Raw genomic sequence first — 57671 nt, 5'->3', positions numbered from 1 at the left:
GACTCGCCACGATCACGCTCAACCGGCCCGAGGCCATGAACGCGATGAACGTCGAGGCGAAGGTCGCCCTGCGGGACGCGGTGGAGGCGGCCGCGGCGGACACCGCCGTACGAGCCGTGCTGCTGACGGCGGCGGGCGACCGGGCGTTCTGCGTGGGTCAGGACCTGAAGGAGCACGTAGGTCTGCTGATGTCGGACAAGGAGTCCGGGTCGCAGCACACGATGAACACCGTCCGGGACCACTACAACCCGATCGTCACGGCGCTGACCGGCATGAAGAAGCCCGTGGTGGCGGGCGTCAACGGGGTCGCGGCGGGGGCCGGCTTCGGCTTCGCGCTGGCGGCGGACTACCGGGTCGTCGCCGACACCGCCGCGTTCAACACCTCCTTCGCGGGTGTCGCGCTCACCGCCGACTCCGGCATGTCGTGGACGCTGCCCCGGCTGATCGGCGCGAGCCGCGCCTCGGACCTGCTGCTCTTCCCGCGCTCGATCAGCGCCCAGGAGGCGTACGAGCTCGGCATCGTGAACAAGCTGGTCCCGGCCGCCGACCTCGCGCAGGAGGCCCTGAAGGTCGCCCGCACCCTGGCCGAGGGCCCGACCGTGGCGTACGCGGCGCTGAAGGCGTCGCTGGCGTACGGGGCGGACCGCTCGCTCACGGAGGCGCTGGAGAAGGAGGACGAGCTCCAGACGGCGGCGGGCGCGTCGGAGGACCACACGATCGCGGTCCAGGCGTTCCTGGCGAAGGAGAAGCCGCGGTACGTGGGCCGGTGACACCGGGCGTGGCCCGGGTCGCCGTCAGCGGCCGCCCCGGGCCACGCACCCCTTCAGGTGGTCGTCGACGAGGCCGCAGGCCTGCATCAGGGCGTACGCCGTCGTCGGGCCGATGAACCGCAGCCCGCGCTTCTTCAGGGCCTTGGCCAGGGCCGTCGACTCGTCCGTCACGGCCGGGACGTCGGCGAGGGTCAGCGGGGCCGGCCGGGTCGCCCGATCCGGGGCGTACGACCAGATCAGGGCGTCGAGCTCGCCGGGAGACCAGGTCGCCAGCGTCTTCGCGTTCGCCAGGGTCGCGTCGATCTTCGCCCGGTTCCGGATGATGCCCTCGTCCACGAGGAGCCGCTCGCGGTCCGCCTCGCCGAACTCCGCCACCGATGCGATCTTGAAGTCGGCGAAGGCCCGCCGGAAGCCCTCACGGCGGCGCAGGATCGTGATCCAGGAGAGACCCGACTGGAACGCCTCCAGGCACAGCCGCTCGAACAGCGCGTCGTCGCCGTGGACCGGGCGTCCCCACTCCTCGTCGTGGTACGCCACGTAGTCCTCGGTCGACAGGCCCCAGGGGCAGCGCGGTCGGCCGTCGGGGCCGGGGATCGCCTCGCCGCTCACCGGTCCTCGTCGTTCTTCCGCAGCGAGGGGCCCGCCCCGCCGTGCCCGCCGGCCAGCGCCGCCTGCAGCTCCGCGATCCGCGCGTCCCGCTCGGCGAGCTCGGCGCCCAGGCGGCCCAGGACGTCGTCCACGTCCGCCATGCGGTAGCCCCGCGCGGTCACCGGCAGCCGGAGCGCCTCGATGTCGGCGCGGTCGACCGGCCGGGTCGCCGGCAGGGGGTCGACCAGCTGCTCCGGTGCCACCTCGGGCAGCACCTCGCTGTCGCCGCCGCCGACCACCGCCAGGGTGACCGCAGCGACGACCACGACCATCGCGATCAGCAAGAACCAGAACACCAGCGCGCCTCTCCCCGGAGTGGAAAACGTCCCACCGCCGATCGTGCCATGCGCCACCGACAGTTAGGGTCGCAGGCGAACGGACGCGAGGGAGGACAAAAGGGATGCTGCGCTTGGGACGGCGTGAATTCGGGCCGCACGAGCCGGTGATCATGGCGATCGTCAACCGGACCCCCGATTCCTTCTACGACCAGGGCGCCACCTTCCGCGACGAGCCGGCCCTCGCCCGCGTGGAGCAGGCGGTCGCCGAGGGCGCCGCCATCATCGACATCGGCGGGGTGAAGGCGGGCCCCGGCGAGGAGGTCACGGCGGAGGAGGAGGCGCGCCGCACGGTCGGCTTCGTCGCCGAGGTACGGCGTCGGCATCCGGACGTCGTCATCAGCGTCGACACCTGGCGGGCCGATGTCGGCGAGGCCGTCTGCGAGGCCGGTGCGGATGTCCTCAACGACGCGTGGGGCGGGGTGGACCCGCGGCTCGCGGAGGTCGCCGCCCGGTACGGCGCCGGGCTCGTCTGCACCCACGCGGGCGGCGCGGAGCCGCGGACCCGGCCGCACCGGATCGAGTACGAGGACGTGATGGCCGACATCCTGCGGGTGACCGTGGGTCTCGCGGAGCGGGCGGTCGAGCTGGGCGTACGGCGGGACGGGATCATGATCGACCCGGGGCACGACTTCGGGAAGAACACCCGTCACAGCCTGGAGGCGACCCGGCGGCTCGGCGAGATGACGGAGACGGGGTGGCCGGTGCTGGTGTCCCTGTCCAACAAGGACTTCGTGGGCGAGACGCTGGACCGGCCGGTGAAGGAGCGGGTGCTGGGCACGTTGGCGACGACGGCGGTGTCGGCGTGGCTGGGCGCACAGGTGTACCGGGTGCACGAGGTCGCCGAGACGCGGCAGGTCCTGGACATGGTGGCGACCATCGCGGGGCACCGCGCCCCCGCTGTCGCCCGGCGGGGGCTGGCGTAGGCGCGGGGCGCCCGGCGCCCCGCGCACGGCGCCTACGGAGTGTCCGCAAAGTATCGCCGTCCGCCCGCAGGGCGGGGGTCCGCGGCGTCCGGTGCGTGCGATCGCAAGGCGGCCGGAAGCCCTCGTAGCGGAGCTACTTGGGCTTGTGGCCAACGCAGCGAGCGGGCGTGCCGGGCGCCGCGGACCAGGCGAGACCTTGCGGACACGACCTAGCGGCCCGTCTCCTTCGTCACCAGGGCGACCGCCTCGTCCACGTCGTCCGTCACGTGAAAGAGCAGCAGGTCCCGCTCCGAGGCCTTGCCGCCCGCGACGACCGAGTCACGGAGCCAGTCGACGAGGCCCTTCCAGTACTCCGTACCGAAGAGCACGATCGGGAAGCGGGTCACCTTGCGCGTCTGGACCAGGGTGAGCGCCTCGAAGAGCTCGTCCAGGGTGCCGAGGCCGCCCGGGAGGACCACGAAGCCCTGCGCGTACTTCACGAACATCGTCTTGCGGACGAAGAAGTAGCGGAAGTTCACGCCGATGTCGACGTGCGGGTTGAGCCCCTGCTCGAAGGGGAGCTCGATGCCCAGGCCCACCGAGATGCCCTTGGCCTCCCGCGCGCCCTTGTTCGCGGCCTCCATGGCGCCCGGGCCGCCGCCCGTGATCACCGCGAAGCCCGCGTCGACCAGCGCGCGGCCGAGCCGCACACCGGCCTCGTACTCGGGCGAGTCCGGCTTCGTACGGGCCGAGCCGAAGACGCTGATCGCGCTCGGCAGTTCGGCGAGCGCGCCGAAGCCCTCGACGAACTCGGACTGGATGCGCATGACCCGCCAGGGGTCGGTGTGCACCCACTCCGAGTCGCCCTCGGTGTCCAGCAGACGCTGATCCGTGGTGCCCGGCTGGACCTGCTCGCGGCGCCTGAGCACCGGTCCCTGCCGCTGCTCGTCCGGCTTCTGCGCTCCCTCGGGGATACCCATGGCCTGCTCCCTCCACCGATCCACTGATCTTCTGGTTCGGTCAGGGTAGGTCCACAGACGTGACAAAAAGCGAAATTACGTCTGTCAGGCAGTGAGCCAGTCGCGGAGCCGGTCCTCGCACTGGACGATCCGGTCCACGACGACGTGCTCGTCGACCTTGTGGGCGTAGATCGGGTCACCGGGGCCGTAGTTGACCGCGGGGACGCCGAGCGCGCTGAAGCGGGCCACGTCGGTCCAGCCGAACTTGGGCAGCGCGGCGCCGCCGACCGCCTTCATGAACTCGGCCGCGGCCGGGTGCGAAAGGCCCGGCAGGGCGCCGCCGCTGTGGTCGTCGATCACGAACTCGGCGACCCCGCAGTCCGCGAAGACCTCGCGGACGTGCGCCTCGGCCTCGGCCTGGGTGAGGTCGGGGGCGTAGCGGTAGTTGACGACAACCGTGCAGGCGTCGGGGATGACGTTGTTGGCGACGCCGCCCTCGATCCGTACGGCGTTGAGGCCCTCGTGGTACTCCAGGCCGTCGATGACCGGCTTGCGGGGCTCGTACGCGGCGAGGCGGGCCAGGATCGGGGCCGCCGCGTGGATGGCGTTGGAGCCCATCCAGGAGCGCGCGGAGTGGGCGCGCTCGCCCTCCGTACGCAGGAAGACCCGCAGGGTGCCCTGACAGCCGCCCTCGACCTCGGCGTTCGAGCCCTCCAGGAGGATCGCGAAATCGCCCTCAAGCCAGTCGGGGTGCGCCTCGGCGACCTTCCCGAGGCCGTTGAGGTGGGCGGCGACCTCCTCGTTGTCGTAGAAGACGAACGTGAGGTCGCGGTTGGGCTCGGGGACGGTGGCGGCGATCCGGAGCTGGACGGCGACACCCGACTTCATGTCGGTGGTGCCGCAGCCCCACAGGATGCCGTTCTCGTCGAGGCGCGAGGGCACGTTGCCCGCGATCGGGACGGTGTCGATGTGGCCGGCCAGAATGACCCGCTCGGCGTGGCCGAGCCGGGTGCGGGCCACGACATTGTTGCCGTACCGGTCGACGGTGAGGTGCGGCAGGGCGCGCAGGGCCTGCTCGATCGCGTCGGCGAGCGGCTTCTCTGTCCCGCTGACGGAGGGGAAGTCGACGAGCGCGGCGGTGAGCGCCGGACCGTCCAGCGTGAGGTCGAGGGGAGCATTGTCAGCCATGTGCCGACCCTAACCCGGCCTCCAGTACGGTGGGCCCCGTGTCCGAGTCCATCCGTCCCTCCCGCAGCTCCCGAAAAGGCCGTCCTGCCAGGTTCACGGCCGCGTTCGCCGTGCTCCTCGGTCTGGCCGCCTATCTGGCCGTGCACCAGGTCACGGGCCCCAAGGGCGTTCCGGGCTGCACCGTGGGCAGTGGCGAGAACTCGTACGAGTTCTCGTCGGAGCAGGCGTCGAACGCCGCCACCATCTCCGCCGTGGGCACCACCCGCCGGATGCCGGAGCGCGCGGTCACGATCGCGCTGGCGACGGCACTCCAGGAGTCCGCGCTGCGCAACATCCAGCACGGCGACCGGGATTCGCTCGGCCTGTTCCAGCAGCGCCCGTCCATGGGCTGGGGAACGCCGGAGCAGATCATGGATCCGGTGTACTCCTCGGGGAAGTTCTACGAAGGTCTCGCGAAGGTTCCGGGCTATTCGCGGCTCCCGCTGACCGTGGCGGCGCAGAAGGTGCAGCGCAGCGGTTTCCCCCAGGCGTACGCGAAGCACGAGCCGGACGCGGCGCTGCTTTCGGCGGCGCTGACCGGCCGCTCGGCCGCGTCCTTGAACTGCACGACGAGCCCGGCGAAGAACGGGCAACCGGCGGATCCGGCGAAGGTGCGTACGGAGCTGGTGCGGGCCTTCGGCGAGAAGGCCGCCCCGAAGGCGACGGCCGGCGGCGCGGGCAGCGCGGGACGCTCCGGGGCGAACGTCGGCGAGGCTCCCGCCGTGCTCTCCGTGCCCGTCCTCGCGACCACCGGCACGGACGCACAGCGGGGCTGGGAGCTCGCCCACTGGGCGGTGGCGCGGGCGGACGACCTGCGGATCGCGGAGGTCGCGTACGCGGGCAAGGTCTGGCGCGCGGACAACGCCTCGGGAGCATGGATGAAGACGAACGACGGCGACAGCGGCGGCACGGTTCGCATCCGGCTCGCGAAGTAGCCGAACGCCCCACCGGGCACCCGTACGGGAAGTCACCCGACCGAGCTATTCGCCGAATGCCGGGCCGCTCGCCACCCCGCACCGCACTCCCTCACGCCCATTCCCTTGCCGGGCAAGGGCAGTGACGGTTCAGCAGGCGCGGGATCCTCGGACGCGTTCGTCCGCTTTCCTCCCACCTGATAATGCGATGCATTGCGCAGCCTTTACCTTCGACCGCCGAAACCTCCCTCCCCCGCCTCGGTTGTCACGGAGTCAGAACGTCCTCTCCGTCGAAGGAGCACCATGTCCCTCCCCCTGACCCGTCGGATCGCCCGCGCCGCACTCCTCGTGGCGGCCGGAGCAGCCCCCGTGGTCGGTGCGGCCGGGTCCGCGAGCGCCCTGGACCACAGCATCGCGCCCACCGGAGCCCTCTCCGGAATCTCCAGCCTGGACCCCGCCGGTCTCGGCAACGCCGTCGACGGCGCCTCGCAGTCCGCCACCGGCGTGGTCGGCAACACCGGCAGCGAGGCCGTCGGCAAGGCCGTCCCGAGCGCGCAGAAGGTCGCGGGCGACACCGCGGGCAACGCGGGCGAGGTCCTCGGAGACGCCGCCGGCGGCGTCTCCGAGCACGCCCCGTCGGCGGGCGGCCTCGGCCAGACCCTGCCGACCGGCGGTGTGCCGTCGCTGGGCGGCCTGCCGCTCGGCGGCTGACCCCGTCCGGTTCTCCGGCACCGGTACGGGAGAGGGCCCGGGGAGCATCACGCTCCCCGGGCCCTCTCCCTGTGCGCGGGATCAGCCCAGGCGCTTGGCCGCCGCCTCGACGCGCTCGTCGGACGCGGTGAAGGCCACACGGACGAACCGCTCCCCCGCCACCCCGTAGAAGTCGCCGGGAGCGACCAGGATGCCCTTCTCGGCGAGGTACGCGACCGTCTCCCAGCACGGCTCGTCGCGGGTCGCCCACAGGTAGAGGCTCGCCTCGCTGTACTCGATCCGGAAGCCGTGCGCCTCCAGGGCCGTACGCAGGGCCGTACGCCGGGCCGCGTACCGCTCCCGCTGCTCGGCCACGTGCGTGTCGTCGCCCAGGGCGGCGACCGTCGCGGCCTGCACCGGGGCGGCGGTCATCATGCCGCCGTGCTTGCGGATCTGGAGCAGCTCGCCGAGGACGGCAGCGTCGCCCGCGATGAACGCGGCGCGGTAGCCGGCCAGGTTGGAGCGCTTGGAGAGCGAGTGGACGGCGACGATCCCCTCGTAGCTACCTCCGCAGACGTCCGGGTGCAGGACCGAGACCGGGTCGGCCTCCCAGCCGAGCTCCAGGTAGCACTCGTCGGAGAAGACGAGGATGCCGTGCTCGCGCGCCCAGGCCACGATCCGGGTCAGCTCGTCCTTGCCGAGGACCTTGCCGGTGGGGTTCGAGGGTGAGTTGAGCCAGAGCAACCTGACCGCCGCCGGGTCGAGATCGGCGACCGGGTCGTCGTAGACGACGGGCTCGGCGCCGCAGAGACGCGCGCCGACCTCGTACGTCGGGTACGCGAGCCGCGGGTAGGCGACCTGGTCCCCGGCGCCGAGCCCCAGCTGCGTCGGCAGCCAGGCCACCAGCTCCTTGGAGCCGACGACCGGCAGCACGTTCGTGTGCGCGAAGCCGACCGCGCCCAGGCGCCGCTCGCACCAGCCCGTCAGCGCGTCCCGCAGCTCGGTGGTGCCCCACACCGTGGGATAGCCCGGCGAGTCGGCCGCCGCGACCAGGGCCCGCTGGATCAGCTCCGGCACCGGGTCGACGGGCGTGCCCACGGACAGGTCCACGATGCCGTCCGGGTGGGCGGCCGCCGTCTTCTTGTACGGCTCCAGCTTGTCCCAGGGGAAGACGGGCAGGCGCGAAGAGACTGCGCTCACGAGTTGGCTCACTTCCTCGTACGTACGGGGGTGACGCGTCGGGAAACGCGTCGGTCCCGTACAGCGGGCGAGGCCGTACGGGACCGAGGGCGGGTGATTCAGCCGTTCTGCGGCGGCAGAGCGGCGATGAAGGGGTGGTCGCGCTCGATCAGGCCGAGCTTGGAGGCACCACCGGGCGAACCGAGCTCGTCGAAGAACTCGACGTTCGCCTTGTAGTAGTCCTTCCACTCCTCCGGGGTGTCGTCCTCGTAGAAGATGGCCTCGACCGGGCACACCGGCTCACAAGCACCACAGTCGACGCATTCGTCCGGGTGGATGTACAAGGACCGGGAGCCCTCGTAGATGCAGTCGACGGGGCACTCCTCGATGCAAGCCTTGTCCTTGACGTCGACACAAGGCTGCGCGATGACGTAGGTCACGCTGTCGTTCCTCCTCGGTAGGGCTGGTCTGCGCGGGAGCGCGGCGTCGTCGATGCCCGCCCCTAGTATCTCCGTTCTTGGGGACGATCCGAACAGGAGGGGCGGAGAAGCTGTGGAATTCACCGCTGGAGGGCGCCTTGAGGTGCGTATTACCCGCACTGACGTGGGAAAACGTGTCTCAGTTCGGTACGTGACGGAGTCCGGTGCCCCGGGTGAACGCTTCACCGACGCGGTCGGCGTTCTCACATCATGGGACGCGGGTGTGCTGCTGATCACACGCAGGACCGGTGAGACTGTCCGGATCGCGGAATCCACGCTGGTCGCGGGCAAGGTGGTCCCCGCCGCCCCGGCCCGCCGACGCGGTCCCGCGACGTCCTTCGAGGAGCTGGCGCGGGTGCTGGCGCGGGCATGGGAACCGGTGGAGAGCGAGCCGCTCGGGGAGTGGACCCTGCGGGCCGCCGCCGGATTCACGCGACGGGCCAATTCGGCCCTGCCGCTCGGCGATCCGGGGCTGCCCCTCGACGAGGCGCTGGAGCGGGTACGCGACTGGTACGCCCAGCGCGGCCTCCCGGCGTACATCCAGACGGCGACCGGCGCCGAGGGCACGCAGGAGCTGCTCTGCGCGGAGCTGGAAAGGCGCGGCTGGCATTCGGAGGTCTCGGCGGAGGTACGGACCGGAGGGCTGGCACCGATCGCGGACCTGGACGCGGACGTGTCCTCCGTACTCCTCTCCCGGTCCCTGGACGCCTCCTGGCTCGGGCGCTACAACCGGTCCGGCGAGCCCGGCCCGCACGTGCTGAAGGTGCTGACCGGCGGCCCGAGTGTGTGGTTCGCGTCCGTACCGGGCACGGAAGACATACCGGCCGCGATCGGACGCTGCGTGGTGGACGGTCGCTGGGCCGGGTTCATGGCGGTGGAGGTCGACCCCGCGTACCGGCGTCAGGGCCTGGCCACAGCCGTCATGACGGCGCTCGCCCGGCAGGCCCTCGACGAGGGCGCGTCGGCGGCCTGGCTCCAGGTGGAGAAGGAGAACGACGGGGCGCGGGCGCTGTACGAGGGCATGGGCTTCGCGGTCCATCACCACTACCACCACTACCGAGCGGCGGAGGCGTGAGCGAGGTGACCGACGTGACCGGCCGGCGGCGGGAGTTCGCGCAGGAGGCCCGTGCACGGCGCCCTGATCTCGCGCGGCTCTGTCTGCTGATCGGCGCGGAGGCGGACCCGGCGGTCACGGAGGCCGACCTCGACGCGGCGGAGATCGAGCTGGACCGGCTGGCCGGCGAGCTGCCGTACGGCATCCGCGACCCCGAGGAGTGGGTGGCGGCGCTCGCCCGGCTGCTCGGCGGCCGGTACGGCTTCCAGGGCGTCCCGGCCGACTACCAGCGCCTGGAGTCCTCACTGCTCCACGAGGTCCTCGTGCGGAGGCGGGGCCTGCCGATCCTGCTGTCGGTGGTCTGGATGGAGGTCGCGCGCAGGGCGGGTGCGCCGGTGTACGGGCTCGGCCTGCCGGGCCACTTCGTCGTCGGCTTCGGCGACCCGTCGGCCCAGGTCCTCGCGGACCCCTTCGCGGGCGGCCGGGCGATGACGGGCATCGACGCGGAACTCCTGGTGGCGGGCGCGACGGGCGAACCCCTGGAACCGTCGATGCTGCGCCCCGCGGACCCGCTGGAGATCGTTCTCCGCATCCTCAACAACATCCGCGCCTGGGCCACACCCCGACCGGAACGCTCGGCCGTCGCACTGTGGGCCGTGGAACTCTCCCTGCTCCTCCCCTCCCATCCGGCCCGCCTCCGCTACGAACACGCGGAGCTGCTGGTCCAGCGCGGCGAGTTCCTCGCGGGCGCGGCGGAGATGGAGGCGTACGCGTCAGTCGTGGACGCGGTGGAACCGAGCGCGGCTGCGTCGATCCGGAACAGGGCACAGGCGGCGCGAGCGCTGCTGAACTAGCGCGGCCACGAGGTCGTACCCGCCGCTCACACCTCGTCCGCGTTGCGGCGACCTCGGCGAGGGACGCCTCCCGTTCGACGACCTCGTAGAACGTCACCCATCCATGAGCCCCACTCCGGGTCCTCCCCCCAAGGGGAGGGGCAAGGGGGTGGAGTGGGGGCCCACGGGGGGGCAGGGCGCCCGCACCAGGAGCCTCGGAAACCCGGACCCCACCAGCACGCTCACACCACGGCCGTCAGCGCCGCCAACGTCGCGAACGGGGCGAGCACCAGTGGGGCCGCCGGGAGCCAGTGGCGGCGGAGGACGACGTCCACCAGGGCCACGAGGGCGAGGACGACGGCAGCCCCCAGCGCTGTGAGGAACATGACCGGGCCCCCGTGGTCGAGCGTCGTGTAGTCGCAGGATCCCGAGAACCTGGGGGCGTACGACTCCTCGATGCTCCGGCAGTCCATGGGTGCGAACTCCGTGAGCAGCCACCAGACCCCGTACAGCGGGAGGACCGCCGGGAGGCCGATCAGGAGGTTGATCACGACCGCCGCCCACCCCGGCCAGAAGCGCGTCAGCGTCCTACCGCCCTTCGTGCCGTGACCGGAAGTGCCGACGTGCGCAGCCGGCCGTGCGCATGCCATCGGCACGCGCTGCCGAATGTACCGCCGAACGCATGCCGGACCTGCGCCAACCAGTGGATTCCCGCGAGTAGGGAACGGCCCCCGCGGCGTGTCGGGCAGGCATCACGGCATATCCCATGCCGCCCGGCCGAGGAGTTCAGCGTGTCACTCATCAACAGTTCGTCCGCACCGACCGGCACCAGGCGCCGCTGGAGGCACCTCCTGCCGGCCATGCTTCTGGCCGCATTCGGCATCCTGCTCCACGCGCCGCCCACGTCGGCCGGCAGCAGCGGTACGACGTGGACGACGTTGCCGTCGATACTCGAGGCCCGCTCGGAGCACGGCTCGGCGGCCGCCCCGTGCCCGCCTGGCCAGAAGGGCACCTGTGTCTACACCGTCGGCGGTGCCGCTCCCGCCGCGAGTGGCGCACTCCGCTCGTACAACCCACTCACCGGGGCGTGGTCGACTCTGCCTTCGTTGCCCCAGCCAAGGAGGCAGCTGGGGGCGGCAGCGGCGCCCTGCCCCGCCGGACAGAAGGGCATCTGCGTCTACGCCGTGGGCGGCCGAAGCGCCACCAGCGCAGCTGTGAACACGGTGGACTCGTACAACCCGGCCACCCGGGCCTGGACCTCGGTCCGCCCGTTGAGCAACGCCAGGTCATTGGCCGGCACGACGTCGGCGCCCTGCCCCGCGGGACAGAAGGGCATCTGCGTCTACACCATGGGTGGCTTCGACGGCGTCGCCACCGAGCCGTCGGTGGAGTCGTACAACCCGGCCACCAACGCCTGGTCCACACTCACCAGTCTGAACACACCCCGTCTGGGCCTGGCCGCGGCGGCTGCCGATTGTCCCGCGGGGCAGACCGGCGCGTGCCTGTACGCCATCGGCGGCGTCCTCGGCGGCGCCTCCACGAACGTGGTGGAGTCGTTCAACCTGAAGGCCCTGGCCTGGGGCCCGGTGGCCCAGCTGCCCACGGGCCGGTCCCAGCTCGGAGCGGCGTCGACAGACTGCCCACCCGGACAGACCGGAAGCTGCGTCTACGCGGTCGGCGGCGCCTCGAGCGAGACGCTGGGTGCTGTCGCGACGATGGAGTCGTACAACCCGACCTCCGACGCATGGACGACCCTGCCCTCGATGCCCACACCGCGTGATGATCTCGCGGCTGCGGCGACCGACTGCCCGCCCGGCATGACCGGCAGCTGCATCTACGCCACTGGGGGGTCCGACAGCGGCGGCAACCTCGCCACGGTGGAAGCTCTCGACCCGCCGCCCACCGCCCACCGGGCGAAGTGAGCACGCGAGCGTGAGAAGGACGGAGCGCCCGCCCGGAGTCCGGGCGGGCGCTCCGTCCTTCTCACGCTCGTGTCAGACGCTCGGGACGCCTCCCGCGTCGGGGCAGCCCATGGCCAGCGCGAGGCGGTGCGACAGGTCCTGCAGGACGCGGATGTTCGCCTCCTTGGGGCTCTTCTGGCGCGGGCGGGATCCGTAGACCAGCTCCGCGTGGACGATGGGTGTGCCGACGCCCTTCACCTCGCAGGCGAACCACAGGTCGGCGTCCCCGTCGCCGCCTTCCGCCAGCAGCCCGACGGGAAGGCGCGCCGCCGCGACCACCTCGGGCTGCGGCGCGGGTACCCGGTCGACCTCCTCGAACAGCACCGTCATCCTCGACGGGCTCTCCTCGGGGTCCTCCACATCCGGCTCGATCACGCAGTCGGTCCGCGCCCCGCCGCCTTCGACCTCGGGGTCGTGCAGCAGCTCCTTCAGCGAGTCGGCGACCCCGTACGAGCGGTACTCGAACCGCTTCGTCTCCGAGATCTGCTCCAACGCCCTCGCCGCCTTCGGCGACAGGCCCCCGCACACCGCGCTCGCCTGCACGGTCAGCGTCGCGGACTGCCCCGGGTCGCTACTGCCACAGGCCACGACCGACATCACCAGCCCCAGGCCACCCACGGCCCGCCACGCCCCACCCGCCACGCTCACCCCTCAAATGACACGAGTTCCCACATTCACCCCAGCAAGTCTCATCACCTCGGAGGCCCTCGGATCGTAGTCACGCAGGCCGCATACAAGACCGCCCCACCTGAGGAATTCGCATTCATCTCGCATCTTCACAAGCCGCGCACGATAGGTTCACGATCGCAACCATCCGATAGAGCGGAAGAGCCCCACCCGGTATGCCGGGTGGGGCTCTTCCGCTGGTGGCCGACTCGCGAGCCGTACGGGGCGTCAGCCCTCGCCGTCGAGGTCGATGACCTTCGTCCGCTCGGCCGCGGTCTTGCCCATCAGGGCGTCGCGCATCACGAAGGCGACGTCGTCGGCGGAGACCTGGTGCTTCTTGCCGTCGGCCTTGGTGATCATGATGCCGTCGAAGACACCGTCGAGGAGCTTGTCGATCGCCTTCTTGTCGTAGACCTCCACCAGGCGGCCGTTGACGGGCTTCATGGAGAGGATCTGCGGCAGCGACCGCGCCGGGCCGAACTTGATCTCCTTCTGGCCGGCCTTGATCACGATCACATCGGACATCGCGGGCTCGGCGAACTCCTTCATCGCCCGGTCCAGCTCGGTCTGGGTGATGGCGGGCTGGCGCGTGACGACAGGCAGCTCGACCGGCTTCGACCGGCCCGTCTCGACCTGAGCGCGGAAGGCGTCCCTGACGAAGATCATCGAGCGGGCCACGTCCAGGGCCTTGCCCGGCTTGCCCGGCACGGCGGTGACCTTGCCCGGGGAGAACCTGATCGTGCCCTCGGTGGCCGAGCCGGACGCGCCGGAGACGTCGGTGAGGGCGACGGCCAGCTTCTCCTCGTCGACCGGGAGCTTCGGCTCGGCGACGCGCTCGCCACCGAAGAGGGTGCTGATCACGGAGACGGGGTTGTAGTCGCTGCCCGCTGCCGCGCGGACGGTCTCCTGGCTGTCGAGGGAGAGACCGGCCTTGTCCGGGGAGAGCGCGACCGTCTTCCCGCCGATGTTGAGCTGGAGGGGGGCGTGGGCCCGCTTGCCGAGGGCGGTCTCCAGCTTGTTGACCGCCTCCTCCTTCGTACCGCCGCCGATGTCGACGCCGAGGACGGTGGTGCCCTTGGGGACGTCGGAGTGGTTGAGGAGCAGGCCGGCGCCGTAGGCGACGCCGACGAGGCCGAACACGCCGACGCCGACGAGGACGAGCTTGGAGCGGCCCTTCTTCGCCGGGGCGGAGGAGGACGCGGAGGGCGTCGCGGGCCGGGGCCCGGCAGGCGCCGGGGCGCCGCCGACGACCTCGGGGGCCGAGAAGCCGTGCTCCGAGGCACGGGGCGTCCGGTCGGGGCCCGAGGGCACGACGGGGATGCCACTGGTGAGCGTGTCCCCGGAGACGTGGCCGCCGGGGCCCGTGCCAGGCGGCGTGATCGGACCGGGGCTCTGCGGGGTCAGGACGGCGGTGTCGTCCGACATGCGCGGCGGTCCCCCGAAGGGACCGCCGGCGAGGGACCCGCCACCGACCGGACCGCCCGCGAGAGGTCCGCCGCCGATCGGTCCGCCGCCTGCCGGAGCGCCGCCCACCGTGCTGTTGCCGGTGACGGGGCCGGTGGTCGGGCCGGTGGGTGCCTGCGGGGCGCCCGGGGAGTACGGGCCGCCGTCGGGACCGTACGTGGCCTCGTCCTGCGGGGGCGTCGTGAGGAACATCGGCGTACCGGCCGCGGGCGTCGCCGAGATCGAGGCACCGCCTATGGTCGGGATGCCGCCGGTCGCGGGTCCCGCGAAGCCGGAGCCGCGGGCCGGGCCACCCCCGGCCGGGGGCCGCGGGCCGGGAGGAGGCGTGCGTCCGGGCGCGCCGGAACTCCCACGAGGACCGCCACCGGGGCCGCCACGAGGGCCGGCGCCAGGACCGGCACCCCTGCCCGAGGGCGCACCGGGCACCGAAGGCCCGGAGGGCGCGGACGGCGTAGGGGGCGCGGCCGGGGCCGCCGGCGCGGCGGGGGCGGCCCCCTTGCGCGGGGCGAACCAGTCGCTGGTCGGCTTCTCCTCCGCCTTGGGAGGCTCCACCGGAGCCGGCGGCTCAGGCGCAGGTGCCGGTGCAGGCGCGGGGGCCGGTGCGGGGGCCGGTGCGGCCGGGGCGCTCTCGCGCTTCGGCGCAGGCACGTCCGCGTCCGCGACCGGCTTGCGGACCACCACGGGCGGGATCGGCCGCGAACCCGGAATGTTGATCCGGATCCGGGTGGTCAGCGTGGTCTCGGTCTTCGGCTCCTCCGGCTGCGGCGGAGCGGGCACGGCGGAGGCGCCGGCCGGGTCGTCGGCCCCGTCCTGCGTGGGGTGGAGCGACGGATACTGGCGGGATCCGTACGGCGGTGTACCCGAGGGGTACGCGGCTCCACCGCGCCCCTGGGCGCCGGAGGACGAACTGTCAGTCTCTCGACCAGTTTCACGACTCAAAGCAGGTTCTCCCGGTTGGCTCCACCGCCCGCTCTTGCTGGTGCTCGTGTACCCGGGCGGCTCGGCGGCGCGCACCACCATACTGGCCGTCGCCGACAGGCACCCGACGGCCGGGGATCGAGCACGGGGCATTCCGGCCGAAGTCCGGGCGCCCTTCGCTCAAGTCGGCCTGTTCATGGGGCCGGTCGCGGCAGCCGCGCCATGGTGGCACACATCACAGCGATGGCCATGCCTCCAAGAAGGTAGATCATCTCGGCGACCCCGCCCGCGAAGACCCCGTCGCCTTCCGGCCGTCCGAGGCTGAGCAGCACGATCGTCACCAGCCAGCCGACTCCCGGGAGGACGATGCCCAGCTGGGTGTCGGTGGCGCGCAGCCCGCCGTAGAACACGCCTGCGGTGGCGAGCAGCGCGAGAATCAATCCTCCCGGGAACCAGGCGGTTTGGGCGAGCGAGCCGGCAGCGCCGACCAGTGCGCCGAGGACGAGGAGGAATACGTACCAGACGACCCGGACGTTCACGATCCCTCCACACCTGCGAAAAGGTCGGTCTCGCGCACGCCGGCCGGTGTGCCCGGTGCGCCGCTGACCAACTGGTAGTACTCCGTGGTGAAGATCGGCTGTCCCAGATCGTTCGAGAGTGCGAAGAACGGCCCGTCGACGGCGATTTGGGTGACATGCGCCCGCATCGCGGCGGTCTTGCGGTCCAGGTGTCCCGCTCCCCCGTCGATCTCGGCGGTGATCAGGGAGTCGTCGACGACTCCGGGGACGTCGTCGATCTCGGCGATGCCGGGGAAGTCGGCGCCCTCGGCACGAAGCCGGGCGAAGGCGGTCTCGGCGACCGGGCGCGGGACCCGGTTCCAGTAGATCTTCGCGATCGCGTGCGCAGGGCCGAGGTCGGGGCGGTACGAGGCGTCCGCGGCCAGCTCGGCGGCGCGCATGGCGACGCGGTGGGCCTGGATGTGGTCGGGGTGGCCGTAGCCGCCGTCGGGGTCGTACGTGACCAGGACCTGCGGCCGGGTCTCGCGGATGATCTCGACGAGATACGGGGCGGCGGTGTCGACATCCGTGTTCCAGAAGGCGTTCTCGCGCCGGTTCTGCTCGACGCCCATCATTCCGGAGTCGCGGAAGCGGCCGGGGCCGCCGAGGAAGCGGTGGTCGGTGACGCCCAGCTCCTTCATCGCGGCGGCGAGTTCGCCGACGCGGTGGGCCCCGAGCCGGTCCTCCCGGTCGGGTGCCAGATGGGCGAGCTCGGGCGGGATGACCTCGCCCTCCTCGCCGAGCGTGCAGGTCACGAGGGTGACCAGCGCGCCCTCGGCCGCGTACCTGGCCATCGTGGCGCCGTTGTTGATCGACTCGTCGTCGGGGTGCGCGTGCACCAGGAGCAGACGACGGGCTGGGAGAACCGTCATGGCCCCACCCTACGAGGCAGGGCCCGGATCGAGACGGCGGGCCGCGAAACGGCAGCTCAGAACTTGAGGCCGCCGATCATGCCCGCCACGTTCGTGGTGAGCGTGCTGATGGACGGGGCGATGGACGAGCTCGCCAGGTAGAACCCCAGGAGCGCGCAGACCGCCGCATGTCCAGCCTTCAGCCCGGATTTCCGGATCAGCAGGAAGACGACGATCGCCAGCAGCACCACCGCCGAAATCGAGAGTGCCACGGCGGTTCACCTCCACACTTCTTCGGTCGGATATTCGGACGGTCAGGTCGGCGAGCATGTGCCAGCTGTCACCTACCCACCCAGCGCTACGGATCATAACTATGTGTGGCACCGCATTGATGGTGTACGGGGGCACAGGGGGGCGCACAGCGCTAGGTTCGGTCGCATGACCTCCAGGCAACAGCGGTCGTTCCCGCTCTCGTTCCCTCGTCAGTACGCCCGGACTCAGCGCTTCACCCTGGGCGTTCCGCGTGCGTTCTCGGTGTCCCCGGACGGTGAGCGGGTGGTGTTCGTACGCTCCTCGTCGGGTACGGACCGCTCGCACAGCCTGTGGGTGCTCGACCTCGGCGGTCGGGCGGACGAGGCGCGGGAGCGGGTCGCGGCGGAGCCGGAGGCGCTGCTCGAGGGCGCGGCCGAGGAGTTGTCGACGGAGGAGCGCGACCGGCGGGAGCGGAGCCGCGAGGGTTCGGGCGGGATCGTGTCCTACGCGGTGGACGGGGCCGTGGAGTTGGCCGCGTTCGCCCTGTCGGGGCGGCTGTTCGCGGCGGAGCTGAGGGCGGGGACGGCGCGCGAACTGCGGGTGCCGGGGCCGGTGATCGATCCGCGGCCGTCGCCGGACGGGCGGCACATCGCCTATGTGACGCGGGGCGCGCTGCGGGTGGTGGGCGCGGACGGGGAGGGTGACCGGGCGCTGGCGGAGCCGGAGGACACGCATACGACGTACGGTCTGGCGGAGTTCGTGGCGGCCGAGGAGATGGGGCGCTCGCGGGGCTTCTGGTGGTCACCGGAGGCGGACCGGCTGCTCGTGGCGCGGGCGGACGACCGGCCGGTGCGGCGGTGGTGGATCGCGGATCCTGCGCATCCGGACCGGGAGCCCCGAGTGGTGCCGTATCCGGCGGCGGGGACGCCGAACGCGGAGGTGCGGCTGTATGTCGTGGATCTGGCCGGGGAGCGCACGGAGGTCGACTGGGACCGGGACCGGTATCCGTATCTGGCCCGGGTCCACTGGTCCTCGGACGGCCCTCCGCTGATCCTCGTACAGGCCCGTGACCAGCGCACTCAGCTCCATCTGGCGGTGGACGCGGAGACCGGGGCCACGCGGACGGTGCATGCGGACGAGGACCCGGTGTGGCTCGAGCTGCTGCCGGGGGTGCCGGCCTGGGCTCCGGACGGGCGGCTGGTGCGGATCGCCGACGAGGGCGGGGCGCGGGTGCTCGCGGTCGGTGACCGGGCGCTGACGAGTGCGCAGCTCCATCTGCGGGCCGTCCTCGACATCGGCGAGAACGACGTCCTGGTGTCGGCGTCGGCGGGCGAGGCGGCGGAGCCGGAGACCGGCGAGATCCATGTCTACCGGGTCAATGAGCTGGGTGTGGAGCGGGTCTCGGAGGGGGCCGGGATTCACTCGGCGGTGCGGGGCGGGGCGGTGACGGTGCTGTCCTCGGCCCGGCCGGACGCGCCGGGGAGCGTGGCGCGCGTGCTGCGGGACGGCGAGCAGGTGGCGGTGATCGGCTCGCACGCCGAGACGCCGGTGCTGTCGGCGCGGGTACGCCTGGTGGAAGGGGGCGCACGGCGGATTCCGTGCGCCGTCCTGCTCCCCTCGGGGTACCGGGAAGGTGACGGACTACTCCCCGTACTCATGGATCCGTACGGGGGTCCGCACGGGCAGCGGGTGCTCGCCGCGCACAATCCGCATCTGACGTCCCAGTGGTTCGCCGACCAGGGCTTCGCCGTGATCGTGGCGGACGGACGGGGCGCTCCGGGCCGGTCTCCCGCCTGGGAGAAGGCGATCGCGAACGATCTGACGCCCACCCTCGACGACCAGGTCGAGGCGTTGCAGGCGCTGGCGAAGGACTTCCCCCTGGATCTGGGGCGGGTGGGGATCCGGGGCTGGTCGTACGGCGGTTATCTCGCGGCGCTCGGGGTGCTGCGGCGGCCGGACGTCTTCCACGCGGGCATCGCGGGGGCGCCGCTGTCGGACCTGCGGCTGTACGACACCCACTACACCGAGCGGTATCTGGGGATGCCGCAGGACAGCCCGGAGGTCTACGCGGCGAACTCGCTGGTCACGGACGACGGTCTGTCGGCGCCGGAGAACCCGGCGCGGCCGTTGATGATCATCCATGGTCTGGCCGACGACAATGTGGTCGTGGCCCATACGCTGCGGCTGTCCTCGGCGCTCCTCGCGGCGGGGCGACCCCATGAGGTCCTGCCGCTGACGGGTGTCACACACATGACCCCCCAGGAGCAGGTCGCGGAGAACCTGCTCCTGCTCCAGGTGGACTTCCTCAGGCGCTCGCTGGGCCTGTCGGCGGGTCAGGGCGCGTCGGGCCCGAACACCTGACGGCCGCTGTCGGAGGTGCCGCGGCCGTCACCAGCCGGGCGGCCGCTGCGCGGGTGGGGCCGGCGGAAGGGCGGCGACGGGGCGGTACGGGACGCGGCGGGGCTGTCCCGGGCGCGCGAGCAGCACGAGCACGGCCGCACCCACGAGGAGCGCGAACACCGAGGTGAGGGCGGCGAGCCGGGTGTCGGACTCCAGGTCGGCGAAGTGGGAGAACCACTGGGCGCGCAGAGCCGTCGCCACCCCGCCGACCCCGTAGCCGGCGAGGAGCAGTCCGGTGAGCAGGCAGACCGGCCGGGCGTGCGTCGCACGGCCGAAGGCGCTGCCGGCGGCGGTGAGCAGCAGCAGGGTGAGGACGGCGTTCAGCCAGCCGGGCGGGACGGCGAGGGCCGGCAGCAGCAGCGAGCGGCCGCCGGTGAACCGGTCGACGGTGAACTCCACCGGAAGGACGCGCGCCCAGTACACCTCCCAGGCCGCCCAGACCAGCGCGGCCACCGCGCACAGCGTCCCGGCGGCGACGGCGGGCCCGGTACGCGGCGGGGTGGGTCCGTCGGCGTTGCCCGCGCCGTCGTCACGCCGGCCCGCTGCGGCGGTGACGACGAGCCCGGTGGCGAGGGCGAGCGTGATCAGGGTCGTGACGAGCGCGTCGACACCGGTGGCCCACAGGCCGGGCAGCCGTAACGCCAGGGTGACGGCCCCGGTGGCGGCGAGCGCGGGCGCGGCCGAGGAGGACCGCAGCGCGGCGAAAGCGGTGGCGGCGCAGGCGATGAGCAGGAGGGGGTCGACCAGCGAGGTGGCGGCCCGGCGCCGCAGCAGGAAGGTGTGCTCCCCCGCCCAGTACCAGGTGAGTTCGGCCGGTGAGCCGAAGGCCGCGAGGTCGCGCAGGAGCCAGACGGCGATGACGAGTGCGAGCGCGCCGCAGAGCGCGGCGCCGGTGAGCCGTGCCGGTCGAGTCACTGTCACGGAGCCGATACTCACCGCTACCACGCACCGAAACAAGCGGTTCCGCATATCCGACCGGCAAGGTGTCAGGTAGGGCGAGTGAGCTGCCGTATGACAGGCGGCCGGCCGGGGCGACATGCGCGTCCCGGCCGGCCTACGGCACCCGCACGGCCGTACGCTGTCGAGCCTGCCGCGTTCGTATATCGGAGCCGGGTCGGGCAAGTTGCCTGGTCGTTAAAGAATGTGACGGCTGTTCCGACGGCAGCGACCCGGCTACTGCGACTCGTCGTCCGTCGGCACCACGTGCTTCTCCTCCGCGAAGTGGCAGGCCGAGTCGTGCTTCGCCGGGGTGTCCGTCAGCCGGAAGACGGCCGGGACCGCCAGCTCGGGGACCTCCAGCTCGCAGCGCTCCTGCGCCTTCCAGCAGCGGGTGCGGAAGCGGCAGCCGGAGGGGATGTTGGCCGGCGAGGGCACGTCGCCGGTCAGGATGATGCGGTCGCGGTGCTCCCGCGCGTCCGGGTCGGGCACCGGGACCGCGGAGAGCAGCGCCTGGGTGTACGGGTGCGTGGGGTGGTCGTAGATCTGCGCGTCCGTGCCGATCTCCACGATCCGCCCGAGGTACATGACACCCACCCGGTCGGAGATGTGCCGGACGATCGACAGGTCGTGGGCGATGAAGACGTAGCTCAGCGAGAACTCGTCCTGGAGCTTCTCCAGGAGGTTCACCACCTGCGCCTGGACGGAGACGTCGAGCGCCGAGACCGGCTCGTCCGCGACGATGATCTCCGGCTGGAGCGCGAGGCCGCGGGCGATGCCGATGCGCTGGCGCTGACCGCCGGAGAACTGGTGCGGATAGCGGTTGATGTACTCCGGGTTGAGCCCGACCACGTCGAGCAGGTCCTGGACCTTGCGCCGCCGGTCCCCCTTCGGGGCGACCTCGGGATGGATCTCGTACGGCTCTCCGATGATGTCGCCGACCGTCATCCGCGGGTTGAGCGAGGTGTACGGGTCCTGGAACACCATCTGGATGTTGCGGCGGACCGCGCGCAGGGCCTTCGGGGACAGCTTGGTGATGTCCTCGCCCTTGTAGCGGATCGAGCCCGAGGTCGGGCGCTCCAGGTTGACCAGCATCTTGGCGACGGTCGACTTGCCGCAGCCGGACTCGCCGACGATGCCGAGGGTCTCCCCCGCCGTCAGGTCGAAGTCGACGCCGTCGACGGCCTTGACCGCGCCGACCTGCTTCTTGAAGAGGATGCCCTGCGTCAGCGGGTAGTGCTTGTACAGGTCCCGGACTTCGAGGATCGGCTCAGCCACGGAGGGCCTCCTGCCAGAAGTGGCACGCGCTGCGGCGTTCCTCCGACACTTCGTACAACGGCGGCTCGTCGGTGCGGCACACGTCCCGGGCGAGCGGGCAGCGCGGGTTGAAGGCGCAGCCGGGCGGGATGGCCAGCAGGTTCGGGGGCAGGCCCTTAATCGCGTAGAGCTCCTGGCCCTTCTGGTCCAGGCGCGGGATCGAGTCGAGCAGACCGCGGGTGTAGGGGTGGGCGGGCGCCTTGTAGATCTCGTGGACGGGGGCGGTCTCGACGATCCGGCCCGCGTACATGACGGCGATCTTGTCGGCGACGTCGGCGACGACGCCGAGGTCGTGGGTGATGAGGATGAGGCCCATGTTGAGCTCCCGCTGGAGCTCGGCGAGGAGGTCCATGACCTGGGCCTGGACGGTGACGTCGAGGGCGGTCGTCGGCTCGTCCGCGATGATCAGCTCCGGTTCGAGGGAGAGCGCCATCGCGATCATGATGCGTTGGCGCATTCCGCCGGAGAACTGGTGCGGATACTGCCCCACGCGTTCCTTGGCCGCCGGGATGCGGACCCGGTCCATGAGCTCGACGGCCTTGGCGCGGGAGTCCTTGCGTGACATGCCCTGATGGACCTGGAACATCTCGCCGAGCTGGTCGCCGACGCTGATGACGGGGTTGAGCGAGGACAGGGCGTCCTGGAAGATCATCGCCATCTTGGCGCCCCGGACCTTGCGCCGCTCCTCCTCCTTGAACGTCAGCAGGTCCTGGCCCTGGAAGAGGATCTCGCCGCCGGTGATCTTTCCCGGCGGGATGTCGAGGATGCCCATGACGGCCTGGGCCGTGACGGACTTGCCGGAGCCGGACTCGCCGAGCACGGCCAGCGTCTCGCCGGCGTCGACCGAGTAGCTGACCCCGTTGACGGCCTTGGCCACCCCGTCCCGGGTGTGGAACTCCACGTGCAGATCGCGCACTTCGAGCAGCATGGGCGCCTACCTCAGCTTCGGGTCGAGGGCGTCGCGCACCGCGTCGCCGAGCATGATGAACGCGAGCACGGTGATGGCGAGCGCGCCCGCCGGCCAGAGCAGCATGTGCGGTGCGACGCGGATGTACTGCGAGGCCGCGGAGATCTCGATGCCCCAGGAGACGGTCGGCGGCTTCAGCCCGACGCCCAGGTAGGAGAGGGTCGCTTCGAGCGAGATGTACGTACCGAGGGCGATGGTCGCCACCACGATGACCGGCGCGACGGCGTTGGGCGTGATGTGGCGCAGCAGCATCCGGGAGTTGGAGGCGCCGAGCGCCCGGGCCGCCTGGACGTAGTCGTTCTGTTTGGCGGTGATGACCGAGCCGCGGGCGATGCGGGAGATCTGCGGCCAGCCGAGGAGCACCATGAAGCCGATGACGGGCCAGATCGTGGTGCTGGTGACGACCGACAGCAGGACGAGTCCGCCGAGAACGACCGGGATGGCGAAGAAGACGTCGGTGATCCGGGAGAGGACGGCGTCCGAGCCGCCGCCGAAGAAACCGGCCAGGCCGCCGAGGACCGAGCCGAGGATCGCGACGCCGAGGGTGGCGAGGACGCCGACGGTCACGGAGGTCCGGGCGCCGTACACGGTACGGGTGTAGACGTCGCAGCCCTGGCCGTTGAAGCCGAAGGGGTGGCCTGGCTGGGAGCCCTCCTGCGCCTTGGAGAGATCGCATTGGAGGGGGTCTCCGCTGGCGATCAGGGAGGGCCAGATGGAGATGACCACCAGGAAGAGGATGATCAGGCCCGAGATGATGAAGACCGGGTTGCGGCGCAGGTCGTGCCAGGCGTCGGACCACAGGGAGCGCGGCTTGCCGCCCGGGCCGGTGCCGAGAGGGCCGCCGGGGGTCTTCTCCAGGGACTCGCCCTCTTCCATGGCGAGATCCGTGCCGGCGCCCGCCCCCGTGTGGTCGATGGCTCGCCCGTCGTCGAACGGCTCATGCGGCTGAAGAGGCTCAGGCATAGCGGATCCTCGGGTCAAGGACGGCGTACAGGAGGTCGACGAGCAGGTTGGCCACCAGGAAGACCAGGACGAGGACGGTCACGAAGCCGACGACGGTCTGGGTGTTCTGGCGCACGATGCCCTGGTAGAGCTGGTAGCCGACGCCATGGATGTTGAAGATCCGCTCGGTGACGATGGCGCCGCCCATCAGCGCGCCGATGTCGGCGCCGATGAAGGTGACCACGGGGATGAGCGAGTTGCGCAGCAGGTGGCGGGTGATGACCCGGCGGCGCGGCAGGCCCTTGGCGGTGGCGGTGCGGACGTAGTCGGCGCGCTTGTTCTCGGCGATGGAGGTGCGGGTGAGCCGGGTGACGTAGGCGAGGGAGACGGAGGCGAGGACGAGGCCGGGGACGATCAGTTCGTTGAAGGGGGCCTCGGGCGAGACGGCGGGCTTGATCCAGCCCCACTTCACGCCGAGCAGCAGCTGGAGCAGCAGGCCGGTGACGAAGGTCGGGATCGAGATCACGACGAGCGTGAGCACCAGCACGGTGGAGTCGACGGGGCGGCCGCGGCGCAGGCCGGTCAGCACGCCGAGGGTGATGCCGATGACGATCTCGAAGAAGATCGCGACGATGGTGAGCCTGATGGTGACGGGGAAGGCGCTCGCCATCAGTTCGGTCACCGGCTGGCCGTTGAAGGCCGTACCGAAGTCGCCGGTGAAGAGATTGCCCATGTAGATCAGGTATTGCTGCCAGACCGGCTTGTCGAGACCGAACTCCTTCTCCAGCTGGGCGGCGGTCGCCGGGTCGCAGGCGCGGTCGCCGCAGAGGCCGGCGATGGGGTCGCCCATCACGTTGACCATCAGGAAGATCAGCAGGGTGGCGCCGATGAAGACCGGGATCATCTGCAGCAGACGCCGGATCACATAACGTCCCATGAGGGGCTCCGGTGGTGTGGGGAAGTCGTACGGCCCGGCACGCGGGGGAACGCGGGGCCGGGCCGTACGCCGACGAGCTGCGTCAGCCGACCTTGATCTCGTTGTAGACGGGGACGCTGAACGGGTTGAGCGCCACGCTGGACACGCGCTCGGAGTAGCCGGCGCTGCCGTTCTGGTACCAGAGCGGGATCGCGCCCATGTCGTCGCGGAGGACCTCCTCGGCCTGCTGGAAGGTCTGGACGGCCTTGGCGATGTCGGACTCGGCGTTGGCCTGGTCGACGAGCTTGTCGAACTCCGGGTTGCTGTACTTGCCGTCGTTCGACGAGGCGTTGGTGTAGTAGAGCGGCTGGAGGAAGTTCTGGATGAGCGGGTAGTCCATCTGCCAGCCGGCCCGGAACGGGCCCGTCATCTTCTGCGTGCTGACCTGGCTGCGGAAGTCGGCGAAGGTGCCGATCGGGTTGCCGACGCAGGCCGTGTTGTTGCCGAGCGCGTTGTTGATGGAGTTGCAGACGGCGTCCACCCACTCCTTGTGGGAGCCGGTGTCGGCGTTGTACGAGATCCTCATCGTGCCGCCGGGGATGCCACCGCCCTCGGCCACCAGCTTCTTCGCTTCCTCCGCGTTGAACGTGCAGAAGTCACCGCAGATGTCCTTGAAGCCGCCGTCCTCGCCGAGGACCGGGGAGGTCCAGTCGACCGCGGGGGTCCGGGTCTTCTGGAAGATCGTGTCGGTGATCTGGTCGCGGTTGATCGCCATGGAGAGACCCTGGCGGAGCTTCTCCTGGCCCGGCTTGTTCCACGCGGGGTCGTAGAACGGGAACGAGAGGGTCTGGATGATGCCGGCGGGCTCGTTGATGTACCGGTCGCCGAGGTCCGCCTGGACGTTCTTGAGCTGGGAGGCGGGGATGTCGTCGACGAGGTCGAGGTTTCCGGCCGTCAGGTCGGTGTAGGCGGTGTTGTTGTCGGTGTAGACCTTGAGGGTCACGCCGCCGTTCTGTGCCTTGTCGGCGCCGGGGTAGCCGTCCCAGCGCTTGAGCTCCATCTGCGAGCCCTTGGTGTACGAGTCGATGGTGTAGGGGCCGTTGCCGATGGGCTTGTTCAGCCAGCCGGCGTGGTCGTCGAAGAACGCCTGGGGCAGCGGGGCGAAGGCCGCGTAGCCGAGGGTGACGGGCCAGGTCGAGAACCTCTGGGTGAGCTTGACGGTGAACGTCTTGTCGTCGACGACCTTGAGGCCGGACATGGTCTCGGCGGTCGGCTCGCCCTGCTCGGGGTGGACCTGGTCGTAGCCCTCGATCTGACCGAAGAAGGTGGCGTTCTTCTGGTTGTTCTTCAGGCTGGCGCCGTAGTTCCAGGCGTCCACGAAGGACTTCGCGGTGACCTGCTCGCCGTTGGAGAAGGTCCAGCCGTCCTTGACGGTCACGGTGAAGTTGATCGAGTCCGTCGTCTCGATGTTCTCGGCGAGCATGTTCGTGGCCTCGCCGGTCTTCGGGTCGTACTGGATGAGCCCCCGGAAAATCATCGAAAGGACCTTGCCGCCCTGCACCTCGTTGGTGTTCGCGGGCTCCAGCGGATTCTGCGGGTCACCCCACGAGGAGCTCACGATCCCATCGGCGCCACTTCCGCCTCCGTCGCCGCCACCGCCGCAGGCGGTCGCCATGAGGGCGACGGCGGCGGCCAATGCGGCCCACTTGGCATGCGTGGCTCCGCGCATGAGGTGCCTCCTGAGTGTCCCAAGTCTTACGTAGGCCCCAATATCACCCCAGTACGAGCGGTATGCACCTTATTGACATCCATCCGTTGAAACGCGTCGAGGGCGCCCGGACCGATGTGGTCCGGGCGCCCTCGACGCGTACAGCGGGAGAACTACGCCGCGTGGATGACGTCCTTCTCCTCGGCGAAGTGGCACGCCGACTCATGCGCGGCCGGGGTGTCCTGACCCTGGAAGCGCTCGGGGATCGCCAGGAGCGGGATCTCCGTGGAGCACTTCTCCTCGGCCTTCCAGCACCGGGTGCGGAAACGGCAGCCCGACGGCGGGTTGGCCGGCGAGGGGACGTCACCGGTCAGGATGATCCGCTCGCGACCCTCACGGGCCTCCGGGTCCGGGACGGGGACCGCCGACAGCAGCGCCTGGGTGTAGGGGTGCGTCGGGTGGTCGTAGATCTGCGTGTCCGTACCGATCTCGGCCATCTTGCCGAGGTACATCACGCCGACCCGGTCGGAGATGTGCCGGACGATCGACAGGTCGTGCGCGATGAAGACGTAGGAGAGGTTGAACTCGTCCTGCAGCTTCTCCATCAGGTTGATGACCTGCGCCTGGACGGAGACGTCCAGGGCCGAGACCGGCTCGTCGCAGATGATGATCTCCGGGTTGAGCGCGAGGCCGCGGGCGATGCCGATGCGCTGGCGCTGACCGCCGGAGAACTGGTGCGGGTAGCGGTTGATGTACTCGGGGTTCAGACCGACCACATCGAGCAGCTCCTGCACCTTGCGGCGCCGGTCGCCCTTCGGGGCCACCTCGGGGTGGATGTCGAAGGGCTCGCCGATGATGTCGCCGACCGTCATACGCGGGTTCAGCGAGGTGTACGGGTCCTGGAACACCATCTGGATGTTCCGGCGCACGGCCTTCAGCGCGCGGCCGGACAGCCGGGTGATGTCCTGGCCCTTGTAGAAGACCTCGCCCGCGGTCGCCCGCTCCAGGTTCATCAGCAGCTTGGCGACCGTGGACTTGCCACAGCCGGACTCGCCGACGATGCCGAGGGTCTCACCCTGGTAGAGGTCGAAGGAGACCCCGTCCACGGCCTTGACCGCGCCGACCTGCTTCTTGAACAGGATGCCCTGGGTCAGCGGGAAGTGCTTGACCAGGTTGCGCACCTGCAGGATCGGCTCACCGCGCTCGACCGGCGCCTCGATGGCGGCTACGGCCTCCGCCTCGCTCGCGGCGTCGACGGTGTGCACGTCGGTGACGTTCGGAGTCGCGTCCGCGGCCTCATCGTTCTTGCTGAGCTCAGCCATGGATCGTCTCCTTCCAGAAGTGGCAGGCGCTACCGCGGCCCGGCAGCTCCGTGCCGTCCTGCTCGGTGACCGGGGCGAGAGCCGGGATCTCCGTGCGGCAGATGTCGTCGGCCTTCGGGCAGCGCGGGTTGAAGGCGCAGCCGGCGGGCACCCGGAGCAGGTTGGGCGGCAGGCCCTTGATCGCGTACAGCTCCTGGCCCTTCTGGTCCAGGCGCGGGATCGAGTCGAGCAGACCCCGGGTGTACGGGTGGGCCGGGCGCTTGTACAGCTCGTGCACGGGGGCGGTCTCGACGATCCGGCCCGCGTACATGACCGCGATCTTGTCCGCGACGTCGGCGACGACGCCGAGGTCGTGGGTGATCAGGATCAGGCCCATGTTGTATTCCTGCTGGAGCTCCGCGAGGAGGTCCATGACCTGGGCCTGGACCGTCACGTCGAGCGCCGTGGTGGGCTCGTCGGCGATGATCAGGTCCGGCTCGAGGGCGAGCGCCATGGCGATCATGATGCGCTGGCGCATACCGCCGGAGAACTGGTGGGGGTAGTCGTCGACCCGCGCCGCGGCGGCGGGGATCTTGACCTTGTCCATCAGCTCGATGGCCTTGAGCTTGGCCTCCTTCTTGGAGAGGCCGTGGTGCACCCGGAACATCTCGCCGAGCTGGTAGCCGACGGTGAGGACCGGGTTGAGGGACGACAGCGCGTCCTGGAAGATCATCGCGATCTTGCGGCCGCGGATCTTCCGGCGCTCCTCGTAGGACATCTTGAGCATGTCCTCGCCGCGGAAGAAGATCTCGCCCTGCGGGATCTTGCCGGGCGGCATGTCGAGGATGCCCATGATCGCCTGCGCGGTGACGGACTTGCCGGACCCGGACTCGCCGAGCACGGCGAGCGTCTCGCCGGCGTTCACGCTGTAGTTGACTCCGTTGACCGCCTTGGCCACACCGTCGCGGGTGTGGAACTCCACGTGCAGGTCACGGACTTCGAGCAGTGGACCGTTGTAGTCGCCGCCCCCGCGCGGGGCGGGGACGCTCGCGGTCTTGTCAATGAGGCTCACGATGTACGCCCTCCTCAGCGCAGCTTGGGATCGAGGGCGTTGCGTACGGCTTCGCCGAGCATGATGAACGCCAGAACAGTGATGCTCAGCATGATCGACGGGTACAGCAGGATGTGCTGCGACGTACGGATCGACTGAACACCGGCGGAGACGTCGACACCCCACGAGACGATGGGCGACGAGAGGCCCAGGCCCAGGTACGACAGGGTCGCCTCGGCCGAGATGTAGCCGCCGAGCGCGATGGTCGCGACGACGATCACCGGAGCCATGGCGTTCGGCAGGATGTGCCGGATCAGGATCCGGGTCGTGCCTGCGCCGAGCGCCTTCGCCGCGTGGACGTAGTCCGCCTGCTTGACGGTGATCACGGCACCGCGCATGACGCGGGCGATCTGGGTCCAGCCGAGGAACGCCAGGGCGAAGACGACCACCCAGATCGTGCGCTCGGTGAAGGACTGCAGGACGACCATGGCGCCGAGCAGGAACGGGATGCCGAAGAAGATGTCGGTGAGCCGCGACAGGATCGAGTCCATGAAACCGCCGAAGTAGCCGGCGAGCATGCCCATGATGCCGCCGATGACGGTGACGATCAGGGTGACGCAGATGCCGACGATGACCGAGGCACGGGTGCCGTAGATCAGGCGGGCGTAGACGGAGCGACCCTGGATGTCGTAGCCGAGCCAGCCCTCCGAGCCGATCTTGCCGAGCTCCGGCTTGCCGACGTAGTGGTTGACCAGGTCACCCGTGGTGGGCGAGGCGCTGGTGAACCAGCCGGGGAAGGCCGTGATGACGAGCAGGATGAAGATCAGCACCGACGACACGAGGAAGTACGGGTTGCGGCGCAGATCCGCCCAGGCGTCGCCCCAGAGGCTGCGCGCCTTCTCGGTCTTCTGCTTCTGGGCTGCAGGCTCTGCCGCGGAGGGGGGTGCGACAGCGTCCTCGACTGCGGTGGCAGCGGTCTTGGTCACGTCAGGCATAACGGATCCTCGGGTCCAGGACCGCGTACAGCAGGTCGATGAGCAGACTGGTGACGAGGTAGACGAGCACCAGGACGGTGACGAGACCGACCAGGGTGGTGCCCTCACGCCGGACGATCGACTCGTAGATGAGGCCGCCGACACCCTTGATGTTGAAGATGGACTCGGTGACGACCGCGCCGCCCATCAGGGCGCCGATGTCGGTGCCGAGGAAGGTGACGACGGGGATCATCGAGTTGCGCATCAGGTGGACGCCGATGACCCGGCGCCGCGGCAGACCCTTGGCGACGGCCGTACGCATGTAGTCGGCGCGCAGGTTCTCCGCCATGGAGGTACGGGTCAGTCGGGCCACGTAGGCCAGTGACAGACCACCGAGCACGATCGCGGGCGCGATCATCTCCGACACGAGCTGGTCGTTGCTGACGTTAGGAGCGATCCACTCCAGCTCGAACGCGAAGACCATCTTGATGATGAACGCGAGGACGAAGACCGGCACCGAGATGATCAGCAGCGTGAAGATCAGGACGGCGTTGTCGGCCAGGCGGCCGGCACGCATACCGGCGATGACGCCGAGCGCGACGCCGAAGATCAGCTCGAACGCGAAGGCCAGTGCGGCCAGTTGCAGAGTGACCGGGAACGCGTCGCCCAGAACCTCGGTGACCGGACGCCCGTTACGGATCTGGGTGCCGAAGTCGAGGTGGACGATCATGTCCCACATGTAATTGAAGTACTGCTGCAGGATCGGCTGATCCAGCCCCAGCTCGTGTCTGATCTTGGCCACGGTCGCCGGGTTGGCGGCCTTGTCGCCGAACAGACCCGCCACGGGGTCGCCGGGCAGGCTGTAGACCATGAGGAAGATCAGCAGGGTTGTCCCGATGAAGACCGGGATCATCTGGAGCAGTCGTCGTACGACATAGCGCCCCATCATGCCTCCGTTGAGATGTGACAGCCGCAGCGCTACGAGCCCTCCCTCGGCAACCGCGCCCCTGTGGGTACGCGGATGTCGTGGAAGGGCCCCCCAGCCACTGCGTATCGCCGGTGCGAGGGGCCGGCGGACGGTGTGCGACCGTCGGCCCCTCGCCTTGCGGCTAGCGGACTACGCTTGGGTGATTACTTCTTCTTGACGGTGATCTCTTCGAGAACCGGGTCGCCGTCCTGCGCGTAGCGGACGCCCTCGACGTTCTCGGAGTAGCCGGCGTTGACCTTGTAGTACCAGAGCGGGATGGAGGGCATCAGGTTGACGAGCTCCTTCTCCACCTCCTGGTAGGCCTTCACCGACTCCTCGAGGCTGGCCGCGGAGTCGGCCGCCTTGATCTTCGCGTCGAGCGCCGGGTTGGAGAAGTCACCCTGGTTGCCGGACGCACCCGTCTGGAACAGGTCACGAAGGAAGTTGGAGTTCACCGGGTAGTCGAGCGTCCAGGCCGAGCGGTACAGGGACTTGACCTGCTTCGCCTTGCGGGCCGCGAGGTCCGCCTGGAAGTCCGCCTTGCTGTCGCCGACGCACTTGACCTGCGTCGCCTGGGTGATGCTGTTGCAGACCGCGTCGACCCACTCCTTGTGGCCGCCGTCCGCGTTGAACTGGATGGTGATGGCGTTGCCGGGAACGCCGCCACCCTCCGCGATCAGCGCCTTGGCCTTGGCCGGGTCGAACTTGGTGACGTCGCCCGCGGCGTTCGGCTGGAAGCCGAGGACGCCCTTGGCGACCCAGCCGGTCGCCGGCTCACGCGTACCCTGCAGCACCGTCTTGGTGATGGTGGCGCGGTCGATCGCCATCGAGAGGCCCTGGATGACCTTCGGGTCGACCTTCTTGGCCTTCCACTGGTCGGCGTAGAACGCGACCGCGATGGACTGGATCGCCGACTGGTCGGCGTCCACGGCGCGGTCACCGAGGTCCTGGTGGTAGACCGGGAGGTCCTTCGGGCCGACCTGACGGATGACGTCGAGGTTGCCGGACTTCAGGTCCTCGTAGGCGGGCTCGAGGCCGGTGTAGTTCTTGAAGATCACACCGCCGTTCTTCGCCTTGTTCTCGCCCTTGTACGCGTCGTAGCGGACGATCTTGATCTGCTTCTTGCGGTCCCACGACTCGAACTTGTAGGGACCGTTGCCGACCGGCTTCAGGCCCGCGCCCTTCGGGTCCTTGTAGAAGGACTCCGGCAGCGGCGAGAAGACCTCGTAGCCGAGCTTGTAGGCGAAGTACGGAACCGCACCCTTGAGCTCGATGGTGAAGGTCGAGTCGTCGACGACCTTCAGACCGGTGAGCTTGTCGGCGGTGGGCTTGGCGCCCTCCTTCTCCGGCAGCAGAGCCTCGGAGCCCTTGATGTCGGAGAACCAGGAGGCGTTGCCCTGCTGGTTGTTGACGTTGGCGGCCCAGTTCCACGCGTCCACGTAGGACTTGGCGGTCACCGGGGTGCCGTCGTGGAAGGTCCAGCCCTTCTTGAGCTTGACCGTCCAGAGCTTGCTGTCCGCGCTCTCGACCGACTCGGCGTTCACCATGGTGAGCTTGCCGTCGGCGGTGTAGTCCACCAGCTGCGAGAACAGACCGGACAGAACGATCGAGCCGTTGGACTCCATCGTGTCGGCCGGGTGCAGCAGCTTCTCCGGCTCGCCCACCTCGATCGAGAAGATCCCGTTCGGGTCAACCTGGCCCTTGGCGTCGCTGCCGCCGTCGCCCTTACCTCCGCCACAGGCGGTCGCTGCCAGGGCGACAACAATTGCGCCCACTACCCACTTGGCGCTCTTGGCACCGCGCATGGGTTCCTCCTCATGAGTCCACTTGTCACTACAAGAGGGGCACTTCGAGTCCGCCGACACCCCTGACGGCGATGCACTCAAGTGCCCCGAGTGTGCTCGTGAGTCGGCACTCCCCACAGTGCGTGACCCATTGACCCGAGCTCAATGGAGCCAACTATTAAGTACGTCAGGGCTGTAAACCACACTTAAGTGGTCTCGGTTTGACAACATCACCCGGCGCCTTGAGACCGAAATCCGGACAAAGCGATCACAGACAGACACCCGCGAAACGGACCGTTAACACACGTTCCGGAGAGCGACGGCCGATATCCGGACACCGCGCCCATGAAATGGATTTGACGAAAGGCTCGGGCCCCCGCAGTGATCACGGGGGCCCGAGCCCTGTATCTGAGGTTGTGTCAGCCCGCCGGCGTCAGCCGGATGCGGCAGAGATCACAGGTCAGCCGTTCTTGGCACGCGACGCGGTGCGACCGCGCTGGTTCTGGTCCAGGACGACCTTGCGGATGCGCACGGCCTCCGGGGTGACCTCGACGCACTCGTCGTCGCGGCAGAACTCCAGGGACTGCTCCAGGGAGAGCTTCCGCGGCGGGACGATCGCCTCGAAGGAGTCGGCGGAGGCGGAGCGCATGTTGGTGAGCTTCTTCTCCTTGGTGATGTTCACGTCCATGTCGTCGGAGCGCGAGTTCTCGCCGACGATCATGCCCTCGTACACCTCGGTGCCGGGGTCGGTGAACAGGACACCGCGCTCCTGCAGGTTGGTCATCGCGAAGGCGGTGACCGCACCGGCGCGGTCGGCGACCAGCGAACCGTTGTTACGGGTCGTCAGCGTGCCGAACCACGGCTCGTGGCCCTCGTGGATCGAGTGGGCGATACCCGTACCGCGGGTGTTGGTGAGGAACTCCGTACGGAAGCCGATGAGGCCACGAGACGGAACGACGAACTCCATGCGGACCCAGCCGGAGCCGTGGTTCGACATGTTGTCCATGCGGCCCTTGCGGACACCCATGAGCTGCGTGACCGCGCCCATGTGCTCCTCGGGCACGTCGACCGTGAGGCGCTCGACGGGCTCGTGCGTCTTGCCGTCGACCTCCTTGGTGACGACCTGCGGCTTGCCGATGGTGAGCTCGAAGCCCTCGCGGCGCATCTGCTCGACCAGGATGGCGAGCGCGAGCTCACCACGGCCCTGGACCTCCCAGGCGTCGGGACGCTCGGTGTCGAGGACGCGGAGCGAGACGTTACCGATCAGCTCGCGGTCCAGACGGTCCTTGACCTGGCGGGCGGTGACCTTGCGCTGCTTGACCGCGGACTTGGCGTCCGCGCCCTTGCCGGTGCCACCACGGCCGACGAGCGGCGAGGTGTTCGTACCGATGGTCATGGAGATGGCCGGCTGGTCGACCGTGATCAGCGGCAGCGCGATCGGGTTCTCCGGGTCGGCCAGGGTCTCGCCGATCATGATGTCCGGGATACCGGCGACGGCACAGATGTCACCGGGGCCGGCGACCTCGGCCGGCTTGCGGGTGAGCGCCTCGGTCATCATCAGCTCGGTGATGCGGACGTTGGAGATCGAACCGTCACGCTTGATCCACGCGACCGTCTGGCCCTTGCGCAGCTCGCCCTGCTCGACACGGAGCAGCGCGATACGGCCGAGGAAGTTGTCGGCGTCGAGGTTGGTGACGTGGGCCTGAAGCGGGGCCTCCTCGTCGTACACCGGCGCCGGGACGTGCTCCAGGATGGCGGAGAAGAACGGCTCCAGGTTCTCGCTGTCGGCGGGAACGGTGCCGTTCTCCGGCTTGGTCAGCGAGGCGATGCCGTCACGGCCGCAGGCGTAGACGATCGGGAACTCGATCTGGTCCTCGTCCGCGTCCAGGTCGAGGAACAGGTCGTAGGTCTCGTTGACGACCTCGTCGATCCGGGAGTCCGGACGGTCGGTCTTGTTGATGCAGAGGATGACGGGCTTGCGCTGCTGGAGGGCCTTGCGCAGCACGAAGCGGGTCTGCGGGAGCGGACCCTCGGAGGCGTCCACGAGGAGGACGACCGCGTCCACCATCGACAGACCGCGCTCGACCTCGCCACCGAAGTCGGCGTGACCGGGGGTGTCGATGATGTTGATCGTGATAGGGGCCCCGCCGTCCTTGGGGTGATACTTCACCGCCGTGTTCTTGGCGAGGATCGTGATGCCCTTCTCACGCTCCAGGTCGTTCGAGTCCATCATGCGGTCGTCGAGCTGCTGGTGGGCGGCGAAGGCACCGGCCTGCTTGAGCATGGCGTCGACGATGGTCGTCTTGCCATGGTCGACGTGGGCGACGATGGCGACGTTACGGATGTCGTGGCGCGTAGGCATGGGTGCTTGCGCTTCTCTCGGATCGTGGGATGCGGCGTCAGTTCCTCTTACGCCCGCCGGGCGGACGCGCCACGGCTATGTCCTATGGTACGGGGCCGCCGCGCAAGGGGCTTCCCCGCCCGGATTCGAGAGGGTCTACTAGGAGGTTTGGGGGCCTCGGTGGTGCGGTTGCACTGGGGGTGTGGGGAGCACTGAGCGTGCGGAACCGGCCGGGTCAAGGGGCCGGACGTGATCCTGCCCGCCGGAGTAACCGGCGGGCAAGGAACTTGAGCTGCATCTGAGGTTGTGACCTGCAGTTTCAACTAATTCTTGGTATTGCGCTCCGCACCCTTGGCCGATTCGGGCTTCTTGAACCCGATGTCCTGGTAGCGCGGGGCGGCGAAGCCCCAGGCGCCCGCGTTCACGATCTCGGGCTTGGCCGCCACGAGCTGGGGGCGCTGATAGAGAGGAATCGATCCGGCAGCGGCCCAGATCCGGGCGTCCGCCTGTCGGACCAGGTCACGGGCCTCTTCCTCGTCGAGCGTGGCCACGGCCTGGTCGAAGAGCTGGTCGATACGGTCCGTGCCGACCCGGGCGTAGTTCTGCTCGACCAGGAGCGAGCCGTCCGAGGCGGGCTCGGGCTTGGCGAAGATCGGCCGGGCGTCGGTCGCCGGGAAGGCGGTGGCGGGCCAGGAGTAGAGGGCCAGGTCGTAGTCGCCGGAGGCGATGTGGTCCTTGAAGAAGCTCTCGTCCGCGACCTTGGTGATCTCGGTGCGGATGCCGACGGCGTCGAGCATCTGCACGATCTTGTCGCCGACGGTCCGGAGCGACTCCGAGCCGGGGCCCGAGGGCAGGACGAACCGCAGGCTGAGCGCCTTGCCGTCCTTGCCCAGGCCCTGGCCCGCGGACGCCGGCACGGCGGGGGCGGCGGTGCCGCGCGGGGCGTAGGCACCCGCGACACCGCTGTCGGGCCTGGCCGGGTTCTGGCCCTTGGCCTCGGTCGTGGTGCCGGCGTCGGTACCGGTCTCGAGCAGGGCGGCCTGGCGGAGCAGCGCCGCGTTCTGCAGGGCGGCTCCGGGGCCCGGGGTGAGGACGTCGGTGCCGCTCTCGGGACCGGCGGCGCCGACCGCGGGCTCGGGCGCCTTGCCGTCGTCGCGGGCGGCCGTGCCGCCCGGCTTGTCGTCGCCGACGATGTAGAGGCCGTCGTTGGAGGCGGCGTCGGCCTCGGTCTTCTTGGCCTTGTCGGCCTCGGGCTGCTTCGCCGCCGGGGAGGCGGGGGCCTTTTCCGCGGGGGCCTTCTTCTCCGTCCCCTCCTTCTCCGTCTTGTCGGTGCTCTCCTCCTTCTCCGGCTTCTTCTCCGCGGTCTCCGGCTTCTTCTCCGCGGTCTCCGCCTCGCTGCCGGCCTTCGTCCCGTCCGGCTTCTTGGTCGCGCCGCCGGGCACCCAGCCCGCGTCGGCGAGCAGGGCCTGGGCCTCCTTGGCGTCCTGGTCCCCGAGCGCGTCGCTGCTGTCCGCGTAGGCCGCCTGCCCGGCCAGGGCGAGGTGGCTGCCGGGCGGCGTGGCGGGCAGGCCCAGCGGCTTGAGCACGGCTTCTGCCAGTGCCTGGCGGTCGAGCGCGCGGGCCACGGCCCGGCGTACCCGCTCGTCGGCGAGCGGACCGGACTCGCCGTTCAGCGAGAGCTGGGTGTACGCGGGCTCCAGGGATTTGCGCACCACGAACTTCCCGAGGGCCCGCTGCTCGGTCGCGTACCGCTCGATGGTCTCCTGGTTCTTCTTGCGGGCGGCCTGCACGGCCTCCGCCTTCTCCTCGTCGGAGCCGTTCGCCTGCGCCCAGGACTTCAGGGCCGAGGAGGGGGTGATCGCGGAGCCGGGGCCGTGCGCGAGGGCCTGTCCGCCGTTCCGGCCGGCCCGGGCGTCCTTCACCGCGAGGGCGATACGGTCCGCCGCGGAACGGTCGATCTCGGCCAGATCGAGCTTGCCCGCGGCCAGTGCGGTGACGCGCTCGGCCCGCGGCACGGCCTTCAGGACGATCTGGTCGAGCTTGGCGGACTGGCCCCACCAGCGGGGGTTGCGGTCGAGGGTGACGGTGCCCGCCTTGCGGTCGGTCGCCTTGAGCCGGAACGGACCGGCGGTCGCCTTCAGGGTCGTGCGCGCGCCGTCGTTGAAGGCGGCCGGCGACCCCATCACCTGCTTCGGGTAGAGGGGGGTGAAGAGGGCCTGCCAGTCGGCGTACGGCTTGCCGAAGGTGACCCGTACCTCCAGGTCGTCCTTGCCGCGCTCGATCTTCTCGATCCGCTCGTAGCCCGAGTTGCGGGCGGTCCAGTACGCGGTGTCCCGGCCGTTCAGGGCCCGCCACTGCGCGACGAAGTCGGGGGCGCCGATCTCGCGGCCGTCGCTCCACACCGCCTGCTGGTTGAGCTTGTAGAGGACGACCTGCTTCGGCTCCGTCTCGACGACCTTCGCGGACTCCAGGTAGTCCGCGTTGCGCTGCGGCCTGCCGCGTTCGTCGAGGGTGTAGAGGGCGGGGAGTACGGCCCCGGCGATGCGCGAGGTGGCGCCGTCGGCGTCCGCCTGGAAGGCGTTGAGGGTGGTGGGCATCGCGTCCACGGCCCAGTTCAGGGTGCCGCCGTCGGTCACCCGGTCGCGCGCGGCGGGCGCGTGGTCCGGGGCGGCGGCCTTGATCTCGTCGGCTTCGTCGGCCGAGCTGCATCCGGCCAGGACCGAGATCGCGAGCACCGCGCTGGTGAGGGTGGCGACGGAGCGGAGCGTGCGGGAGCGGGGGCTCCTGGAGCATGTCCTCCCGCGAGGGGCGCCGACCTGGGACATGACTTGTACCCCTTCGTCCAGTTTCATGCCATTTGGAGATGATCACACCTATTGCTCATACACTGAAAAGGACGGAGCGGATCCGGCGGCGGCGACACGGCGGCACGGCCGGCAAACCCACTCGTGCGGCCCAACCGCCGGGCGGCGCGAATCTCCGGACGAGTGGAATCCCGTACACATGGGTTCACAAGCGGGGTGTGACGCGCGACACTCTCAGGCGCGTGTTCGCCACCCGCAATCGCGGAAGTGAGGGCAATCCATGTCCCTTCAGGACGAATTGGCAGCCGTCAAGGGCCGCCTCGATGACCTGGTTCGCACGGTCGAACAGCTGGAACGCCGTATCGCGGCGGAGCGGGGCGTCACCTCGCCGCCGACCCCCGGTCGGCCGGAGAACATGGTGACGATCCCCGACACCCCGTACGACAGCGGGCTGTGGACGGATTCGGACGACGAGGGACTGGGAGCACGCGACCGGCACGCGCCCTAGGAGACCTCGTTGGCCACAGGAACCGAACCCTCCACCGGAGGGGGAGTGCCCGCCACCGGCGTGCACTCCCCCTCCCGTGCGGCGATCGCCCCCCGCCATCTACGGACCGACCGCTGGTGGCTTGCACCCGCCGTCACCGCGGCCGGGCTGCTCGCCTTCATCGCGTACTCCACCTGGAGAGCCTTCGCCAACAGCCACTACTACGCCGCGCCCTACGTCTCGCCGTTCTACTCGCCCTGCCTGGCGGAGAACTGCGTCCCGATGAAGGGCGGGCCCAACTGGGAGATCTTCGGCAGCTGGTGGGGCCTCTCCCCCGCCCTGCTGATCCTGGTCTTCCCGCTCGGCTTCCGTCTGACCTGCTACTACTACCGCAAGGCGTACTACCGGGGATTCTGGGCCTCTCCGCCGGCCTGCGCGGTCGCCGAGCCGCATGCGACGTACACCGGCGAGACCCGCTTCCCGCTGATCCTGCAGAACATCCACCGGTACTTCTTCTACACCGCGCTCCCGGTCGCCGCGATCCTCACGTACGACACCGTGCTGACCTTCCGGGACGCCTCGTACGCGTGGGGACACGCGGGCCTGGGAACCGTGATCTTCCTGATCAACATCGTGCTGATCTGGGCGTACACCCTTTCCTGCCACTCCTGTCGGCACATCGTCGGCGGCCGTCTGCGGCACTTCTCCCGGCATCCGGTGCGCTACCGGCTGTGGAGCTGGGTCGGGAAGCTGAACACCCGCCACATGGTGCTCGCATGGGCCTCGTTGATCTCCGTCGCGGTCTGCGATCTGTACGTGTACCTGCTCGCCACCGGAACCTTCGACGACCCGAGGATCTTCTGACATGGCTCAAGTCGAACGGCAGCAGTGGGACGTGGTCGTCGTCGGCGCGGGCGGTGCCGGGCTGCGCGCCGCGATCGAGGCGCGCGAGCGGGGCGCCCGGACGGCCGTGATCTGCAAGTCGCTCTTCGGTAAGGCGCACACGGTGATGGCCGAGGGCGGCATCGCCGCGTCGATGGCCAACGTCAATGCCCACGACAACTGGCAGGTCCACTTCCGCGACACCATGCGCGGCGGGAAGTTCCTCAACCAGTGGCGGATGGCGGAGCTGCACGCGCGCGAGGCCCCGGAGCGGGTGTGGGAGCTGGAGGCCTGGGGCGCGCTCTTCGACCGTACGCCGGACGGCCGGATCTCCCAGCGCAACTTCGGCGGGCACGAGTACCCGAGACTCGCCCACGTCGGCGACCGGACGGGCCTGGAGCTGATCCGCACGCTCCAGCAGAAGACGGTCGCGCTCCAGCAGGAGGACTTCCGGGAGAGCGGTTCGTACGAGTCGCGCCTGAAGGTCTTCCAGGAGTGCACGGTCACCCGGATCCTGAAGGACGAGGACGGGCGGGTGAGCGGTGTCTTCTGCTACGAGCGGGAGACCGGGCGCTTCTTCGTCATGGAGGCGCCGGCCGTGGTCCTGGCCACCGGCGGGATCGGCAAGTCCTTCAAGGTGACCTCGAACTCCTGGGAGTACACCGGTGACGGCCACGCTCTCGCGCTGCTGGCGGGAGCGCCGCTGGTGAACATGGAGTTCGTGCAGTTCCATCCGACCGGGATGGTCTGGCCGCCGTCCGTGAAGGGGATCCTGGTCACGGAGTCCGTGCGCGGGGACGGGGGTGTGCTGCGCAACTCCGAGGGCAAGCGGTTCATGTTCGACTACGTCCCCGACGTCTTCAAGGAGAAGTACGCGCAGACGGAGGAGGAGGGCGACCGCTGGTACGAGGACCCGGACAACAACCGGCGCCCGCCCGAACTGCTGCCGCGTGACGAGGTGGCGCGGGCCATCAACGCGGAGGTGAAGGCGGGGCGGGGCTCGCCCCACGGCGGGGTGTTCCTGGACGTGTCGACGCGGATGCCGGCCGAGGTGATCAAGCGACGGCTGCCGTCGATGTACCACCAGTTCAAGGAGCTGGCGGACGTGGACATCACGGCGGAGGCGATGGAGGTCGGACCGACCTGCCACTACGTGATGGGCGGCATCGCGGTCGACTCGGACACCGCGGCGACGGTGGGGGTCCCGGGTCTCTTCGCGGCCGGTGAGGTCGCGGGCGGGATGCACGGCTCCAACCGGCTGGGCGGCAACTCGCTCTCCGACCTGCTGGTCTTCGGACGGCGGGCCGGGTGGCACGCGGCGGAGTACGCGGCAGCCGCCTCGCGCGGGGGCGTCTCCGAGGCGGGGGTCGATGCGGCGGCGGCCGAGGCGCTGGCGCCCTTCGGCGCGGCCCAGGAGCCTTCCGCCGAGAACCCGTACACCCTCCACCAGGAGCTGCAGCAGACGATGAACGACCTCGTCGGCATCATCCGGCGGGAAGGGGAGATGGCCGAGGCCCTGGAGCGCATCGCCGAGCTGCGGGTCCGCGCGCGGCGGGCCGGGGTCGAGGGACACCGGCAGTTCAACCCCGGCTGGCACCTCGCGCTCGACCTTCGGAACATGCTGCTGGTGAGCGAGTGCGTGGCCCGGGCGGCGCTGGAGCGGACCGAGAGCCGGGGCGGGCACACGCGGGAGGACTATCCGTCGATGGAGCGGACGTGGCGCCCGGTGAATCTGTTGTGCCACCCGGCCGAGGACGGCGGAATCGGTCTTGAGCGGACGCGCACCGACGCGATCCGTGCGGACCTGCTCGCGCTGTTCGAGAAGGAGGAGCTGGTCAAGTACCTCGCCGAGGAGGAGCTGTACGAGTGAGTACCTATGACGCGCACTTCAGGGTGTGGCGGGGCGACACCGACGGCGGAGACCTCACGGACTTCACGGTCGAGGTGAACGACGGCGAGGTGGTCCTCGACATCATCCACCGGTTGCAGGCCACCCAGGCTCCGGATCTCGCCGTGCGCTGGAACTGCAAGGCGGGCAAGTGCGGTTCGTGCTCGGCCGAGATCAACGGCCGGCCGCGCCTGATGTGCATGACCCGGATGTCGACCTTCGACCGCTCCGAGACCCTCACGATCACCCCTCTGCGGGCGTTCCCGGTCGTACGCGACCTGGTGACGGACGTGTCCTTCAACTATGCGAAGGCGCGGGAGATCCCGGCCTTCGTACCGCCGGAGGGGCTTGCCCCGGGCGAGTACCGGATGCAGCAGATGGATGTGGAGCGCTCGCAGGAGTTCCGCAAGTGCATCGAGTGCTTCCTGTGCCAGGACACCTGTCATGTGGTGCGGGACCACGAGGAGAACAAGACGGCGTTCGCCGGCCCGCGCTTCCTGATGCGGGTGGCCGAGCTGGACATGCACCCGCTGGACGCCGCCGAGGAGACGGGGCTCGACCGGAAGCGGACGGCCCAGGAGGACCACGGGCTGGGGTACTGCAACATCACCAAGTGCTGCACGGAGGTGTGCCCCGAGGACATCAAGATCACCGACAATGCGCTGATCCCGCTGAAGGAGCGGGCCGTGGACCGTAAGTACGACCCGCTGGTGTGGCTGGGGAACAAGATCCGTCGGCGGGAGGCGTAGAGGTCCGCTCGGGGTGGGGTCCGGGCGGCGGGTGTCGCCGTGGGTCAGTGCCAGCCCTCGCGGTAGGCCGTCCAGTCCTCCTCCTTCGCGGCGAAGTCGACGTAGAGCGCGACGCCGAAACGTTCGCGGTCGTGGTCCGTGCGCCCCAGTCCCAGCCGGGTGCCGCGGATCGCGGCCGCGACGGTCTCCGCCGAGTCGTGGTGGCCGAGGTCGTCCTCGTGGAAGAAGGGCAGCCCCATGAGCAGGTCGGTGTCCTCGGGCGTGACCTCCAGGGCGAGGCTGGTCTGCTGGGCGACGTAACCGCCGTACAGGCTCTCCAGCGGCATCCAGGTGTCGTACGACATGACGGCGATCTGGTCGACCCGGCGGGCGACCTGTCCGAAGAACTCCTGCGACCACCACTTCTCGCTGCCGCTGACGGCACCGTTCACCGAGTGCAGGGCGGGCAGCGGGTCGATCTGGTGGGCTGCGACGGAGAGCGGGACCTTGCGGGCCTTGGTCAGCTCGCCCAGGTCGTCGAGAAGGGAGAGGTAGTTCGCGTCGTCCGAGAGCAGGGGCTCCAGGTCGAAGTGGACCCCGTCGAAGCCGGCGTCGAGGATCTGGCGGGCCGAACCCACCACGGCCGCGCGCGAGGCCGCGTCCTCCAGGCGCAGCCCCTCGGGGCCCTCGGTCGCCAGGATGTCGCCCAGCCAGGCGTGCACCCGTATGCCGGGCATGGTGCGGTGGACGCTCTCGATCAGCCAGGCCGCGCGCGGGTACCGGGCGGCGGGGAGCGTTCCGTCGTGCTCCAGCGGACCGGCGTGGACGTAGAGGTCGCGTATCCCCGTCCCCTTGATACGGGCGGCGAACGCCGCGAGGTCGGCGTCCTTCTTCCGTCCGTCCACCCAGGCGTGGCCCAGCCAGATGGCGTCCTTGCCGCGGGACTTCGTCCCTTCACGGAGGTCGCCCGCGTAGTTGACCCGCAGGGCGACCGCGCTGCCGGAGAGCGGCAGCAACAGGAGCAGGACAAGGCCGAGGACGACCCAGCGCCCCCGTCGCCACCAGCCGCGTACGCGTCCGTTCATCCGTGCCCCCAAGATCGTCGACTCAGTGATCACCACCCTAGAGGCGGCTACCGACAGTGACGCTCAGGGCCGAGAAACGGTTTCGGCCCGGTCGCGGGTGAATGGATCGGGACATAACCTCCCCATGTGACGCGAACAGCCACCCGAATCCTCCTCGCGGTGCTGGTGGCGGCGTGGTGGCTGATCGTGCCCGCCGTGCACGGCGCCCACGCCGACGACCCGGTCACACTGTCCCGCGAGGGGCAGATCACCGACACGGTCGGGGCGCTGGGCGACCGCCGGAGCGCGGTCACCCAGGCGCTCGACCGGCTGTACGACGACGGGAGGATCCAGCTCTTCGTCGTCTACGTACGGGACTTCTCCGGACGTTCGGGCCAGAGCTGGGCCGACGCGACGGCCGACCGCAACGGTCTCGGCATCAACGACCTCCTGCTCGCGGTGGCCACGCACGACCGGCAGTACGGCTACTCGGCCGACCCCGCGTCCCGCTTCACCCAGGCACAGCTCGACGACGTGGCACAGACCGCGATCGAGCCCGCGCTGCGGCAGAACGACTGGGCCGGGGCCGCGATCGGCGCGGCGAACGGCTACGGCGCCGTACTCGCCGGACAGCCCGTACCCGCGCCGACCATCACCCCCGGTGACCCCGATCCCGGCGGCGGCGCGGACGCGGGCACTTCGGGGACGGACCTGGTGCTGCCGATCGTCCTCGTCGGTGGCGCGGGCGCCGTCGCGGCGTACGCCTGGACCAAGCGCCGCCGGCGGACCGGGCCGGGGAGCGGCACACCGCCGCAGACCGGGCAGGGCTGGGGCACGCCGAAGGCACCCGCGCAGGTGCCGCTGGACGAACTGGACGGACAGGCCCGGCAGACGCTGGTCGCCACCGACGACGCCGTCCGCACGAGCCAGGAGGAACTCGGATTCGCGAGCGCCCAGTTCGGCGACGAGGCGGTGCGGCAGTTCACCGAGGCCGTGGCGTTCGCGAAGGAGGAGCTGACGGCCGCGTTCCGGCTGCGGCAGAAACTCGACGACGCCTTCCCGGAGGACGACGCCACCCGGCGTTCGATGCTCGACGAGATCATCCGGCGCTGCGGCGAGGCCGACACCCGCCTCGACGCGGAGTCCGAGGACTTCGACCGGCTGCGGGCCCTCGAGCGCAACGCCCCCGAGGCGCTGGCCACCGTGGAGGCCGCGTTCCGCGAGCAGACCGGACGGGTGGGCACGACGGAGGCGGCCCTCGTCGCGATGCGGGAGCGGTACGCCGTTTCGGCGGCCTCACCCGTCGCGAGCGCCGTCGAGCAGGCCAAGGACCGGCTGGTGTTCGCCACGACCAACCTTGACCACGCCCGGCAGGAGATCGAGGCGGGTGACAACGGCGCCGCCGCGGTCCGCATCCGGGCCGCCGAGGGAGCGGTCGACCAGGCGGCGCGGCTCATCGAGGCCGTGGACCGGCGGGCCCAGGAACTTGCGGAGGCCGTGGGCAAGCTGCCGACCGCGCTGGCCGAGACGGAGGCCGACCTCGCCGAGGCCCGTGGTCTGCTCCAGGGCACGACGGAGGGGGTCTCCACCGCCGACCTCCAGGGCCGCATCGCCCGTGCGGAGTCCGTCGTCGCCGATGTGCGGCGGGTGGTGGAGGCGGGCCGCTACGACCCGCTCGACGCGCTGCGCCGAGTCGAGGAGGCCGACGCGGTCCTCGACGAGGCGCTGGAGGGCGCGCGGGAGCGCGAGTCGGGAACGCGGCGCGCCCGCGCGCTCCTCGATCAGGCGATGCTGACCGCCCGTTCCGCGATCGGGGCGGCGGCCGACTACGTCACGACGCATCGCGGGGCGGTCGGCAGCGAGGCCCGTACGCGACTGGCCGAGGCCCAGCGGCGGCTGGAGAAGGCCAGGGAGCTCGCGGCCGACGACGACCCGCAGGCCGCGCTCGCCGAGGCCCAGCAGGCGGACGCGCTGGCACGCCGGGCGCAGGACCTCGCCGAGCAGGACGTCCGCACGTATGGGAACCCGAACGGCCTGGGCGGTGTAACAGGGGTGGGAGGTGGCGGCGGCGGGCTCGGCGGTGCGGTGCTCGGCGGCATCATCCTCGGCGGATTGTTCGGCGGAGGTTCCGGCAGAGGCGGAGGGGGTTTCGGTGGTGGCGGTTTCGGGGGTGGAGGTTTCGGCGGCGGGCCCGGCCGCTTCGGCGGCGGGGGCACACGTGGCCGGCTGGGCGGCGGCGGCCGTTTCTGACCATGTCACGCTCATCGCGTTCAAGGAGATCAAGCATGTCGAAGCAGACGATCCTCGGCCGGGTCGCCCAGCTGGCGAAGGCCAACATCAACGCGCTTCTGGACCAGGCCGAGGACCCGCAGAAGATGCTGGACCAGCTGATCCGCGACTACACGAGCAACATCGCGGAGGCGGAGGAGGCGGTGGCGGCGACGATCGGGAATCTGCGGCTGATGGAGCAGGACCACCAGGAGGACGTCGGCGCGGCGAAGGAGTGGGGCGAGAAGGCCCTGGCCGCGAGCAGGAAGGGGGACGAGCTGCGGGCCGGTGGACAGTCGGCGGAGGCGGACAGGTTCGACAACCTGGCGAAGGTCGCGTTGGGGCGCCAGCTGCAGTCGGAGAAGGAGGCGAGGACGGCCGAGCCGACGATCGCCTCGCAGACCGAGGTGGTGGACAAGCTCAAGTCCGGCCTGGACCAGATGAAGACCAAGCTGAACGAACTCCAGGCGAAGCGGGACGAGCTGGTGGCGCGGGCCAAGTCCGCGCAGGCGCAGAACCGGATGATGGACGCGGTGAAGAGCATCGACGTCCTGGACCCGACGAGCGAGCTGAGCCGGTTCGAGGACAAGGTGCGGCGCGAGGAGGCGAAGGCGATGGGCAAGCAGGAGCTGGCGGCCTCCTCGCTGGACGCCCAGTTCGAGCAGCTGGACGCCCTCGGCGACAGCGCGGAGATCGAGGCCCGGCTCGCCGCGCTCAAGGGGTAGCGCCCGCCGCGCGGGCCCGGTGCGGGGTGGTGCTCGGCCGGGCCCTCGGAGCGGTCCGGCGCTGGTCAGAACATGCTCAGCAGCTGCTCCACGGTCGGCTCCGCGGCGTCGCCGCCGTCCGGCAGAGGCAGTTCGAACCAGACCGTCTTGCCGCGCGGGGTGCGGCGCGAGCCCCAGGCCGCGCTGAGGAGCCCGACCAGTTGCAGTCCGCGCCCGCCCTCGTCGGTGTCCTTGGCCCGGCGACGCCTCGGCTGGACCAGGCCGGCGTCCCAGACCTCGCAGACCAGGGTACGGTCGCGCAGCAGCCGCAGTCGGATCTCGCCCTCGCCGTAGCGCAGGGCGTTGGTGACCAGCTCGCTGACGAGCAGTTCGACGGTGTCCACCAGCGGTTCGAGGTCCCACGCGGTGAGCTGAGCCCGGGCCAGCTCGCGGGCCCGGCCGACCGAGCGGGGTTCTCTGGGCAGCCGCCAGTCCCCCACCGCGTCGCACGGCAGTCCCTGGATACGAGCCATGAGGAGGGCGATGTCGTCCTCGCCGTGCCCGGTGTCGAGGGTGGTCAGGACCCGGTCGCAGACGTCCTCGAGGGGGCGTGCCGCGTCGGTGAGCGCGTTGCGGAACGCGCTCAGGCCCTCGTCGAGGGGATGGTCGCGGGACTCGACGAGCCCGTCGGTGTAGAGGGCGAGCAGCGAACCCTCGGGCAGTTCGACCTCCACCTCCTCGAAGGGTTCGCCGCCGACGCCGAGCGGCATGCCCGGGGGTACGTCGAGCAGCATGGCCTTCTCGCCGGGTTCGACGAGGACCGGCGGAAGGTGGCCGGCGTTGGCGAAGGTGCAGCGGCGGGTGACCGGGTCGTAGACGGCGTAGACGCAGGTGGCGAGGTAGACCTCGGAGAGTTCGGGTCCGCGGGCCTTGTGGGCGCGGGCGCTCTGCTGGGCCCCGGCGGGGGCGCCGAGGCCGCGGGCGATCTCGTCGAGGTGGGAGAGGACCTCGGCGGGTTCGAGGTCGAGCTGGGCCAGGGTGCGGACGGCGGTGCGCAGTTCGCCCATGGCGACGGCGGCGCGCAGGCCGCGGCCCATGACGTCGCCGATGACCAGGGCGGTGCGGTGGCCGGGGAGTTCGATCACGTCGAACCAGTCGCCACCGACCTCGGTGGCCGTGGTGCCGGGGAGATAGCGGCAGGCGATGTCCAGACCGGCGGCCTCGGGGTCGCCGGGCGGGAGAAGGCTGCGCTGGAGGATCAGGGCCCGCTCGTGCTCGCGGCGGTAGAGGCGGGCGTTGTCGATGCAGACCGCGGCGCGGGCGGCCAACTCGACGGCGAGGGCCCGGTCCCGTTCGCCGAAGGGCTCGCTGCCCTTGGCGCGGGAGAACTGCACGAGGCCGACGACGGTGTCGTGGGCGACCATCGGAACCACGAGGGTGGAGTGGACAAGGCTGCCGTCGCCCCCCGGCACCGTTCTCACCCGTCCGGTGCGCAGCGCTCCGGCGCAGGGCGAGTTGAAGGGGTAGTGGTGGACCGAGCCGACCTCGACGGGGCCCGTGCCGCAACAGCCTTCGTCCGCCCCGGCGCCGGCGGTCGCCGCGCGAGTCCTGAGCGGGGTGTCGGCGACGGCGCTGGCGAAGGCGACGCGGCGCAGTTCGGCGCTGCCCGCCCCGTAGCCCACGTCGTGGGAGCTGCCCCATCGTCCGGGCGGGGCCTCGTCTCCGGTCAGCAGCCCCTGGTAGAGGTCGACGGAGGCGAGGTCGCAGAAGCCGGGGACGGCGACGTCGAGCAGCTCGCGGGCGGTGGCCTCCAGGTCGAGGGAGTTGCCGATGCGGGCGCCGGCCTCGTTGAGCAGGGCGAGATTGCGGCGGGCGCTCGCCGCCTCGCGGGCGGCGTTGTGGCGGCGGGTCACGTCGATGCCGAGACCGGCGACGCCGACGGGCCGCCCGGAACCGCCGTGCACGCGGTAGAGGTTGATCGACCAGTGGCGCCGGTCGGTGGAGCCCGGGGGCGCTCCGACGATCTGGAGCTCGGTGACGGCCTCACCGGTCTCCAGGACCCGCTGGAGCGCGGCGGTCATCCGCTCGGCCTCGGGGCGCGAGAGGTAGTCGTGGACGGTACGGCCCCGGTGGTCGTCGGCCGAGCCGCCGAAGACGGCCGCGAAGCGCTGGTTGGCACGCTTCACGGTGAGGTCGGTACCGAAGAGAAGAAAGCCGAAGGGCGATTGGCCGAAAATGGCCTGCGAAGCGGCGAGGTCGGTCTCGATGTGCCGCAGCGCCCGCACATCGACGACGATGCACAGCGCGGCCCGCTCACCGGTCGGCGTCTCGCTCGGCATGACGTACATCTCGGCGATTCCGTCACGGCGGTTCTGCCCCGGTATGCGGAACGGGACGAGGCCCGTCCACTCCTTGCCGTCGAGGATCTCCGCGACCCGGCGCCGCCCACGCTCCCGCAGGTCGGGGGGCATGAAGGCCTCGACCGGGTCCCTGCCCATCGCCTCTTCGGCGGGCACGCCGAAGAGCTCGACGGCCCGGCGGCTCCACTGGTCGACGAGCCCGTCGGGCCCTATCGAGAAGGAGGCGACCCGGATGTAGTCATAGATCGAGCCGGGCGGGCTGCTCTGCCACACGACGCCGCTCGCCGTCTCAGGTATCTCGCTCACGCGACCGTCCCCTCCAGCTCACCGCACCGGACCGGCCATGCCCGCAGTATTCAGCACTACGGCCCCCGACGGCACGACGTTCACGATCACAGGGTGGTCTCGTTCATTTCCGGCCGAGCCCTGGTGATCGTTGTCCCTCCCCGTCTTCTAACCCGGCAGGGCCAGCTCGAACCACACTGTCTTGCCCGTCCTGCCCTTGCGGGTGCCCCAGCGCCGAGCAGAACAAGCCACGAGCTGCAGCCCGCGGCCGCCCTCGTCATCGGGGCCGGCGGGGCGTTCGGTGGGCGGATCCGGAAGGGGATCGGAGACTTCCACGAGAAGGGCGGGACGGTGAGCGGGGTCGCCGCCGTCCGAGGGGACGTGCACGATGCGGACGCCGATGGGGCCGGAGGCGTAGCGCAGGGAATTGGTCACCAGCTCGCTCACCAGCAGGACGGTGACATCACCCACGGCGGGGTCGATCTTCCAGGCCCGGAGCGTGTCGCGCACGGCATGGCGCGCGGTGCGCACGGCGTTGGCCTCCGCTGGGAAGTACCACTCGGCGCAGTCGCCTTCGGTGTCGATCACGCCCGATCACTTCCCCAGCCCATCACCAGAAGGGAGGCCCACGTCCTATTTCGGGGGGTTAATCAGCACATACCCGATATTCAGGGCGGGATATCGCGGGATGGGGCCAGCGGGCGCATGGTGGCACGAACGGCGTAGAGCCTCAGCCGCGCACTCCGTCGGCCGGGGCGACCGGCAGTCGCCGTCCGGCCTCGGCGACGGCGGGCCGGTCCTGGTCGAGCCAGTCGACGGAGTCCAGCTCGTGGCGGGCCAGCCAGCGCAGCTCGTCGTGGTCCTCGAGCGGGCGCGGTTCTCCGGAGAGCAGCCGGGCGGTCCACACCTGGAGGACGTAACCGGGCTTCAGCGGCCACTCTCCCGGGATGCGCTCACCGGGCTCGGTCTCGACGCCGAGCTCCTCGCGCAATTCGCGGACCAGGGCTTCTTCGGCGCTCTCCCCGGGCTCCAGCTTGCCGCCGGGAAGCTCCCAGCGGCCAGCGAGCTCGGCGGGGGCGCTGCGGCGCGCGGCCAGCAGGCGCCCCCTGTCGTACACGGCTCCGGCAACGACGACCACGTGGTCGGCACGGCGATCTGTCATGGTCCGGAGCGTATCCCGCGGAGGTCAGACCGCGGGCTGGCCGATGCGCTCGACCCAGTAGAGCTGCTTGTGTCCACGGTCGTCGAGACTGTCGGCGACCTTCTGGGCTTCGTCCTGCGTTGCGTATCGCCCGACGCGATAGCGGTTCCCGTTGTCGTCCTGCCGTATGACCAGCCAGACCAGGACAGGGCCACTGTCGGTCATCGGGCTTCTCCCTCCGCCGGTCCGATCGTCTCTAAGGATCTCCCTGAAATGGCAATCCGCATATGCCCGACCTTACGCCTGACCTTTACACAGCGGTTACGGGTTTTCACAAAGAGGTACGGAACCGGCCGGGAATTGACGAAGGGAGGCCGAAGATCAGGCCCCGGAGGAGACGTGAGGGTCGGTCGGGGCGGGCATCAGGACAGTGCCGGCCGCTGCCGAGGGGCCCTGACAACACACGTCACCACACACCGAAGCGCGACCGGGTCAGCGCACCGGCAGGTGGTAGGCGATGCGGAAGCGGTCGGCCGGGACGACGACGTCGGCCGTCTCCACCGCCCGCCCCGAGGCGTAGTAGGTCCGCTCGACCACCATGACCACATGGCCCGGCACACCGCCCAGCGCCAGGAGCTCCTCCGCGAGGCCCGGGCGCGCGCCGACCTCCTCCACCACGTTGTCGACGACCACGTCGATCGCCGCCATCCGCTCGACGACCCCGCAGCCGCCCAACGGCCCCTCCTCGGGGAGCATCACGGGCGTCCGGCCGGTGACCACGAGCGGCTCCCAGGAGGTGGAGAGCATCATCGGCTCACCCGCGTCCCGGTACACATACCGCGTGCGCATCACCCGCTCCCCCGGCTCGATGCCCAGCCGCGCGGCCACGACGGCGCTCGCCTGCTCCTGTTCGCTGCTGGATTCCCAGGTCCCCCGCGCACCGTCGGCCGCCTGCTCCTGCCGGAAGGGGTTGGCGCCGGACGGCGGCCGGTATCCGGAGCGGGCGATCCGGCGCGGCACCGGCCGCTCCCGCACATACGTCCCCGAGCCCGAGCGGCCCTCGACGAGCCCCTCGGCCATGAGCACCTTGCGGGCCTCCAGCGCCACGGTGTCCGAGACCCCGTACTCCTCGCGGATACGCGCCTGCGAGGGGAGTCGGGTGTGCGGCGGCAGCGAGCCGTTGGCGATCTTCTCCCGGAGATCGCTCGCCACACGCAGATAGGCGGGCTGCTCACCGAACGTCACTGGACACTCCCCTCAGGTTGACGGACAGCTACAGAGTGACAACCCTCGGTGTCCACCCGCAACCATGGGCCAGAGTTTCACCCGAAGTGATGACTTGCCTTTACGCCTGCGCTTACCGCAGGTATAGCAGTCGATCTCCACCGAACCCTTGACCTCAATGGTCCAGACCAATACTTTCCTGTGAGCACAGCTCCCTTCCGGCACACGCACAGGAAACGAGCCTCATGCGTCGTAGAACCCTTTCCCGGCTGACGATCGCCGCCCTCTCCCTCGGTCTCGTGGCCACCCTCGCGCCCTCCGCCGGCGCCGAGCCCGCGTCACGCACCGATTCCGCCTCGCACGGCGACAGCCGACCCTCCTACAAGCGCGTCGGCTACTTCACCCAATGGGGCGTCTACGGACGGAACTTCCAGGTCAAAGACCTGGAAACCAGCGGCACCGCGGCCAAGCTCAGCCATATCAACTACGCCTTCGGCAACGTGAGTTCCGACGGCAAGTGCTTCACCGGCAACATCCCCGGCGAGGCCGACGCCTGGGCCGACTACGTCCGCCCGCTCGACGCGGCGGGGTCGGTGGACGGCGTCGCCGACACCGCCGACCAGCCGCTCGCCGGCAACTTCAACCAGCTCCGCGAGCTCAAGGCCAAGCACCCCGGCCTCAAGGTCATGATCTCGCTGGGCGGTTGGAGCTGGTCCACCCACTTCTCCGACGCGGCCCGCACCCCCGCCTCGCGCAAGGCGTTCGTCTCCTCCTGCATCGATCTCTACATCAAGGGCAACCTGCCCACCGATGGCACCCGTGGCGGCGCGGGAGCCGCCGCGGGTCTCTTCGACGGCATCGACCTCGACTGGGAGTGGCCCGGCTCGGCCGGCGACGTCGACACCGTCTTCCGCCCGGAGGACAAGCAGAACTTCACCGCGCTCGTACGGGAGTTCCGCACCCAGCTCGACGCGTACGCGAAAGCGCAGAAGAGCCACGGCAAGCGCAAGCACTACGAGCTGACCGCGTTCGTCCCCACCGCCCCCGCCAAGATCGACGCGGGCTTCGAGGTCCGCGAGATCATGCGCGACCTCGACTTCGTCAATCTCCAGGGGTACGACTTCCACGGCCCCTGGGAGTCCACCACCGCCCAGCAGTCCGCGCTCTTCGCGAAGAACGACTTCAGCGTCGACCAGACCGTGAACGACTGGCTGCGACGCGGCGCGCCCGCCCGCAAGCTCGTGGTGGGGATGCCGTTCTACGGCCAGGGCTGGACGGGCGTCACGGGCGGCGGCAACGGCCTCGGCCGACCGGCGACCGGCCCCGCGCCGGCCACCTGGGCGAACGGCTACGAGGACTACAAGGCGCTCAAGAAGCTCGCGGCCTCGGGCTCGTACACCGTCCACCGCGACTGGAGGAACGGCCACGCCTGGCTGTTCGACGGGACGACCCTGTGGACGTACGACGACCCGCAGGTGCTGCGCACCAAGTCGGCCTACGTACGGGCCAAGGGGCTCGGCGGCGCGATGTTCTGGTCGCTGGACGGGGACACCCCCGACGGCGAGCTGATCACGGCGGTCGACGGGGTTCTCGGCCGCCGGTAGACCGCCGGTAGGGCGTCGGCTCGGGCCGGGGACCGCACGCCCACGGACCGCGGGTCGGCCCGCCACCGGCGGCGTGCCAGGGAGCGACGGCAGGTCACGGGCCGCCGCTCCCGGCACGCCGCCCCGGCCCGCACAACGGTGGGGCCGGGTGTCTCCCGAAGGAGGCCCGGCCCCACCGGCGTACGCACGCCCGGCCCCACCGGCGTACGCCCGCACGGCCCAAGCGTCAGGCGGACTGGCTGTTCTCCGCGGCACCGGCGAGCCCCAGGGCCGCCCGCGCGTCCGCGCCGATGTCCTCGGGCAGGGCCTCGAAGGCCACCTCGTACGTCTCCCAGTAGGCGTCCGCGTCCGCGGACCTGGCCAGCTTGTCCCACTGCTTCGCGGCCGTGTCGAGCTCCTTGCCGAGGTCGGCGACCGGCTTCACGGCCGTACCGGACCAGCGGTGACTCCCGAGCCCCTGGCGCGCGTCCACGATCGACGTGTGGACCCGCGCAGCCCACGCCTTGTTGGCCGCGAAGTCGGCGTCGGCATCCTCGTCCGGCTCCTCGAAGACGGCGTTCTCAACGGGGTTGAGGTTCCGCAGGTAGTGCAGCTGGTCGGGGTCCAGGGTGGTCTCGTCCGCACGCAGGGAGCCCTTGAGCGGCTCGCCGTCGTCGTCGACGGCGAGCGTGCACGTCACGGCGCGGTCGCCGGCGCGCCAGCTCTGCCGGCTCGGTATGTAGTAGTAGTCCCAGACGTGCCCCGGGATCGCCCAGTTGTCCATGGAGTACGCGCTGCTGATCTCCGCGCAGCGCTTCTCCGCGAGCTTGTCGAGCGGGTCCTCGCCCGGCCACTCGTCGAAGCCGGTGATCTTGTACCCGCCGACGACCTCGCCGTCGTGCGGCTTCGCGCAGTCGACGATGTCGACGTCCGTCGTGTATGACTCCAGCTTGCCGTCGACCTCGAAGCACTCGCCCTTGCGCAGGGAGAACGCGGACTTCGACCTCGCCGCCTCGTCCATGCCCTCCTTGAAGCCCTTCCACGCCTCGCCGAAGCCGCCCGTGACCAGGCCGAGGACCATCAGGAGACAGCTGACGGAGGACAGGACGACGCCGGCAATCGCGAGGCCCTTGCCGGTCTGGTTCTTCTTCTTGATCTGCGGAAGGGCGATCAGGCCGAAGATCAGACCGAGAGGCGGGATGCAGCAGACGATGCCGGAGACGAGTGAGGCGATGGCCAGGCCGTTGGTGGTGCGCGGCGGCGCTCCATACGGGCCGGGACCGGGGCCGAGCACCGCACCGGGGCCGTAGGGCGCGTACGGCCCGTAGGGGCCGGGGCCGGCGTACGGCGATCCGGCCTGGGGCACACCCGGCGCAGGCGGCGGAGGCCCCATCGGGTTCGACGGCTCGGGTGCGGGCCACTCGCGCCGGGGCGGCTGAGAATCCTGGGGCGGCTGGGAGGGCTCCACGACTACGGTTCTCCTGTTGGGGCGGGGTGCGAAACAGCTGGAACCGCTGGAACGGCCGGAACCAGCTGGCACAAACATGCGAACGGGCGCGCGCATCGTACGTGGTCCGAGGACGGGGGCGGTATGCAATTGGCATCCACGGCAATACGGGCGGAGACGGTACGAGCGGTCAACCGGCTCACGTCACGGTGGGCGGGCACCCTCGGCGTCGAGGGCGCTGTCCTGTCCGCGGCGGGTGTCTGGCCGCTGCTGGCCCTCCTGGCGGACGGCGCCGACGGCGCGGCGCGCGAGGAGTTGGAGGAGGCCCTCGGCATCCGCGCCGACCACGCGGCGGACGCGGCACGGGGGCTGCTCGGCGCCCTGGGTGCGATGCGCGGGTCGGCGGCGGCCGTCGGCCTCTGGACACGGCCCGAACTGGAGCTGCGCGAGCGGTGGGTGAGGGGCCTTCCGGAGGCCACGCTCGGCCGCTTCACCGGTGACGTCAGCGCGGACCAGGCGGCGCTGGACGCCTGGGCGAAGGAGCGTACGGGCGGGCTGATCCCGGCCATGCCGGTCACTGTGGACAGGGGGACGCAGCTGGTCCTCGCCGCCGCCCAGGCCGTACGGACACAATGGCTCCGGCCCTTCGACGACTGCGAACTGGCACCCGAGTCCGGCCCCTGGGCCGGGCGGTATCTGAACGGCCTGCGGCGGTGGACCTCGCTCCTCGACCGGGTCGGGGTGGCGCAGACGGCCTCCGGTCCGCTGACGGTCCTCAAGGTGCTCGGTGACACCGGCATCGATGTCCACCTCCTCCTCGGAGAGGAGGAGACGGAGCCGGGTGCGGTCCTGAAGGCCGGGATCGAGGTCCTGTCGGGCGTTTCCAAGGCCGTGCCGGGCAACCTGCTCCCCTTCGGAGAGCAGGGACCCGGCCTGAACGTCCGCAACGCGCGCAGCTACGACCGCGCGCCGACGCTGGCCGTCACGACGTCCCCGTTCTCCCTCACCGCCGATCACGATCTACTGGAGTCCCCCGAGTTGTTCGGCCTCACGTCGGCGACGGACCGCCGGCACGGTCACTTCCCGGGCATCAGCGACTTCCCGCTCGCGATCGCCGACGCCCGCCAGTCGGCCATGGCGCGTTTCGACGCGAAGGGCTTCGAGGCGGCGTCGGTCTCGGCGATGGGTGCATGCGCGGGCGGGGCCGCGGCTCCCCCGCCGTACGTGGTCCGGCGTATCGACGTCGACTTCGACCGCCCCTTCGGCTTCCTGACCGTGCACCGCACCTCACGGCTGGTTCTGACGGCGGGCTGGGTCGCCGAGCCGGTGGACCACGTCTTCGAAGAGTTCGAGGAGGACGAGGAGTTCGAGGAGGACGAGGCGTGAGCGCGATCCTCCAGGGACTGGCCGTCAACCCTGCCGCGCCGGTGGACGTACTCCTGCGGCTCCTCGACTCGGGGGACGGGCCGGTCCATTCGTCCTTGTGCCGCCGCCGACGTGAGATCCCCGGCGAGGTCGTGGCGGCGATCCTCGCGCACCCGCACCCCCGCGCACGCGCGGGACTGGCACGCAACCCGTACGTCTCCGGGGAGTTGCGGGGCCGGGTCGTGGACGACGAGTACCCGCACGTACGGTCGTGCCTGGCGGGCGGCCCGGGCGAGGGCGCGTGGCCGCGGCACCTGCCGGACCATGTGATCGACCGGATGTACACGACGTACGACGGCCACGAGCTGGGTCAGCTGATCGTCTCGCGCCAGGCACCGCGCCGTATCCGCATCGAGTACGCCACCCACCCCTCGCCGACACTCCGCCGGTACAGCACCAGCATGTGGCGGTGGCTCCCCGAGGAGCAGCGGGCGGCCCTCCTCGACGACCCCGACCCGGACATCCGCGCGTCCGCCGCGAGGCGTCTCGAGGAGGACGACGCGACGGAGATGGAGCGGCAGTTGCGCGCACTCCCCGGGGACCGTTCGCACGCCCACGGCCACATCCTCGTGAACTGCCGCCTCTCGCGGGCGGTCGTCGACGAGCTGCTGCTCGAACGCGAGCGCGACGACCTGTGGTGCCTCGCGCACAACTACAGCACTCCCCCGGACGTCGTCGCCCACGTCGCCCGGGTCGGCACCCCCAAGGTCCGGCTGGAGGTCGCCAAACGGGAGGACCTCCCCCGCGACCTGGTGGACCTCCTCGCGCGCGACACCGACCCCGAGGTCCGTACCGCCGTCTCCCTGCGCCCGGAACTGACCGAGGACGAGCGCGCGGCCGTCGACTATGTCGTCGCCCCGCTCAGAGACCTCTGGCTGGACGAGGACCCGTACCGCGCGCCGCTCTCCCACGCCCGGTCCGCCCATCCCCTGCTGCGCCGCCGCGTCGCCCACAACCCGGACCTCCCCGCCGATCTCGTCGCCCTCCTCGCGGCCGACGACGACCTGGGCGTACGGGTCCTTCTGGCGCAGTTCCACCCCGGCGCGCCGCCCGAGCTCCTGCTGCGCTGCTACCTGGAGTACACGGGGCAGTACCGCGACCGGCTGCTCGAGCTGCCGCGGTTCCCGACCGGCGGCCTCGGCCCGCGATTCGCGTCCGCCGAGGACCCCGCCGTACGCCTGCTGGCGACGCACGACCCGGAGCTGGACCCGGCGGTCGCCGATGCGCTCACTCGGGACGAGGATCCGCGGATCCGTTCGGCGGCGGCCCGGAACCCGGCTCTTCCGCCGACACGGCTTCATCAACTCCTTGAAGACAAGGAGTTGATGGAGGACGCGGCCGCCAACCCGACGCTTCCGCCGGAGACGATGTACCGGCTTCTCGACGAGCCATGACGAAGGGGCGGCCGCCGTCGGCGACCGCCCCTCACTGCTCACGTCCTACGGTGCGGATGCGTTCCCGTTCAGAACTGCAGTGCCCAGGAGTCGATCTTCCCGGTGTCGTAGCGCGCGTTGTCGCTGACCCGGAGCTTCCACGTGCCGTTGGCGACCTCGGAGGAGGCGTTCACCGTGTACGTAGTGTTGATGTTGTCGGAGCTGCCACCGGTGCCGTAGCCCTTCAGCGTGTACGCCGTGCCGTCGGGTGCGATCAGCTGGACCTGCAGGTCACCGATGTAGGTGTGAACGATGTTCACAGGCACCTGGAGGGAGGAGGGCGCGTTGCCCGTGACGCCGCTGACGGTGACCGGGGACTCGACGGTCGTGTTGTCGGCGATGGCGAAGTCCGCGGTGTTCTCGAACTTCTTGCCGGGCGGCGGGGTCGTGCCGCCGCCACCGACGAAGAGGAGACGGTTCGGCGAGCCGGTGCCGGGGCTGCCGACGACGTTCGGCGTGGCGGCGTTGGTCAGCGCCGTCGAGACCTGGGCCGGGGTGGCCGACGGGTTGTCCGCGAGGTAGACGGCGGCCGCGCCGGCGACGTGCGGGGTGGCCATCGACGTACCGGAGATGGTGTTGGTGGCGGTGTCGTTCGTGTTCCAGGCCGAGGTGATCGACGAGCCCGGGGCGAAGATGTCCAGCACGCTGCCGTAGTTGGAGAAGCTGGAGCGGGCGTCGGTGTTGGTCGTGGAGCCGACCGTGATCGCCTCTCCGACGCGCGCCGGCGAGTAGTTGGAGGCGTTGGAGTTGTCGTTGCCGGCGGCGACGGCGTAGGTGACGCCGGACGCGATCGAGTTGCGCACGGCCTGGTCGAGGGCGGTGTCGACCCCGCCGCCCAGGCTCATGTTGGCGACGGCCGGCTTCACGGCGTTCTGCGTGACCCAGTCGATGCCGGCGACGACCTGCGCGGTCGTGCCGGAACCCTGGTTGTTGAGCACGCGGACGCCGACGATCTTGGCCTTCTTGGCGACACCGTAGGAGGATCCCGCGACGGTGCCCGCGACATGCGTGCCGTGACCGTGGCCGTCCTGGGCGACGTTGTCGTTGTCGATGGCGTCGTAGCCGTTGAAGGCCCGGCCGCCGAAGTCGCTGTGGGAGATGCGTACGCCGGTGTCGATGATGTACGCCGTCACGCCCTGGCCCGCGCTGTCCGGGTAGGTGTAGCTCTGGTTCAGCGGAAGGGCCCGCTGGTCGACCCGGTCCAGGCCCCAGGAGGGCGGGTTGGGCTGTGTGCCGGTGACCTTGAAGACGCGGTTCTGCACGACGGACTCGACCGCGGGGTCGGCGGCGAGCTTCTTCGCCTGCGCCTCCGTGAGTTCGACGTTGTAGCCGTTCAGCGCCGAGGTGTACGTCTTCTTGATCGTCGCGCCGTGCTTGGCCGCGATCGCCCGGCCCTTCGAGGTCTCCGCCTGGGCGGACTCGTCGAGGGTGACGATGTAGCTGCCCTCGATCGTCCCGGGGGCGCCGGCGTTGAGGATCACGCCTTCGGCGGCGGCCTCGGCCGCGGTGGCCGGGAGGGTGGAGGCGGTGCCGAGAGCCAGGGCGGCGACGGCTATGGCGCTGGCGGCGGCGAGTCTGCGCCGCGAGTCACGCATCACGGACATGTGAGGGATCCTCCTCATTGGTGGTGCGTTGCTGTGGGGGTACGGCAGGGACATGTCAAAACGACGCGGAGCGTCCAC

Annotated in this window: 50 protein-coding genes (1 of these 50 only partly in view); 17 read left to right on the top strand and 33 right to left on the bottom strand. The window is 70.5% G+C overall.

Annotated features, from left to right (window positions below; translation table 11 throughout):
• Nucleotides 1-770, top strand: partial view of a 2-cyclohexenylcarbonyl CoA isomerase gene (gene chcB, locus ACZ561_RS30965; protein WP_471001255.1) — the 3' portion only. The gene continues 34 nt to the left of window position 1, outside the view; only the last 770 of its 804 coding nucleotides appear in the window; its start codon lies off the left edge, out of view; the stop codon is at nucleotides 768-770.
• Nucleotides 771-794: 24 nt separating this feature from the next.
• On the opposite strand, the gene ACZ561_RS30960 is transcribed toward chcB, so the two are convergent.
• Both ACZ561_RS30960 and ACZ561_RS30955 read right to left on the bottom strand, forming a co-directional pair.
• Entirely contained in the window at nucleotides 795-1379 is a 585-nt protein-coding gene (locus ACZ561_RS30960; protein ID WP_376444602.1) for a DNA-3-methyladenine glycosylase I, read from the bottom strand.
• Nucleotides 1376-1714, bottom strand: a complete 339-nt coding sequence (locus tag ACZ561_RS30955; protein ID WP_471001251.1) for a hypothetical protein — start codon at nucleotides 1712-1714, stop codon at nucleotides 1376-1378. The genes ACZ561_RS30960 and ACZ561_RS30955 overlap by 4 nt, the downstream gene beginning before the upstream one ends.
• 104 nt (nucleotides 1715-1818) lie before the next feature.
• On the opposite strand from ACZ561_RS30955, the gene folP reads away from it, so the two are divergent.
• Entirely contained in the window at nucleotides 1819-2679 is an 861-nt protein-coding gene (gene folP, locus ACZ561_RS30950) for a dihydropteroate synthase (protein WP_376444608.1), read from the top strand.
• A 209-nt stretch (nucleotides 2680-2888) separates the two neighbouring features.
• Here the strand turns inward: folP and ACZ561_RS30945 are convergent, their stop codons facing one another.
• Nucleotides 2889-3638: an LOG family protein gene (locus ACZ561_RS30945; protein ID WP_376444611.1), complete on the bottom strand. Its 750-nt coding sequence runs from the start codon at nucleotides 3636-3638 to the stop codon at nucleotides 2889-2891.
• A gap of 84 nt (nucleotides 3639-3722) precedes the next feature.
• Nucleotides 3723-4805: a succinyl-diaminopimelate desuccinylase gene (gene dapE / locus ACZ561_RS30940; protein WP_329116375.1), complete on the bottom strand. Its 1083-nt coding sequence runs from the start codon at nucleotides 4803-4805 to the stop codon at nucleotides 3723-3725.
• Nucleotides 4806-4834: 29 nt separating this feature from the next.
• On the opposite strand from dapE, the gene ACZ561_RS30935 reads away from it, so the two are divergent.
• Both ACZ561_RS30935 and ACZ561_RS30930 read left to right on the top strand, forming a co-directional pair.
• A complete protein-coding gene (locus ACZ561_RS30935; protein WP_471001246.1) occupies nucleotides 4835-5779 on the top strand; it encodes a VldE C-terminal domain-containing protein in 945 nt (314 codons plus the stop codon).
• 282 nt (nucleotides 5780-6061) lie between these two features.
• Nucleotides 6062-6469: an ATP-binding protein gene (locus tag ACZ561_RS30930; protein ID WP_471001243.1), complete on the top strand. Its 408-nt coding sequence runs from the start codon at nucleotides 6062-6064 to the stop codon at nucleotides 6467-6469.
• A gap of 81 nt (nucleotides 6470-6550) precedes the next feature.
• Here the strand turns inward: ACZ561_RS30930 and dapC are convergent, their stop codons facing one another.
• Both dapC and fdxA read right to left on the bottom strand, forming a co-directional pair.
• Nucleotides 6551-7648 carry a succinyldiaminopimelate transaminase gene (gene dapC / locus ACZ561_RS30925; RefSeq protein ID WP_471001240.1) on the bottom strand — a complete coding sequence of 366 codons (1098 nt, stop codon included), beginning with the start codon at nucleotides 7646-7648 and terminating at the stop codon, nucleotides 6551-6553.
• A 98-nt stretch (nucleotides 7649-7746) separates the two neighbouring features.
• The gene (gene fdxA, locus ACZ561_RS30920; RefSeq protein ID WP_003985062.1) at nucleotides 7747-8067 is read right to left on the bottom strand and encodes a ferredoxin; all 321 of its coding nucleotides are present in this window, start codon (nucleotides 8065-8067) and stop codon (nucleotides 7747-7749) included.
• A 112-nt stretch (nucleotides 8068-8179) separates the two neighbouring features.
• On the opposite strand from fdxA, the gene ACZ561_RS30915 reads away from it, so the two are divergent.
• A complete protein-coding gene (locus ACZ561_RS30915) occupies nucleotides 8180-9181 on the top strand; it encodes a GNAT family N-acetyltransferase (protein WP_471001237.1) in 1002 nt (333 codons plus the stop codon).
• Nucleotides 9178-10014: a transglutaminase family protein gene (locus ACZ561_RS30910; protein WP_471001234.1), complete on the top strand. Its 837-nt coding sequence runs from the start codon at nucleotides 9178-9180 to the stop codon at nucleotides 10012-10014. The genes ACZ561_RS30915 and ACZ561_RS30910 overlap by 4 nt, the downstream gene beginning before the upstream one ends.
• Nucleotides 10015-10235: 221 nt before the next feature.
• On the opposite strand, the gene ACZ561_RS30905 is transcribed toward ACZ561_RS30910, so the two are convergent.
• Nucleotides 10236-10544 (bottom strand): hypothetical protein, encoded by a 309-nt coding sequence (locus tag ACZ561_RS30905; RefSeq protein WP_471001231.1) that lies wholly within the window; start codon nucleotides 10542-10544, stop codon nucleotides 10236-10238.
• 240 nt (nucleotides 10545-10784) lie between these two features.
• Here ACZ561_RS30905 and ACZ561_RS30900 point away from each other — a divergent pair, with 240 nt between their 5' ends.
• Nucleotides 10785-11915 (top strand): Kelch repeat-containing protein, encoded by a 1131-nt coding sequence (locus ACZ561_RS30900; RefSeq protein WP_471001228.1) that lies wholly within the window; start codon nucleotides 10785-10787, stop codon nucleotides 11913-11915.
• Between the two features lie 72 nt (nucleotides 11916-11987).
• Here the strand turns inward: ACZ561_RS30900 and ACZ561_RS30895 are convergent, their stop codons facing one another.
• The 5 genes from ACZ561_RS30895 to ACZ561_RS30875 all read right to left on the bottom strand — a co-directional run bounded on the left by ACZ561_RS30895 (nucleotide 11988) and on the right by ACZ561_RS30875 (nucleotide 16682).
• Nucleotides 11988-12596: a hypothetical protein gene (locus tag ACZ561_RS30895; RefSeq protein WP_471001225.1), complete on the bottom strand. Its 609-nt coding sequence runs from the start codon at nucleotides 12594-12596 to the stop codon at nucleotides 11988-11990.
• Nucleotides 12597-12848: 252 nt separating this feature from the next.
• Nucleotides 12849-15023, bottom strand: a complete 2175-nt coding sequence (locus ACZ561_RS30890; protein WP_471001223.1) for a peptidoglycan binding domain-containing protein — start codon at nucleotides 15021-15023, stop codon at nucleotides 12849-12851.
• Between the two features lie 173 nt (nucleotides 15024-15196).
• Nucleotides 15197-15544 carry a DUF6113 family protein gene (locus ACZ561_RS30885; RefSeq protein WP_376445793.1) on the bottom strand — a complete coding sequence of 116 codons (348 nt, stop codon included), beginning with the start codon at nucleotides 15542-15544 and terminating at the stop codon, nucleotides 15197-15199.
• Entirely contained in the window at nucleotides 15538-16431 is an 894-nt protein-coding gene (mshB, locus tag ACZ561_RS30880; RefSeq protein WP_471001220.1) for an N-acetyl-1-D-myo-inositol-2-amino-2-deoxy-alpha-D-glucopyranoside deacetylase, read from the bottom strand. Before mshB ends, ACZ561_RS30885 begins: the two co-directional genes overlap by 7 nt.
• Nucleotides 16432-16487: 56 nt before the next feature.
• The gene (locus ACZ561_RS30875; protein WP_137993529.1) at nucleotides 16488-16682 is read right to left on the bottom strand and encodes a hypothetical protein; all 195 of its coding nucleotides are present in this window, start codon (nucleotides 16680-16682) and stop codon (nucleotides 16488-16490) included.
• A 166-nt stretch (nucleotides 16683-16848) separates the two neighbouring features.
• Between ACZ561_RS30875 and ACZ561_RS30870 the strand changes: the two genes are divergently transcribed.
• Nucleotides 16849-19023, top strand: coding sequence for a S9 family peptidase (locus ACZ561_RS30870; protein WP_471001217.1), 2175 nt, complete (start codon nucleotides 16849-16851; stop codon nucleotides 19021-19023).
• Nucleotides 19024-19050: 27 nt separating this feature from the next.
• Here ACZ561_RS30870 and ACZ561_RS30865 read toward each other — a convergent pair whose 3' ends face one another.
• From ACZ561_RS30865 to ACZ561_RS30805, 13 genes are all read right to left on the bottom strand, one after another.
• The gene (locus ACZ561_RS30865; protein ID WP_471001214.1) at nucleotides 19051-19983 is read right to left on the bottom strand and encodes a hypothetical protein; all 933 of its coding nucleotides are present in this window, start codon (nucleotides 19981-19983) and stop codon (nucleotides 19051-19053) included.
• 252 nt (nucleotides 19984-20235) lie between these two features.
• The gene (locus ACZ561_RS30860; protein ID WP_471001211.1) at nucleotides 20236-21276 is read right to left on the bottom strand and encodes an ABC transporter ATP-binding protein; all 1041 of its coding nucleotides are present in this window, start codon (nucleotides 21274-21276) and stop codon (nucleotides 20236-20238) included.
• Nucleotides 21269-22243, bottom strand: a complete 975-nt coding sequence (locus tag ACZ561_RS30855; RefSeq protein WP_471001208.1) for an ABC transporter ATP-binding protein — start codon at nucleotides 22241-22243, stop codon at nucleotides 21269-21271. The genes ACZ561_RS30860 and ACZ561_RS30855 overlap by 8 nt, the downstream gene beginning before the upstream one ends.
• Nucleotides 22244-22249: 6 nt before the next feature.
• Complete coding sequence (locus tag ACZ561_RS30850; protein WP_471001205.1) at nucleotides 22250-23245, bottom strand: ABC transporter permease; 996 nt, start codon at nucleotides 23243-23245, stop codon at nucleotides 22250-22252.
• On the bottom strand, nucleotides 23238-24161 hold the full coding sequence (locus ACZ561_RS30845) for an ABC transporter permease (protein ID WP_471001202.1): 924 nt from the start codon (nucleotides 24159-24161) through the stop codon (nucleotides 23238-23240). The genes ACZ561_RS30850 and ACZ561_RS30845 overlap by 8 nt, the downstream gene beginning before the upstream one ends.
• A gap of 82 nt (nucleotides 24162-24243) precedes the next feature.
• A complete protein-coding gene (locus ACZ561_RS30840) occupies nucleotides 24244-25869 on the bottom strand; it encodes a peptide ABC transporter substrate-binding protein (protein WP_471001199.1) in 1626 nt (541 codons plus the stop codon).
• 152 nt (nucleotides 25870-26021) lie between these two features.
• A complete protein-coding gene (locus tag ACZ561_RS30835) occupies nucleotides 26022-27170 on the bottom strand; it encodes an ABC transporter ATP-binding protein (RefSeq protein ID WP_471001196.1) in 1149 nt (382 codons plus the stop codon).
• Nucleotides 27163-28221: an ABC transporter ATP-binding protein gene (locus tag ACZ561_RS30830; protein ID WP_471001193.1), complete on the bottom strand. Its 1059-nt coding sequence runs from the start codon at nucleotides 28219-28221 to the stop codon at nucleotides 27163-27165. The genes ACZ561_RS30835 and ACZ561_RS30830 overlap by 8 nt, the downstream gene beginning before the upstream one ends.
• Nucleotides 28222-28235: 14 nt before the next feature.
• A complete protein-coding gene (locus ACZ561_RS30825) occupies nucleotides 28236-29195 on the bottom strand; it encodes an ABC transporter permease (RefSeq protein WP_471001190.1) in 960 nt (319 codons plus the stop codon).
• Nucleotides 29188-30120 (bottom strand): ABC transporter permease, encoded by a 933-nt coding sequence (locus tag ACZ561_RS30820; RefSeq protein WP_471001504.1) that lies wholly within the window; start codon nucleotides 30118-30120, stop codon nucleotides 29188-29190. The genes ACZ561_RS30825 and ACZ561_RS30820 overlap by 8 nt, the downstream gene beginning before the upstream one ends.
• A 185-nt stretch (nucleotides 30121-30305) precedes the next feature.
• A complete protein-coding gene (locus tag ACZ561_RS30815) occupies nucleotides 30306-31946 on the bottom strand; it encodes a peptide ABC transporter substrate-binding protein (protein WP_471001187.1) in 1641 nt (546 codons plus the stop codon).
• A gap of 439 nt (nucleotides 31947-32385) precedes the next feature.
• A complete protein-coding gene (gene typA / locus ACZ561_RS30810) occupies nucleotides 32386-34287 on the bottom strand; it encodes a translational GTPase TypA (RefSeq protein ID WP_383225459.1) in 1902 nt (633 codons plus the stop codon).
• Nucleotides 34288-34589: 302 nt separating this feature from the next.
• A complete protein-coding gene (locus tag ACZ561_RS30805) occupies nucleotides 34590-37091 on the bottom strand; it encodes an ABC transporter family substrate-binding protein (RefSeq protein WP_471001183.1) in 2502 nt (833 codons plus the stop codon).
• A 259-nt stretch (nucleotides 37092-37350) separates the two neighbouring features.
• On the opposite strand from ACZ561_RS30805, the gene ACZ561_RS30800 reads away from it, so the two are divergent.
• The 4 genes from ACZ561_RS30800 to ACZ561_RS30785 are packed head-to-tail and all read left to right on the top strand — an operon-like array spanning nucleotide 37351 to nucleotide 41076.
• Nucleotides 37351-37578, top strand: coding sequence for a hypothetical protein (locus ACZ561_RS30800; RefSeq protein ID WP_471001180.1), 228 nt, complete (start codon nucleotides 37351-37353; stop codon nucleotides 37576-37578).
• A 9-nt stretch (nucleotides 37579-37587) separates the two neighbouring features.
• On the top strand, nucleotides 37588-38421 hold the full coding sequence (locus ACZ561_RS30795) for a hypothetical protein (RefSeq protein ID WP_471001178.1): 834 nt from the start codon (nucleotides 37588-37590) through the stop codon (nucleotides 38419-38421).
• A 1-nt stretch (nucleotide 38422) separates the two neighbouring features.
• Nucleotides 38423-40309, top strand: a complete 1887-nt coding sequence (locus tag ACZ561_RS30790; RefSeq protein WP_471001175.1) for a fumarate reductase/succinate dehydrogenase flavoprotein subunit — start codon at nucleotides 38423-38425, stop codon at nucleotides 40307-40309.
• Complete coding sequence (locus ACZ561_RS30785) at nucleotides 40306-41076, top strand: succinate dehydrogenase/fumarate reductase iron-sulfur subunit (RefSeq protein ID WP_376442543.1); 771 nt, start codon at nucleotides 40306-40308, stop codon at nucleotides 41074-41076. Before ACZ561_RS30790 ends, ACZ561_RS30785 begins: the two co-directional genes overlap by 4 nt.
• 44 nt (nucleotides 41077-41120) lie before the next feature.
• Here ACZ561_RS30785 and ACZ561_RS30780 read toward each other — a convergent pair whose 3' ends face one another.
• A complete protein-coding gene (locus ACZ561_RS30780) occupies nucleotides 41121-42140 on the bottom strand; it encodes a glycoside hydrolase family 18 protein (RefSeq protein ID WP_471001172.1) in 1020 nt (339 codons plus the stop codon).
• 126 nt (nucleotides 42141-42266) lie between these two features.
• Here ACZ561_RS30780 and ACZ561_RS30775 point away from each other — a divergent pair, with 126 nt between their 5' ends.
• Complete coding sequence (locus ACZ561_RS30775) at nucleotides 42267-44369, top strand: TPM domain-containing protein (RefSeq protein WP_471001169.1); 2103 nt, start codon at nucleotides 42267-42269, stop codon at nucleotides 44367-44369.
• 35 nt (nucleotides 44370-44404) lie between these two features.
• Complete coding sequence (locus ACZ561_RS30770) at nucleotides 44405-45112, top strand: PspA/IM30 family protein (protein WP_471001166.1); 708 nt, start codon at nucleotides 44405-44407, stop codon at nucleotides 45110-45112.
• Between the two features lie 65 nt (nucleotides 45113-45177).
• Here ACZ561_RS30770 and ACZ561_RS30765 read toward each other — a convergent pair whose 3' ends face one another.
• The 5 genes from ACZ561_RS30765 to ACZ561_RS30745 all read right to left on the bottom strand — a co-directional run bounded on the left by ACZ561_RS30765 (nucleotide 45178) and on the right by ACZ561_RS30745 (nucleotide 50122).
• A complete protein-coding gene (locus ACZ561_RS30765) occupies nucleotides 45178-47757 on the bottom strand; it encodes a SpoIIE family protein phosphatase (protein WP_471001163.1) in 2580 nt (859 codons plus the stop codon).
• Nucleotides 47758-47904: 147 nt separating this feature from the next.
• Nucleotides 47905-48324 (bottom strand): ATP-binding protein, encoded by a 420-nt coding sequence (locus ACZ561_RS30760; RefSeq protein ID WP_471001160.1) that lies wholly within the window; start codon nucleotides 48322-48324, stop codon nucleotides 47905-47907.
• Between the two features lie 142 nt (nucleotides 48325-48466).
• Nucleotides 48467-48898, bottom strand: a complete 432-nt coding sequence (locus tag ACZ561_RS30755) for a (deoxy)nucleoside triphosphate pyrophosphohydrolase (RefSeq protein ID WP_471001157.1) — start codon at nucleotides 48896-48898, stop codon at nucleotides 48467-48469.
• Nucleotides 48899-48922: 24 nt separating this feature from the next.
• Nucleotides 48923-49102, bottom strand: coding sequence for an SPOR domain-containing protein (locus ACZ561_RS30750; protein WP_376442524.1), 180 nt, complete (start codon nucleotides 49100-49102; stop codon nucleotides 48923-48925).
• A 267-nt stretch (nucleotides 49103-49369) separates the two neighbouring features.
• Complete coding sequence (locus tag ACZ561_RS30745) at nucleotides 49370-50122, bottom strand: GntR family transcriptional regulator (RefSeq protein ID WP_471001154.1); 753 nt, start codon at nucleotides 50120-50122, stop codon at nucleotides 49370-49372.
• Nucleotides 50123-50346: 224 nt separating this feature from the next.
• Between ACZ561_RS30745 and ACZ561_RS30740 the strand changes: the two genes are divergently transcribed.
• A complete protein-coding gene (locus ACZ561_RS30740) occupies nucleotides 50347-51705 on the top strand; it encodes a glycoside hydrolase family 18 protein (RefSeq protein ID WP_471001152.1) in 1359 nt (452 codons plus the stop codon).
• Nucleotides 51706-51931: 226 nt separating this feature from the next.
• On the opposite strand, the gene ACZ561_RS30735 is transcribed toward ACZ561_RS30740, so the two are convergent.
• Complete coding sequence (locus ACZ561_RS30735; protein WP_471001149.1) at nucleotides 51932-53152, bottom strand: DUF4190 domain-containing protein; 1221 nt, start codon at nucleotides 53150-53152, stop codon at nucleotides 51932-51934.
• A 123-nt stretch (nucleotides 53153-53275) separates the two neighbouring features.
• On the opposite strand from ACZ561_RS30735, the gene ACZ561_RS30730 reads away from it, so the two are divergent.
• Both ACZ561_RS30730 and ACZ561_RS30725 read left to right on the top strand, forming a co-directional pair.
• Nucleotides 53276-54517 carry a serpin family protein gene (locus tag ACZ561_RS30730; protein WP_471001146.1) on the top strand — a complete coding sequence of 414 codons (1242 nt, stop codon included), beginning with the start codon at nucleotides 53276-53278 and terminating at the stop codon, nucleotides 54515-54517.
• Nucleotides 54514-55950 carry a translation initiation factor 2 gene (locus ACZ561_RS30725; protein WP_471001143.1) on the top strand — a complete coding sequence of 479 codons (1437 nt, stop codon included), beginning with the start codon at nucleotides 54514-54516 and terminating at the stop codon, nucleotides 55948-55950. The genes ACZ561_RS30730 and ACZ561_RS30725 overlap by 4 nt, the downstream gene beginning before the upstream one ends.
• A gap of 68 nt (nucleotides 55951-56018) precedes the next feature.
• On the opposite strand, the gene ACZ561_RS30720 is transcribed toward ACZ561_RS30725, so the two are convergent.
• Complete coding sequence (locus ACZ561_RS30720; RefSeq protein WP_471001140.1) at nucleotides 56019-57593, bottom strand: S8 family peptidase; 1575 nt, start codon at nucleotides 57591-57593, stop codon at nucleotides 56019-56021.
• Between the last annotated feature and the right edge of the window lie 78 nt (nucleotides 57594-57671).

The organism is Streptomyces sp. NPDC039609 (assembly GCF_055596705.1).
This window is presented reverse-complemented; position numbering and strand designations above follow the sequence as displayed.

Bases quoted from the DNA above. Each gene is read 5' to 3' on its own strand.
- ACZ561_RS30815 (WP_471001187.1), bottom strand. From the start codon at position 31,946: ATGCGCGGTGCCAAGAGCGCCAAGTGGGTAGTGGGCGCAATTGTTGTC.
- ACZ561_RS30780 (WP_471001172.1), bottom strand. From the start codon at position 42,140: ATGAACGGACGCGTACGCGGCTGGTGGCGACGGGGGCGCTGGGTCGTC.
- ACZ561_RS30750 (WP_376442524.1), bottom strand. From the start codon at position 49,102: ATGACCGACAGTGGCCCTGTCCTGGTCTGGCTGGTCATACGGCAGGAC.
- mshB (WP_471001220.1), bottom strand. From the start codon at position 16,431: ATGACGGTTCTCCCAGCCCGTCGTCTGCTCCTGGTGCACGCGCACCCC.
- ACZ561_RS30835 (WP_471001196.1), bottom strand. From the start codon at position 27,170: ATGGCTGAGCTCAGCAAGAACGATGAGGCCGCGGACGCGACTCCGAAC.
- dapE (WP_329116375.1), bottom strand. From the start codon at position 4,805: ATGGCTGACAATGCTCCCCTCGACCTCACGCTGGACGGTCCGGCGCTC.
- ACZ561_RS30945 (WP_376444611.1), bottom strand. From the start codon at position 3,638: ATGGGTATCCCCGAGGGAGCGCAGAAGCCGGACGAGCAGCGGCAGGGA.
- ACZ561_RS30790 (WP_471001175.1), top strand. From the start codon at position 38,423: ATGGCTCAAGTCGAACGGCAGCAGTGGGACGTGGTCGTCGTCGGCGCG.
- ACZ561_RS30730 (WP_471001146.1), top strand. From the start codon at position 53,276: ATGCAATTGGCATCCACGGCAATACGGGCGGAGACGGTACGAGCGGTC.
- ACZ561_RS30720 (WP_471001140.1), bottom strand. From the start codon at position 57,593: ATGTCCGTGATGCGTGACTCGCGGCGCAGACTCGCCGCCGCCAGCGCC.
- ACZ561_RS30840 (WP_471001199.1), bottom strand. From the start codon at position 25,869: ATGCGCGGAGCCACGCATGCCAAGTGGGCCGCATTGGCCGCCGCCGTC.
- ACZ561_RS30770 (WP_471001166.1), top strand. From the start codon at position 44,405: ATGTCGAAGCAGACGATCCTCGGCCGGGTCGCCCAGCTGGCGAAGGCC.
- ACZ561_RS30800 (WP_471001180.1), top strand. From the start codon at position 37,351: ATGTCCCTTCAGGACGAATTGGCAGCCGTCAAGGGCCGCCTCGATGAC.
- ACZ561_RS30825 (WP_471001190.1), bottom strand. From the start codon at position 29,195: ATGCCTGACGTGACCAAGACCGCTGCCACCGCAGTCGAGGACGCTGTC.
- ACZ561_RS30740 (WP_471001152.1), top strand. From the start codon at position 50,347: ATGCGTCGTAGAACCCTTTCCCGGCTGACGATCGCCGCCCTCTCCCTC.
- ACZ561_RS30870 (WP_471001217.1), top strand. From the start codon at position 16,849: ATGACCTCCAGGCAACAGCGGTCGTTCCCGCTCTCGTTCCCTCGTCAG.
- ACZ561_RS30820 (WP_471001504.1), bottom strand. From the start codon at position 30,120: ATGGGGCGCTATGTCGTACGACGACTGCTCCAGATGATCCCGGTCTTC.
- ACZ561_RS30845 (WP_471001202.1), bottom strand. From the start codon at position 24,161: ATGGGACGTTATGTGATCCGGCGTCTGCTGCAGATGATCCCGGTCTTC.
- ACZ561_RS30855 (WP_471001208.1), bottom strand. From the start codon at position 22,243: ATGCTGCTCGAAGTGCGCGATCTGCACGTGGAGTTCCACACCCGGGAC.
- ACZ561_RS30930 (WP_471001243.1), top strand. From the start codon at position 6,062: ATGTCCCTCCCCCTGACCCGTCGGATCGCCCGCGCCGCACTCCTCGTG.
- typA (WP_383225459.1), bottom strand. From the start codon at position 34,287: ATGCCTACGCGCCACGACATCCGTAACGTCGCCATCGTCGCCCACGTC.
- ACZ561_RS30805 (WP_471001183.1), bottom strand. From the start codon at position 37,091: ATGTCCCAGGTCGGCGCCCCTCGCGGGAGGACATGCTCCAGGAGCCCC.
- folP (WP_376444608.1), top strand. From the start codon at position 1,819: ATGCTGCGCTTGGGACGGCGTGAATTCGGGCCGCACGAGCCGGTGATC.
- ACZ561_RS30850 (WP_471001205.1), bottom strand. From the start codon at position 23,245: ATGCCTGAGCCTCTTCAGCCGCATGAGCCGTTCGACGACGGGCGAGCC.
- ACZ561_RS30755 (WP_471001157.1), bottom strand. From the start codon at position 48,898: ATGACAGATCGCCGTGCCGACCACGTGGTCGTCGTTGCCGGAGCCGTG.